A 55312-nucleotide genomic window follows, 5' to 3' on the forward strand; every position below is an offset into this window, starting at 1 on the left:
GCTGTGCACGGCGCTGCTCGATCTGGCCGTTCAGCTCCACCGCCGCCGGGTAGGCGGGGTTCTCGCTCAGCACGATGCGCAGCCGCGCCTGGGCACCATCCAGATCGCCCTGCGAGTACGCGCTCTGCGCTTCGGCAAGGTACTGCGCATGGCGGTTGTCGCGCTCCATCGCGCGCAGGCCGCGGATCGCGCGGGCGTTGTTCTCGTCGGCACGCAGCACGCGCATGAAGATCGGCGTTGCTTCGCCGCTGCGCCCGCCGGCCTGCGCCCGTTCGGCTTCGGCGAGCCACAGTGCCACCGCCTGATCGCGCGCCTTCAGGTAGCTCAGGCGGTATTCGGCGTTGTTCGGATCGGCGGCGATCGCGGCGCGGTATTGCTCCAGCGCGGCTTCGTACTGCTTCTGCTCGCTCAGCTCGATGCCGGCGCGAAACGCCTTCTGGCCGGCGCAGCCGGTCAGCAGTAAAGCCGCGAGCAAGGCGCTTGCGGCAAGACGGGGGAATCTAGTCATTGAAATCGGCACCAATCGCCAGCGTCTGGCGTTGCTTGTTCGGGACATATTCAAGTTCCATCACCGGCGGGCGGATGCTGAGCACCCGCCAATCGGCATCGAGCCGTTCGCCGGCATGGGCGATCAGGCTCGCGTCGCCCATCGCAAGAAACACTTCCCACTGCCCGCCCGCGAGCTGTTTGCCGATCACGCGGTAAGGCGGGCTCGGCGTGGCAGGTGCCGGCGGGGCAAGGGGTTCGGGTGGTGGTGGCGGGGGTGCCGGTGGCCGCACCGAGCCGAAGAAACCATCCGGGCTGCTGCCGTAGCCGCTGCGCGGGGCAATCGGGAGGATCGGCGTGTCGGGGCTCGCTGGGCTGCGTGCCGCTTGGGCCGCGGCGTGCGTGCGGGGGGCGGCTTCGACGACCGCCTGTGCCGCGCTGCCGGGGCCGCTGCGGTCCGCTATCACCAGGATCGCGAGGATCAGGAAGATCGCGGGCAGGATCAGACGACGCTGTGCCGGCTTCATTCGGCGGCCTCCAGCAAGAGCACGAAGGCCAGTTGGGCTTCCACCTGATCCTGCGCTGCGCTTTCGCGCTGCAGTTCGATCTTTTCGAGCGCGAGGCCGGGGTACTGTTCAAGCAGGCTGAAGGCAAAGCGGCGGATCACAGCGGGCTGCCCGCTCACCGGCAGGCTCAGTTCAAAGCGCGAGAAGCCGGCCGCGGTGGGCGCGTTGCTGCGGTAGTCCACCCGCGTGGTCTGCAAGCCCGCATCGGCCGCGGCACGCCACAGCGCTCGCGCGACGTCGGACTTCTCGGCCTCGGGGCGCAGCACCGCACGGAAGGCGGCCAGCGGGTCTTGCGGCGCCGGCGCTGCGATTGCCGCGGGTTGCGCAATGCGTGCCTGCAACTGATCGCGCTCGCGCGCTTGCGCAGGCAGCACGAGCGCCGCGAACCAGACGATGCCGCCGAGCAGCAAGCTGCCGATCAGCAAGGGCAGCGCATGGCGCGCGAGCGCCAGTTCCAGCGCAAGGCGAAGCTGCTGCGCGCTCATGGCCGCCACTCCAGATCGAAGGCTGCCTGCACGCGCGCAGGCGAATCGAGCCGTACCTGGCTGACCGGCCGCAGCCGCACGAACACCGCCTGCTTGCCCAGCGCATCGGCGAAGTCGAACAGCGCGTCGGCGCGCTCGCTTTCGGCTACGACGCGCAGGTTGCGCTGGCGTGCGCGCGGCTCGATGCGCAGCAGGGCCACATCGGCTGGCCGCGCGGCATCCAGCGCGTCGAGCAGGGCCGGCCAGGGCAGGTTCAGCTGCGTAATCGCGGCATTCACCAACTCGGCCTGTTCGGGCGTGGGCTGCGGGAACTGCACACGCGGCGCGGCCGGCGTGCTGCTGGCAAGCTGCTGCGCGCGTAGCACGGCGAGCGCGGATTCGCGCTGCTTTGCCAGCTGCCCCAGCGCGCCGAGGATGATCGCGAGCACCAGCAGGCCCAGCAGGGCCGGCGCGGCGATGCGCCAGCGCGCGGCGGGGGCGAAGTCGATCCGCACGCGGCTCATGCCATGCCCCCACGCGCGGCGGCCGGCGGCAGCGCGGCGCCGACGACCGGGCTGCCGTCGGCGAGCCGTGCCGGCGCCGCGCTGTCGCCGAACAGCCAGACCGGCGTGCCCGCCGCATGGGCGGATTGCAGCGCGGTTTCGCGATCCAGGCAGGCCGCCAGTGAATCTTCGCCAAGCCGGGTCGAGCGCACGCCCACGCAGCTGCCGTGCGCGAACAGCCCCACCGTCAGCGCGTCGCCGTCGCTGCTGGCGAGCCAGTGCGGCGCGCGTGCGGCGCCAAGCGGGCGCTGGCTGCACCACACCCACAACGGCTGCAGGCTGTGCAGGCGCCGCCGTGCATCGGCAAGGCCGGCGCGGATTGCGGCGGCGCGCTCCTGCCGCAGGCCGCAAACCAGATCAGTGCTGCCCAGCAGGGCGCCGTCGCTTTGCAGCAGCCAGTCCGCCGGGTCATCGCCGAAGGCGGCGCCAAAGCGCGCCGCGATGCTTGCTTGCAACTCGGCACGGCCACGCGTGCCGGCCAGCCGCGGCAGCACCAGGTAGCGGCAATGCGCATCGCTGAGCACGCCTTCGATGCCGCGCCAGCGTGGCTGGGTTTGCGCAAGGGCTGCGCAGGCCGCGCGCAGCGATGCGGCATCGCTGAAGGCGGCGTGCTGGCGGCTGCCATCGGCGCCGCAAAGGCTGACGGCGTCGCGCCCGATCCAGAGTTGTGCGCGTGGCGCAATGAGCGGCGACTTCATGCTTCGTCCTGCAAGGTGACGCGCAGCACTTCCTGCAGCGTGGTAGCGCCGCTGAGCGCCAGCGCGAGGGCGGCGTCGCGCAGGCTGCGCGTGCCGCCCCGCGTGGCGGCGGCCTTCACCGAGCTGATCGGCGCGCGTGCGAGGATGGCCTCGCGCAGCGGATCGGTGAGGGTGAGGATTTCGGCGATCGCGCGCCGCCCGCGGTAGCCGGTGCCACGGCAATCACCACAGCCGCGGCCACGGCGGAAGCGGTGCGTGCGCCAGGCATCGGGCGCGAAGCCCATGGCGCGCCGCTCGGCTTCGTCCGGCAGGTAGTCGACCGCGCAGTGCTCGCACACCGCGCGCAGCAGGCGCTGCGCCCAGATGCCGTTGAGCGCCGAAACCAGCGCGTGCGGATCAACGCCCATGTGGGCGAAGCGCGAGAACACGTCGAACACGCTGTTGGCGTGTACCGTCGATAGCACAAGGTGGCCGGTGAGGGCGGACTGCACCGCGATCTCGGCGGTTTCGGCGTCGCGGATTTCGCCCACCATGATGGTGTCCGGGTCGTGGCGCAGGATCGAGCGCAGGCCGCGCGCGAACGAGAGGCCCTTCTTCTCGTTCACCGGAATCTGCAGCACGCCGGGCAGTTCGTACTCGACCGGGTCTTCGATGGTGACGATCTTCTCGCGCCCGGTGCGGGTTTCGGAGATCGCCGCGTAGAGCGAGGTGGTCTTGCCGCTGCCGGTGGGGCCGGTCACCAGCAACATGCCGTAGGGCAGGGCGGCGAGGCGCCGGATGCGCGCCAGGGGGTCGGCCTCGAAGCCGAGCAGATCGAGCGTCAGTGCGCTGCCTTCGGGCACCAGCTGGCGCTTGTCGAGGATGCGCAGCACTGCGTCTTCACCGTGGATGCTGGGCATCACCGAAACGCGCAGATCGGTGGTGCGGCCACCGGTCGAGACGCGGAAGCGCCCGTCCTGCGGCAGGCGGCGCTCGGCGATGTCCAGTTCGGCGAGCACCTTGATGCGTGAGATTGCCTGCTCGGCGACGTTGCGGCCGGCGATGCGGGTGGCGACGTCGAGCACACCGTCGATGCGGTACTTCACTTCCATGCCCGCGGGGCCGCATTCGAAGTGGATGTCGCTGGCGCCGGCGCGCAGCGCGTCGTACAGCGTGGAGTTCACCAGCCGCACCACCGGTGAGCCGTCTTCGCTGATCGAGACCAGCGAGAGCTCTTCGCCGCGCGAATCGTGTTCGCCTGCGCTCTCGCCCTGGGCGCCGCTGTCGAGCGCGCGCGCTGCCGATTCAGCGGTGCCGAGCAGTGCCCGCAGATCGCTGACCGCCGCCAGGGCAAAGCGCACCGGTTGCGGATAGCGCGCCTCGATCCAGTTGAGCAGTGCGGTGTCGTAGGGGTCGCCGACGACCACGAAGGCGGCGCCATCGCGCCGCAGTTCAACGCAGCCGCGTGCCAGCGCGCGTGAGAGCGCGATGGTGTCGAAGTCCATCACGCCGGCCAGCAACTGTTCGCTGTCGAAGTAGGGCAGATGCAGCGCATCGGCCACGCAGCGGGCGGTGTCGTGCGCATCGCGTTCAAGCACCTCGGCAAGTGCTTCGAGCAGCGGCTGGCCGCTCGCGGCGGCCCGCTGGCGTGCCTCGCGCAGGGCGTCGGCGTGTAGCGGCGGCAGCGGCGCGCGCGCGTTCATTGCAGGCTCCCGGCGAGGTCGAAGATCGGCAGGTAGAGCAGCACCACGATGACGCCAACGGTGACGCCGATCGCGGCCATCAGCAGCGGCTCGAAGAGACGCGAGAAGCGGTCGATCCAGCGGCCCAGTTCGGCATCGTGGTGGCGCGCGGCGCGGATGAACATTTCGCCCAGGCGTGCGCTGCGTTCGCCGGCGCGCAGCAGGCGCAGCGCCACCGGTGTCACCAGGCTGGCGGCCGCCAGCGCGTCGGTTACCGATTCGCCGCGCCGCAGGGCGGCGCTCACGGTGCGCAGGCGCGGCAGCATGGCGGGCGTGGCGACGCCTTCGGCGAGCGCCAGCGCCTGCAAGGCCGGCAGGCCCCCGTTGAGGAGGGTGCCGAGCGCGAGGTAGAGCTGCGCGATGCGGAAGCGTTCGATGCGTGGGCCGACGCCGGGCAGGTGGCGCAGCGCGGCTTCCAGTTGCCCCTGCTGCCAGGCGCGGCGCAGCAGATAGCCACCGCCGATCAGCAGCAGGAGCAGTGCGCCGATAACCCCTGCGGCATGGGTGGCGAGGAACTCGCCGATGTCGAGCATCACGCGCGAGAGCAGCGGCAGCTTGTTTGCGCTGCCGCGATACACGGTGGCGAACTTGGGCACCACGTAGCCCAGCAGGAAGAGGCTCACCGCGCCGCCAACGCCGAGCAGCACCATCGGGTAGATCAGCGCGCCGCTGATGCGCTGGCGCAGGGCATCGAAGCGGTTGCGGTATTCGAGATAGCGGCTGAGCGCATCCTGCAGGTGGCTGGTGCGCTCGGCGGCACGCACCAAGCCGATGAAGAGCGGCGGAAAGTCTTCGTCGGCCGCAGCGAGCGCTTGCGAGAAGGACTGCCCTTCGCGCAGCCGCGCCAGCAGCGCGCGAGTGACCCGCTGTGATTCGCCGTGGCCGCCGCGGGCGTCGAGCGCTTCGATGGCTTCGGCCAGCTCCAGCCCGGCGTCGAGCAGTTCGATCAGCTCTTGCGCGAACAGGCTCAGATCGAAGCGGCTGCCGCGCCGGCCGCTGGCGCGGGTGACGGTGAGCGCGGTGAGCTGACGCGCTGCGAGCAGGCGGCGTGCTTCGCCTTCGTCGAGCGCGTCGACGATCAGTGTCTGGACCTGGTCGGCCCCCAGGGCGCGCACCTCAAAACGCATCGGCTGCGCGCTCAGGGGGCAATGATGTCGGCGTCGTCGCCGCTGCCGCCGGGTACGCCGTCGCGGCCGAGCGAGAGGATGTCGTATTCCCCGCGGGTGCCGGGCTTGCGGTACTGGTAGGCATGGCCCCAGGGGTCGACCGGGATGTCCTTGAGCAGGTAGGGGCCGTTCCAGCGCTTGAGCCCGGCCGGTGCGGTGCGCAGGGCTTGCAGGCCCTGCGCGGCGTCCGGGTAGCTGCCGACGTCGAGGCGGTAGGCATCGAGCGCGCGCGAGAAGGATTCGATCTGCGCCTTCGCGGTGGTGATCTCGGACTTGCTGACATGGCCGAACACGCGCGGCCCGACCAGCGCGGCGAGCATGCCGATGATGGCGACGACGACAAGCAGTTCGAGCAGGGTGAAACCGTGTTGTTCGGGGTGAGCCTGGGTCTTCTTCATGTTGCGGTGATTCCGGTGAGCCGTTTGCGCAACGGGCGGCGACCCGCTGCGCAAACGGCACCGCCTGCGGGGCGGTGCCGTTGCGGGCTGCTTGCGCAGCCCGTTTGCTGCATCAGAACTTGAAGTTGCCGTCGGCGCGATCGATCACGGCGCTGCAGCTTGCAGGCGTGCTCAGTTCGCGGTTGCCGGAACTCGTCGTCTGGTTGCTCTCCCACACTGCGGTTGAGCCGTTCCACTTCACATACTTGTACTGCACCGCGGTGCTCACCGGCAAGGTTGTTGTGCCACTCCAGGGGACGTTGGCACCCGAGCCCTGGATCGCCAGCAGGTAGCCCGAAGCCGGCGTCCAGTTGCCCAGCGCCGTCTGGTTGCCGACGACGTAGAGGTTCTGGCCGGTGACGGTGGCCGCGTTGGCGATGGTGAACTTCACCTGGCAGGCGGTCGCCGCCGGTGTCGTGACCGACAAGGCGGTGCTGGCGGCCGAGGTGTTACCGACGGCATCGTAGGCCCGTACCGTGTAGCTGTAGGCGGTGTTGGGCGAAACGGTGGTGTCGGTGTAGCTCGTGGTGGCGGTGCTGCCCACCTTCACGCCGGCGCGCAGCACGTCGTACCCGGTGACGCCGACGTTATCCGTCGACGCCGTCCAGGAGAGCGACACGCTGGTCGGCGTGGCGGCGGTCTTGGTCAACGCGGTCGGTACCGTCGGCGGTGTGACGTCGCCGCCGCTGCAGGGGTTGGTCTTGGTGACCACACCCGCGTTGATGGCCGAGATGCCGCTGGTGAGCGCGTAGTTGTTGCCGCCGTTGTTATCCCAGGTGCCGGCGCCGTTGTTGAACACTGCGGCGAGGCTTGTGGCCGCACCCAGCGAAACGGTTTGCATCTTCCAGCCGGTACAGGCCGGATCCATCGCCACGCCGGGTACCGCCGTCCAGCTGCCGCCGGTGGGGGCGTAGTGGACGTTGGTGCTGGCCCAGCCGCTCGGGATCTTGTGATAGATCGTCGCGGTGTTGCCGCCCGAGGTCGTCACCGACAGCGCCGTGCTGGCCGCCGAGGTGTTGCCGACCGCATCCTGCGCCTTGATCGTGTAGCTGTAGGTGGTGCCGCCCACAAGGCCGGAGTCGGTGTAGCTGGTGGCTGCGGTGGTGGCGATCTGCGTGCCGTTGCGCAGCACCAGGTAGGTGGCGACGCCGACGTTGTCGGTCGATGCCGTCCAGCTGACCGTGGCGCCGGTGGTCGTGATGTTCGACGGCGTCAGACCGCTCGGCACCGTGGGTGCCTGCGTGTCGGTCATCGCCGGTGTCGTCACGCTCACCGTTGCGCTGTCGCCCGACTTGTTGCCCGCGGCATCGTAGGCCTGCACCTTGTAGGTGTAGGTGGTCGATGCGGCGAGGCCATTGTCGGTGAAGCCGGTGCCGGTGGTCACGTTACCCACCTGCACGCCGCCACGGAACACGTAGTAGCCCATCACGCCGACGTTGTCAGTCGATGCCGTCCAGGTGACGCGCACGCTGTTGGCATCGATCGGTGTGGCGGTGATGCCGGTCGGTACCGTGGGCGCTTGCGTATCCGGCACGCAGGGGCTGGTGCCGCTGGTGACGCCACCGTTCTCGACCACCTGGATGCCGGTACCGAGGCTGTAGTTCTTGCCGGCGTTGTTGTCCCAGGTGCCCGATCCGTTGTTGAACGCAGCGGTGAGGCCGGCTGCACTGCCAAGGTTGGCGGTGTAGACCTTCCAGCCGGTACATGCAGCCGCCATCGTGACGCCCGGTACGGCCGTCCAGGTGCCGCCGATCGGCGAGTAGTGCAGGTTGGCCACCGTCCAGCTTGCTGCCGGCTTGTAGTAAACCGTGGCAACGTTGCCGGCCTGCGTGGTTACCGAGCCCGCAGCGCTGGCGGGGCCAATGTTGCCGGCCGCATCCACGGCCTTGACCGTGTAGCTGTAGGTGGTCGAAGGCATCAGCGCGCTGTCGTTGTAGCTGGTGCCGGAGCTGGTGCCCACCTGCACACCGCCACGGAACACCTGATACTGGGCCACGCCGTAGTTGTCGGTCGCCGCCGGCCAGCTGATGGTTGCCGAGCTGGCCGTCAGGTTCGAGCCAACCGGGGTGCCTGGCGCGGTCGGGGCGATCGTATCCGGCACCTTGGTCGTCACCGACATGCTGCCGCTCTTGGCCGACTGGTTGCCGGCGGCATCCACCGCGAGCACCTGATAGCTGTAGGCGGTGGAAGCGGTGAGGCCGCTGTCGGTGTAGCTGGCAGTTGCACTGGTGCCGACCATCACGCCATCGCGGAAGACCTGATAGCCGGTCACGCCGACGTTGTCGGTCGACGCGGCCCAGCTCAGCTTGACGCTGCGGTCGGTGGTGGTGCCGGCGGCCGGCGTGCCCGGGGTGGTGGGCGCAGTGCTGTCGATGACCAGGAAGGGGTAGACGCCCGGCACGCTGCCGTTCACATCTTCGACATAGCCGGACCCGGTTGCGCTGGGCGAGTAGGTGCCGGCGCCAACGTAGACCTGCTGGATCTCGGACTTGGTGACGTTGCCCTTCGCGTCGGTCATCTCGACGTAGTAGTCGAGCAACTGGTCGCGGTACTCAGTGAGGTAGGTGTAGTAGAGGTTGCCGATCTCCTGCGCGGGCACCACGGCCAGGGTGTCTTGCGTGGTCTTGTTCCAGGCCACGCCGTTCATCACCGGCTTGAGGTCGCGCATCTGCATCGTGTAGGACTTCCACGCGCCGACGTTGGCGGGGGTGATCGAGAGCCCGGGCTTGCCGACCATCGCCGCCGGGTCATAAACCTTGTAGGTGTCGTCGGTGGCGTCAATCGTCTTCTTGGTGTGCGGGCGCACCATCACCTTCGCGCTGGCTACGCCCGAAACGTCGTAGCCATAGGTGTAGATCGCGAAGTCCTTGCTGTAGTGCTGGACGGTGTAGCCCTCGGCCTTGGAACCGTTCACCGAACCCGGGTTGTACGGATAGCGCTGCGGCCACCACAGCGAGGGGCCGGTCTTGTCCTTGGCCAGATTGGTGGTGACGTAGGGCTTGGAGAAGGCGAGCGAGTTGTTGAACGCAAGCGTCGGCTTGACGCTGTCGTCCTTGTTTTCGTCGTAGTAACCGAAGCCCGAATCCATGGCCGGCAGCAGGAAGTACCAGGCGAGCTCAGCCGGGTTGGCGCCGCCTGCGTAGTCCTTGCTCGCGTCGCCCTTGACCGGGTAGGACATCATCCACGGGTTGAGCTGGTTGCCCGCGTGGGTCACTTCCTTGTCGAGTGCGGTGGTCGGCGACCAGTAGCTCGGGTGTGCATCAAGCCAGATCTGCTCAGCCGTCTTGGCGTAGTTCTGGGCTGCCTGCAGCAGTGCAAAGTTACGCTCCAGGTAGTGCCAGCCGTGTTCGAGCGAGACGGTCGCGCCTTCCGGATTGCCCTTGAGATCCTTCTTCGGCGCCAGGTTCATTCCGGTGGCGGTGTTGAAGCTGGCGAACTGCCCGGCCCAGATCATCGGTGGCAGGTGCCAGTGATACCAGGTCGGGTCCGAAGATGAATCGCGGGTATCGACCCAGGAGCCATCCTGCACATGCGCGATGTCGCTGGCCGGAATTGGGAAGGCCTTGAGGTACTCGTCGATCCCGAGGCAGTAACCGTTGCCCGCGCAGGTGGTGCTGTAGCCCGACTGCCAGGTGTTGATCGATCCGGCACGGCCGTCACCGTTGTCGCCGTCGTGCGCGATCACGAAGAATTGGCGCGGTTCGAGCGCGGCGTAGGGCGTCAGCTCGTCAACCGAGATCTGCCCTTCCCAACCTTCTTCCCAGGAGCCGTTCTGGCTCACCGGAATGCCGGCGACTTGCGTGACAGCGCCGCTTGCCGGGTCGACGTGGCGCACGTTGTGCGGGGTCGAGGCAAACGGGAACTTGTTGACGATCACCTGTTTCTCGTGCGCCATGCCGTTGGCAACCCAGGTGCCGGTGGTCGAGGTGTTGCGCAGGTCGGCACGGTTTGGCGGCGAAACCAGGGTGTCGCCGGTCGCGTCAAAGCGCGCGTACGGGTAGTCCTTCAGCGTGCGCGAGAAGTGGTTGTTGCCGAGCACCGACCACTGCACGCCCAGCTTGGCCAGCGTCGGGATCAGGCGATCCGAGAAACCCAGCTCGGTCGGGAAGAAGCCCTTCGAGGACTTGTAGCTGCCGCCCAGGAAGTAGGACTGCGCCTGGGTGACGTTCTGGAAAATCAGGTCCTTGAGGAAGTAGTCCGGCCCCACCAGCGGCCCCATCGTGTGGTGGCCGGTGAAGTGGATCAGATCCAGCGTGCGGTTGTTGTTCGTCGTCTTGAGGCCGTCGTAGGTGTTCTTCCACGCCGTGCCCCAGCTCGGGTTGTTGTAGCGCGCAATGTTGTTGAGCTCGTTGAGGCTCTGCACGTTGTTGATCACCGCGCCCGACATCGTGACGTGAATCTGCCCCTTGCCGCCACCGAAGCCCTGCAGCTCATTGGCCACCTGCATCGGCCAGCCCATGTAGGCGCCCGACTTGGCATCCTGGTCGTAGTACTTGTTACTTTCCAGCGCGTCGTGCGGCATGATGCCGCCGCCCTGCGATGCCGGCAGGAAGTAGCTGTAGCCGGCGGGAGGGCTCTTCTTGAGGTTGATCACCTCGCCGTCGTAGGTGTAGCGCACCGGCGAACCGATCGCGGTGCTGTTGTACTTCGCCGCCACATCGACCGCGTAGAACGGCCAGAAATTCGGCATATGGTTGTGATACACGTGCGCGGCAGGAATGCCGGCCTCCACCTCTGCCACCGTCAGCCCGGTCGCGAACAGCGTCGCGACGCACAGGGCAAGTGGCTTCATGCGAAAACGCATGGTCTTCTCCTCTGGAACCTTCTGTTGTTTTGGGCCTGCTCCGCGGGTGCGACGGGTGCTGCCCCGGTCCGTTCGATGCGGCCGGCGAGTAGGGTTGAGGGGCCTTGCGGGGGCGCGCTGCGCTGCTGGAGCAGGGGGCAAACGGAAAGCGCGTGCAAGGCGGCACTGCGCCGCTCGCAGCGCGAGCGGACAAAGGCGGACATGGGCTTGGCGGCGGCCGCGGCGCTAGCGCGGCGGCATCGGGCGCAGGGTTCGGGCGAGCATTGGCCGCGGCGGCGAAGCCGGGCGTGACGACGGAAGTGGGCAGTCGAGCGCTGCGCGCGCGCATCTGAGCTTCATGCTGAAGACTCCATGGATCAATCCTGGACCATTGCCGGAGAAGCCCTACCACGACGCGCAATCCGACCCGGGAGGGTCGGCACGTGGATCCGCAACGGAAGTGCCGGGTACCTTGATGGCACCTCGAATGTGTAGATAACAGTTAATCAGTGGATTTGTAAAATTTCAAGAAAATCTCATGTTGCATTGCGGTGCAATATCGGTGTGAAATAAGTCACAACCAACAGCAAAGCCAAGCGGATGTAAGATGGTGCGCTGCAGCAAATTTGTTGCAAAAACTAATTGCCCGATAAACAAAACTGCATCGCAGCGTGTCCGCGATGCATCAGTTCGCCACCTCGGCGCCGATAAACAGACCAGGACACTCTGCCGCCCCCAGGCCCAGAATGGATTCACAGAGCACCCCCCTCGCGCCGGATCCCGAACTGCTTGCCGCCGAAGCGCTCTACTTCGAGGGCCGGCTGGACGAGGCGATCACATGCCTGGAGGCAGCAGCCGATCGCGCGCAAGGCGCCGGCGATCTGCGCGGCGCGGCGCGCCGTGCCGCGCGCCGAGGGCGCTATCTGGGCGTGCGCAACCGCAATGTCGACGCCTTGCTCGGCATGGTGGGTGCGGCGGTGCTGGCGCACCGGAGCGCCGACCCGGTGGCGATGGCGGAACTGCGCCAGGCGATGGGCCTGGTCCTTGCGATCCTCGGCCTCAAGCCGCTGGCGCGCGCGGCCAACGCCGCGGCGATACGTGATTTCGCAGCGCAGGGCGACACCGAGGCGGTCCTTCGCTCGCGCCTCGATTTCAGCTTCGTGCTGGGGATGTGCGGCGAGTTTGAGGCCTGCTGTGAGCTTGCCGAGCCCCTGCTGGCCGAATTCGTCAGCCGGGGCGACCTGATCCCGGCCATCGCGACGGCCAACAACCACGCGTCTGCGCTGGTCGAGCTCGGCCGCTTCGATGCCGCGCAGGATTTGCTCGCGCCCTGGATTGCCCATGACGCCGTGCCCAGCCACCACAAGCTGCGCTGCTACGAAACCCTGCTGACGGTGGCGCTCGCGGCGCGCCAGTTCGACGAGGCACGCTTCGTCGCCGGCGTGCTGGCGCGCGGCGCGGCAGAAACACGGCCGGATCTCGCGCACCGCTCGGCGCGCTTCTTCCAGGCCCGCATTGCGTGGGCAGAAGGCGACGGGCGCCGCGCGCTCGAACTGCTGCGTGACGTGCTGCAAGACCCCGCCACCCTGCGGCAGGACTGGTTGCAGAAGGCGTCCGACCTGCTCATCGACATCGCGCGCGACCAGCAAGACCTGATGCTGCAGGCGCAGGGGTACCGCCACCTGATGGCGCTCTCCGACAATCGCGCGCAGGCAGATCGGCGTGTCACCGAGGCGCTGATCCGCCGCGACTGCGCCTGGGCCTTTGACCCCGCGCGTGCCAGCGCCACCGCGCTGCCCGATGCGCCTGCGGTGAGCGAGGTCTGGCTTACCTACCACCGTGGCGGCGATCCGCAGCGCGCCTTCGCGCTGGCGGAAGCGGCCCGAGCCGATGCGCTCGCCGCCGGCGAGCGGATCATCGCCGCCCGGCTGCTCGGCCTGATGGCGCGCCTGGGTGGCTTGCTCGGGCGCGGCGAAGCGGCGCTGGGCTGGGCGGTGCAGGCGGTGTGCGAGGCAGCGGATCTGCCCGATCTGCGCCTGGAAATGGAGCTGCGCCGCTCACTCGCGGTGTGCCTGGGTTCGCTTGGCCTGATCGATGCGGGGCTTGCCGTGCTTGCCTGCGCGGCGCACAACAGCGAAGCGCTGGGCGGCGAGGGCGGCCACTGGATTGCGCTCGATCAACTCTTCCTGCTCGCTAGCGGCGGGCGGCACGCGGCGGCCTGCGAGCTGGCCGGCCCGCTCACCGGGCAACTGGCCGCCGCCGGCGAATGGGTGCCGGCGCTGCTGGCCGCCAACAACCATGCCTGCTCATTGTCGGAACTCGGGCGCAATGACGAAGCTGGTGCCTTGCTGCAAACCTGGCTGGCGCGCAGTGAAGTGCCCGAATCGCGCAAGGCGCGCGCACGCGACAGCCTGATCGATGTCCTGCTGGCCAACGCGCAGTACGACGAGGTGGATGCCCTGCTCGAGGCCGCTGAACGCGAATCGAATCCTGAGCGCGGCCTGCTCGGCCCGCTCGGCATCACCCTGCACCGGGGCCGCCTTGCCTGGCTGCGGGGCGATTCCGCGCAAGCCCTGCAAAGCCTGCGCAGCGTCATCGACAACCCGGCGGCGCTGCGCGAAGACTGGTTGCGCAAGGCAAGCACCGTGCTGATCGCGATCGCCAGCGAAACCAACGACTACGCCTTGCAGGACGCCGCCTGGCAAAGGCTGATCGGCATCAACCGCGCCCGCGCCGAACGTGACCGGCGCATCACTGCGCTGATCCTGCGCCAGCAATTTGCCTGGGTGTTCGAGGACGCCGACGCGCTCAGCGGCTGACGCGTGAGGTGCCGCCGCTCGAGAGCAGGCGCACCTTGTCGCCCACCTTGAAGTCGTCCTGCTCGGAGACCGCCTGCACCACCGCAATGGTTTCGCCGCGCGCCATCCGCAGCGTGATCTCCACCGCCTGCGAGCGTGTGGCGGCCTCTTCGACCGTCGAACCGACGATGCCACCCGCCACCGCGCCGACCACGGCCGCGATGTCCGCACCCTTGCCCTGGCCGACCGCGCTGCCGGCAATGCCGCCGATGGCCGCGCCGGCGATCGTGCCGATCGGTGTCTTGGTGCCTTCGAGCACCACCGGGCGCAGGGCGACGATCTCGCCGTATTCCACCGTCTGCACCTTGCGTGCTTCCTCACGCGAGTAACTGTCGCCCGAGAGCGTGGACATGCAGGCGCTCAAACTCAGGCAGAGGGCGCTGGCGAGAACGAGGCTGTGAAGTTTCATGACTGACTCCTGATTGGGCCCCGGCGCGGCCGGCCTGCCGGGTGTGATGCTGCCTTAACGCGCCAGCCGGGCAGGTGGCTGACAGGCGCCATGTCGCCGCAGCCGCCCACGCAGCGCGAATTTGCGCGTCTCTTCCAGCACGAACAGCAGGGCTGCGGCGCCGGCGAAGACCAGCCACAGCCAGGCCGGCAGGGCGGTCGTGCCGAACAGCAATTGCCCCGCCGGGGTGTAGACGATGAGCGCCAGCAAGCCCAGCTCGCAGACCAGGCCGACGAGCAGCAGCGGGTTCTTGCGCAGCGGCAGGCGCCAACTGGCCGCGAGCGGATCGCGGCAGACAAACAGATTCGCCACCTGCGCCGCTACGATGGCGGCGAGGCAGGCGGTGGTGGCGCTGAGGTAGAGCGGATCATGCCGCGCCAGCGATTGGCCCCACTGCCAGCCGCCCAGGTGCAGCACGAGGAAGAACGCGGCCATCGATACCGCGCCCTGGATCATGCCCAGCCACAGGTAGGCACGCAGCAGCACCGGCCACGAGAGCAGGCGTTCGCCCCGGCGCCGCGGCGGCTGGCGCATCACGTCCTCGCGCGGCGGCTCGGCCCCCAGTGCCAGCGCGGGGACAAGATCGGTGCCAAGGTCGACGGCGAGGATCTGGATCACCGTGAGCGGCAAGGGAATGCGCAGCAGCACGAAGGCCAGGTAGGGGACGACTTCCGGGATGTTGGAGGTGAGGATGTAGGTGAGGAACTTGCGCAGGTTCTCGAACACCGCACGGCCTTCCTCGACCGCGTTGACGATGCTGCCGAAGTGGTCGTCCAGCAGCACCAGATCGGCCGCCTCCTTGGCGACATCGGTGCCGCTCAGGCCCATTGCGATGCCGATGTCGGCCGTCTTGAGCGCCGGCGCGTCGTTCACGCCGTCGCCGGTAACGGCAACGATCTCGCCCTTGCGTTGCAGTGCCTGCACCACCAGCATCTTCTGTTCGGCGCTGACGCGGGCGAACAGCACCTCGGGTGCGTCGAGCGCCAGTTGCAACTGCGCCGGCGTCATTTTCCGCACCGCGTCGCCGCGCAGCACGCTGGGCGACGCGCCGCGTACCAGACCGATCTGGCGCGCAATGGCCAGCGCGGTGCCGGGGTGGTCGCCGGTGATCATGATCACGCGGATGCCGGCCCCATGGCAGCGCGCCACCGCTTCGGCCACGTCGGCGCGTGGCGGGTCTTCAAGGCCGATCAGGCCGTACAGGCACAGGCCCGCTTCGGCAATTGGCTCGCCGGCCTTGAAGTGGCGGCCGGCGCAGGCCAGCACGCGCAAGCCGGCGGTGGCCATGGCGTCCTGCTCGCGGGCGAAGTGCGCGCGCGCGTGCGCGTCGAGCGCCACCTCGCCGGCACTCGTCCAGCGTGTGGCACAGCACGGCAGCACCGATTCGGGCGCGCCCTTGCACAGCAGCAGGCTGCCCTCGGCGCTGGCCAGCATCACCGACATGCGGCGGCGGTCGGCGTCGAAGGGCAACTCGCCGGTGCGCGGCGCCAGCGCTGGCTTGCCACCGAAGGCCCAGAGCGCCAGTTCCATCGAATCGCCGCTTGCGCCGGTGGGCGGAAAGCGCAGATCGTGGCACTGCCCGGCGACCTCACGCAGCGCGGCGGGCGCTGTGTCGACGCCCTGCCAGACGTGCCAGCGCGCCACCTTCATGCGGTTCTCGGTCAGGGTGCCGGTCTTGTCGGAGCAGATCACGGTGGTCGAACCCAGTGCTTCGACCGCCGGCAGGTGCCGGACCAGCGCGTTGCGTTTGGCCATGCGTTGGGTGGCCATCGCCAGCGACAAGGTGACGGTGGGCAGGAGCCCCTCCGGCACGTTGGCGACGATCACGCCGATCGCGAACATGAAGGTGTCCCAGAAGGGCAGCCCGACCGCGTGGCCGATCAGGAAGAACACCACGCCAAGCCCGCTGGCGATCAGCGCGACGATGCGCGAAACGTGGCGGATCTCGCGCTGCAGCGGCGATTCCACCTCGCCGGCGGTTTGCGTCAGGTGCGCGATGCGCCCGAACTCGGTGTGCATGCCGGTCGCAAACACCAGTGCCGTGGCGCGGCCAGAGACCACCAGGGTGCCGGCGCGCAGCAGGTTGCGCGCGGCCTGCACGTCCGGCTCGCTCGCCGCTTCGGCCACGCCGGCACGCGCGTAGGCCTCGCCGGTGAGGGTCGCGAGATTCACCCGGATGCCGGTGCTTTCAAGAATGCGGCAGTCGGCTGGCACGCGATCGCCTTCAGCGATCAGCACGATGTCGCCCGGCACCAGCGCAACGGCCTCGATGGTCTGCTCGATGCCGTCGCGAATCACGATCACCTGCTGCGGCAACAGCCCGCGCAAGGCGGCCAATGCGCGTTCGGCGCGCCAGCTTTGCCAGAACGAAAAAACGCCGTTGATGAGGATGACGCCAAGGATGGCCAGCGCCAGCGCGTGCATGCCTTCGCCGGGTTGGTAGTAATCGGCCAGCAGTGCGAGCGCCGCGCCGATCCACAGAATCAGCGCGAAGAAGTGGGTGAACTCGCGCAGGAACACCAGCCACACGGATTCACGCCGCGCGGCCTCAACCTGGTTGGCACCGTATTCGGCGGTGCGGCGCGCAACGTCCGCGGCCGACAAGCCCTGCGGCGAGCTGCGCAGGCTCGCGAGTGCGGCTTCCGGAGTCAGGTGGGCGATGTGTGTCATCTCGTGCGCCGCCAGGAAGGCGCACGAACCCGTGCGCGACAGGCAGACACCCGGATTGTGCGCCGGCCTGCGCGCGGCGACGAGCGGTTTTGCAGGGCGCGGCGCGCCCTGCGCGGGCTCAGGCGGCCTTGAGTGCGATGGCGGCGAGTACGCTGTCGCGCCGCGCGGCCATTTCGGGGCTCAGGTCCGGCATCGGCACAAAACCGGGCAGTGCGGCAACCCGGGCGAGCCAGTCGCGCACGCGCGGGAAAGGGGCGAGGTCGATCAAGCCGTGCTCGGCGACCGAGAGGTAGGGGAACATCGCCACATCGGCAATCGACGCCTGCTCGCCGGTCAGCCACTCGCCCAGCGCGAGCGTGCGCGACATGGCTTGCAGCAGGCGGATGCTGCGCTTGCTCACTTCGTCAGTCGGTGCTTCGCCACGGAAGACCACGCTGACGCGCGCCGCAGCCGGGCCGAATTGCACTTCGCTGGCGGCCGCGGCGAGCCAGCGGGTGACTTTGGCCAGGCCTTCCGGGTCCAGCGGTAGCCAGTGCTCGGCACCGTAGCGGCGCGCCAGGTACACCAGGATCGCCTGCGAATCGGCGAAGGTTTTCTCGCCGTCGGAGAGTACCGGCACCTGGCCCAGCGGGTTCAGCGCCAGCATCTGCTCGGTCCGGTGCTCACCTTGTGCGAGGTTGAGCTCGCGCGTTTCGAAGGGGAGCCCGAGCAGGTTCAGAAACAGGCGAACCTTGTGGCAGTTGCCCGATTGCGCGTAGGTGTAGAGGGTGATCATGGCCGTCCTCCCTTGGGTGAGGGCCGCAGCATGCGCCGCGAAGTATTGAATCCGTGTGACAGCGGCCGGCGGGCCAGCGCGAAGCGTGCCGCCGGCTGCAGCAAGCAAGGCGCGCATCATGGATCTATTCATCCGCCGGATAAATGGCTTTTGGTGGAATGGATTATTCCGCCATGTGAAGCAATAATGCCCCGATGGACAAACTGCGCGAGATGGAAGCCTTCGTGCGCATCGTGGACGCAGGCAGCCTCACCGCGGCGGCCGAGGCGATGCAGCTCTCCACACCGTCGATGGTGCGTCTGCTCGCCGGGCTGGAGCAGCGCGTCGGCGTGCGCCTGCTCAATCGCACCACCCGGCGCATGGCCCTGACCCCCGAGGGGCGCGACTTCCACGCCCGCTGCCAGCGCATCCTGGCCGAGATCAGCGATGCCGAAGCCTTGCTGGGGCAGCCGGGTGAAGTGGCGCGCGGGCCGCTGCGCTTCACCGCCCCGGCCCTGTTCGGGCGCATGCATGTCTTGCCGCTCGCCACCGAGTTTGCGCGCCAGCACCCCGAGGTGCGCATCGAAGCCCTGCTCTTCGACCGCATCGTCGACATGGTCGAGGAGGGCGTCGACCTTGGCATCCGCATTGCCCATCTGCCGGACTCCGGCTTGGTCGCTCATGCCGTGGGTGAGGTGCGCCGTGTCTGGTGCGCCAGCCCTGCTTACCTGGCACGCGCTGGCTGGCCGCAGCACCCGCGCGAACTCGCGCGCCACGCCTGCCTGCGCTTTACCGTGGTCTCGCCGCGGGCCGAGTGGCAGTACCTGGACGAAGGCGTGCGGCACGAAGTGCTCGTCAGCGGGCCGATCGCCAGCAACCAGGCCGCACCGCTCATCGATGCCTGTGTCGACGGGGTCGGCATCGGCATGTTCCTCTCTTACCAGGTCGCGCCGCTGGTCGAAGCGGGGCAGCTATGCGTGCTCCTGGCCGACTACTGCTTGCCGCCCCTGCCGGTGAACGTGGTGTATCCGCAAGCGCGCCTATTGCCCGCGCGCACCCGCCTGTTCGTGGAATGCCTGCGACAGGCCCTGCCCGCGCGGATCGGCGCGTCGTTGTGAGCGTTCAGGACAGCAGGAAAGCGCCCAGTAACGCCGCGCCAGCCAGCACCCAAAGCGGGTTGAAACGCGCACGCCAGTAGGCCGCCGCCGCAACGCCTGCGACAAGCCAGCCGCGCCAGTCGGTGGCGGCTGCCGCGTTCAGCAGCCAGCCGCTGCCCAGCACCAGCCCGATCGTGACCGGCGCAAGGCCGCGCTCCAGGGCCTGCCGCCCGGGCGATGCGCGCAGGCGTTCCCAGGCCTTGCCGACCGTGAAGGCCAGCACGGAAGAGGGTCCGCAGATCCCCGCCGTGGCCAGCAGTGCGCCGGGAATCCCGCCCAGCTTCCAGCCAATCAGCGTCACCACCAGTACGTTCGGGCCGGGCGCCGTCGCCGCAATGGCAAAGAGGGTGGCGAACTCCGGCCCGCTCAGCCAGCGGTGGATATCGACAACCTGGCGGTGCAGCTCGGGCACGATGGCATTGGCGCCACCTACGGCCACCAGCGAGAGGGTGGCGCAGCCAAGCAGCAGTTCGCCCAGGCTTGGCGCTGCCGCGTTGCTCATCGCCGCTTCTCCGTTTGCAGATCGCGCCAGGCCAGCGCGATGCCGCAAGGCGCGGCCACGGCCAGCACCGCAAGCAGTGGCAGGCGCAGCCAGGCAATGGCGACAAAGGTGGCCGCTGCCAGCAGGCGTGACCACCACGCGGGTTCGAGTTTCTGTGCAAGCTTTGCCCCGGTGGCCAGGATCAGCCCTGCGGCGGCCGCCGCTACCGTGGTCAGCACCCCTTGCAGCCAAGGTACCGCTGCAAAGTGGCGCCAGCCTTCGGCAAGCAGAAGCACGATGAACAATGGTGCGAGCAGGAGGCCCGAGGCCGCTGCCAGGGCGCCGCGCCAACCCGCGCAACGCGCACCGAACACCACCGAGAGGTTCACGATGTTCGGCCCCGGCAGCAGCTGGCCCAGCGAGAGCAATTCGGTAAAGCCGCGGTCGTCGAGCCAATGCCGTTCATCCACCAGCATCCGGCGCGCCCACGGCAGCACGCCCCCAAAGCCGCGCATGCCAACGCTGAAGAAAGCCGCAAAAAGGGCCGCGCAGCGCGGGTGCGGATTGAGGGTCACGGTGTCCATGCCCGCAGTGTACGGCGGGCGATGTGCGGGCGGCGAGTGCTGCCGGGCCGTCGCGCCGCTTCAGGCCTGCATCGTGAGCGGCACGGCGCCGTGCGCGCGCAGGGTAGTGGCGGCCTGGTGCTGGCCCTGCTGCACGGCGCGGCCCAGCGGTGTGAAGTCGCGCTTATCGGCCAGCGCGGGGTCGGCGCCGGCGGCGAGCAGGGTTTCGACGATCGCGACATGCCCGTACATCGCGGCTTCATGCAGCGGTGTCCAGCCGTTCGAGCAGGCGGCATTGACGTCGGCCCCGGCGGCGATCAGGTGGCTGACGACGATGCCGTGGCCGTTGCGCGCGGCCCAGTTGAGCGGGCTGGAGCGATAGACGTTGCGCGCATTCACATTGGCGCCGGCGGCAATGAACAGGCTCACCAGGCAGTCATGCCCGTCGCCGGCGGCCCAGAACAGCGCGGTGCTGCGCTCGGCGTCGGTGGCATCCACCGGTGCGCCGGCATCGAGCAGGTGGCGGGCGATGGTTTCGTAACCGTGGCAGGCGGCGCTGTGCAGGGCACACCGGCCGAAGCGGTCGGCGATGTCGAGCCGCGCGCCGGCGTGCAGCAGTAGCGTCACCAATTCATCGCGGCCCGCCTCGGTGGCCAGATGCAGGCAGCTGTGGCGGTCGTCGTCGAGTGCATTGACGTCTTCGCCGGCGGCGAGCGAGCGCTGCGCTGCTGCGGTGTTGCCGCGCGAGGCGGCGTCGTGCAGGGCTGTCATGGAGCGACCTCGTTCAATCTGTTCTCGGGCGGATGGCCTTGCGAACCCTGCCATGGCCAGATGACATTACCCGGCGAGCGGACGCCGATTGCCTTGCGCTGTCGCAAGAACTCAGCGGTGCGCCACGAAATGCCGCGGCAAAGCAAAAGCCCGGCGCTGGGCCGGGCTTTGCGGGGAGCTGGAATCGCCTTACTTTTCGACGAAGGCGTGTTCGATCACGTAGTCGCCGGGTTCGCCGATGCGGCGCGACATCTTGAAGCCGCGCCGGTCGAGCAGTTCGCGTGAATCCTTGAGCATCGCCGAGCTGCCGCAGATCATCACGCGGTCCACCGCCGGGTCCAGCGGCGGCAGGCCGATGTCCTCGAATAGCTTGCCGGACTCGATCAGATCGGTCAGGCGGCCCTGGTTGCGGTAGGGCTCGCGGGTCACGGTCGGGTAGTAGATCAGCTTCTCGCTCACCGCCTCACCGAGGAACTCGTGCTGCGGCAACTCGTGGGTGATGTAATGCTCGTAGGCCAGCTCGGACACCGTGCGCACGCCGTGGATCAGCACCACCTTTTCGAACTTGTCGTACACATCCAGATCGCGGATCACGCTCATGAAGGGCGCCAGCCCGGTGCCGGTGGAAAACAGGTAGAGGTGCTTGCCCGGCAGCAGATCGTGCAGTACCAGCGTGCCGGTCGGCTTGCGCGACACCAGCACGTCGTCGCCGGGCTGGATCTGTTGAAGGCGCGAGGTGAGCGGGCCGTTGGGCAACTTGATGCTGAAGAATTCCAGGCTCTCTTCGTAGTTGGCGCTGGCGATCGAGTAGGCGCGGGTGAGCGGGCGGCCGTCGATTTCCAGCCCCATCATCACGAACTGGCCGTTCTCGTAGCGCAGCGCGCGGTCGCGCGTGGTCGTGAACGAGAACAGCGAGTCATTCCAGTGATGAACGCTGAGCACTATTTCAGTGATGTAGGCCGCCATGGTCGTAAAGGGCAAGGGATTCGGAAGGCCCGGATTTTACGGCTGCCCTGCTGTGCGCAAGGGCATAAGCCGGCATAAGATGCGACAAAAAAGTAATAAACAAAGCCATTGATAGCTGTATGGGTAATAAAGCGGCGCGGCCCGGCGATGGGCGGCGAGGAGACTGACACCATGGATTCGTCGCGCTTTGCGCAAACCCCGCAGCCGCCTTACTGGGCGGTGATCTTCAGCAACCAGCGCAGCGATGCCGATGGTGGCTACGGCGAGATGGCCGAACGCATGGTGACGCTGGCCGCGCAGCAGCCCGGCTTTCTCGGCATGGAGAGCACACGCGATGCGGCCGGCTTCGGCATCACCGTGTCGTACTGGGCGAGTGAGGCGGACATCGCGGCCTGGAAGGCCAACGCCGAACATCAGGTGGCCCGCCAGCTGGGGCGCGCCCAGTGGTACGCCGGCTTTGAACTGCGCGTCGCGCGGGTCGAACGGGCCTATGCGATGCGCAAGCCCGAAGCCACCTAGGGAAGGCCTGAATAAGTGGCTGCGACGGCGCATCGCTGCGTTGCGGCGTGCTCGCTCCCGCGCCTATCCCTTTGATATGTCTTGGTCGCTGCGCGCGCCGCGCCTTGCGCTGCATCCCTCTCGCTCACTTATTCAGACCTTCCCTGGCGTTTGAGGCGCTGCTCGCGCCGCACATCGATCCGGTAGAGCTTCCACGCCGCCCAGCCAAGGAAGGCCAGCACGAAGGAAGCGCAGCTCAGCCCCGCGACGCTCGCCATCGCAATCGGCGCGATCACGCCGGCAACGATGGCGTTCGACAGGCTCGCGAGGCAGGCTTGCAGCGACGACGCCATGCCCAGCCGCTGCGGAAAGCGGTCGAGCACCAGCAGCGTCACGCACGGTGCCAGCAACGACCAGCCAAAACCGATCAGCCCCACCGGCAGGATCGCCGACACCACCGAGGCCGGCAGCCACAGGTGGTAGAGCGTGTTGGCGAGCGAGACCACCAGCAGGATGCCGAAGCCGATGCGCACCTGGCGTTCGCGCGGGATCTTGCCGGCCAGGCGGCCACTGGCCCAGGCGCCGCCCATGATGCCGCTGATGCCCCAGCAGAAGAGCCAGAAGAACTGGGTCGGCGCCAGGTTCAGGTGGTGCCCCAGCAGCATCGGCGCCGACAGGATGAACACGAACATCGCGTTGAAGGGCACGCCGGAAGCCAGCGTCAGCAGCAGGAAACGGTAGTCCGACACCACCTGCCAGTAGCCGCGCGACAGCGCCACCGGGGTGAAGGGCTGGCGCCGCGCGGGCGGCAAGGTTTCCGGCAAGGTACGGGCAGCCAGCGCGAAGATCGCCACCGCCACCAGCGCGAGAAACCAGAAGATCGAGCGCCAGCCCAGCCATGCGAAGAGCCAGCCACCGATGATCGGCGCAATCGCCGGCGCAACGCCGAAGAACAGCGTGATCTGGCTCATCAGCTTCTGCGCGTGGTGGGCGGCGAACAGATCGCGCACGATCGCGCGGCCGACCACGATGCCGGCGCCGCAGCTCATGCCCTGCAGCACGCGGCCGCCGATCAGCACCCCCACATGCGAAGCGGTGGCGCACACCACGCTGGCAAGGGCGAACACCGCCACCCCCACCAGCACGACCGGCCGGCGGCCGTAGCTGTCAGACAGTGCGCCGTGGAACAGCATCATTACGGAAAAGCCGAGCAGGTAACCCGAGAGGGTTTGCTGCAGGTGCACCGGCGTGGTGGCCAGGCCCTGCGCGATGCCCTCGAAGGCCGGCAGGTAGGTGTCGATGGCGAAGGGGCCGAGCATGGCCAGCGTGGCCAGCAAGGCGGCGAGCACCCAGCGCGGCTGGTGCCAGGTGACGGCGGGGACGAATTCAGGGGGCTGAGGCATGGGGGCAGGATCAATGACAGGGAAGGGGGCTTGCGGTGGAGGCGCGCTCAGCGGGCCACCCCGGCGAAGCTGGCGATGCTTTCGTTGCCGTCGCGGTCCACCGCAATGACGCCGAACTGGTAGTTGTCTTTCGAGAGGCCCTTGAGCGTGACCCGCGTGTCGCGCCCGACCTCGCGCTGCGCTTGCCACACCGCCGAGGTGGTTTCGCGCCACACCACCCGGTAGCCGGCAAGGTCGGCCTCAGTGTTAGCGGCCCAAGACAGTGCCGTGTCGTTGCTCAGCGCAGCGGTGTCCATCACCACCTGCTGCGGGGCGGCCGGTGCACGGGCGAGGCTGGTCAGCGCGGCAGCGTTGGCACGGGTGACGCGCGCAACGTACTCGAAGTCGACGTACTCGGGCAGATCGCCGAAGGCGTGATCGCCCTCGGTGCGCAGATCCTGGTGCTGGTGCCGGAAGTCTTCCACCGGCTCGGTGAAGCGCACGGCGGCAAAGCCCCGCTCAAGGAAGGGCAGGTGGTCGCCGCCACGCAGGAAGCGGTCGCGCCGCGCCACCAGTTGCACGGTGAAGTCCGGCTGCCAGCGTTCGGCGCTGCGCTTGATCGCCCGCGCAAACTGGTGGGTAGGCGTGTCGTGCTCGCCGCCGGTCAAGGCAATGCGTGTGAGCGCCTCGCGTGCGGCCAGCGCGAACTTGTCTTCGCCGGGCTGGTTGCGTTGGTCGGCCAGCACCCGCTTGATCATCGGCGTGAGGCCGTCGGCAAACAGGCGCACCGTTTGCTCGCGGCGCACGCCATCGTCGCCAAGCGGGCTGCCGATGATGTCGTTGGTGATCATGCCCTCGATCCGCTCGCCGGCTGCCGCGGCATCGCGCGCGAAGCGGTCGGCGCCGAGCAGGCCTTGTTCCTCGCCCGCCACCGCAAGGAAAACCAGCGTCGCGTCGGTCGGCTGATCGGCCATTGCGCAGGCCATGGCCATCACCGCCGCGGTGCCCGAGGCATCGTCGTTGGCGCCGGGCGCATCGGAGCGGGCGTCCATCACATCGCTCGCGCGGGAATCGTAGTGCCCGCTCACGACGAAGATGCGGGCGCGGGCGGCCGGGTCCAGGCCCGGCAAGGTGGCGACGACGTTCACGATTTCGGTGGCTTTGTCGATGCGGCGCCCGGCCGGTTCGACGTGGCTCTGAAAGCGGACCTTCAGGCGCCCCTTGCGGGCGGCGTTGCAGGCCTCCAGCTCGCGCTTGATCCAGCGCCGCGCAGCGCCGATGCCGCGGGTGTCCGACGCGGTTTCACTCATCGTGTGGCGGGTGCCGAAGGCGGCTAGCGTTCGCACGTGGGCTTCGATGTCCTGAGCGCGGATGCGGTCCAGCACGGTACGGACGACGGCATCGTCAGCCAGGGCGATCATGGGGGCGGCTGCGATCAGCAGCGCCGCAAGGCGGGGCAGTTTCACGGGGGCGGTTTCCTTGTGGGAAGCCGCAAGGATAAGCCCTAGCGGGAGGTGGCGCCGCACATCGCGGCAAACGCTTTCTCAAGCGGCGCACGCGGCAGGTCCAGCGTGATGAAGACCAGGCGCGTGCTGTGGTCTTCGTCCGGCCAGTCGGGCAGGGTGGATTCGGGGTAGCGCTCGCGCGAAACCGCGTGGATCACCCGCGGCGCAGGCTCGCCCGCGACGTTCACCAAACCCTTCAGGCGCAGCACGCGGTCGCCGGCCACCTGCAGCAGCAGGTCGATGGCGTCGATGAAGGCGTCCCACTCAAAAGGCGTGTCAAAGCGCAGCAGATGGGTGGCGATGCGGCCATCGTGGGCAGGCGGCGCTGCTGCGCGCTGGCCGAAGGCGCCCCGCGCGGCCGGTGCGGCGGCGATGCGCGCCGCCCCCAGCCACGCGGCCACCGCCGGCCCGCGTTGCGCCGGGTCGTAGAGAGCCATGCCGGCCAGCAGATCGGCTGGCACTGCGCCTTGCCGGCTCAGGAAACGCTGGGCGCCGGGATTGAGCGCATCGAGCTGCCGATGCGCCTCGGCCACTTCATCGTCGCTGGCGATATCGCACTTGCTCAGCACGACGCGGTCCGCCATCGCGATCTGGCGCTGCGCTTCGACGTGCTGGGCAAGCTGCCAGGCGGCATGGCGCGGATCGAGCGTGGCCACCACGCCATCGAGCCTGAAGCGGTGCGCGAGGAAAGGGTCGCGCATCAGGGTGTTGATCACCGGCGCCGGATCGGCGAGGCCGGTGGTTTCGATCACCACGCGATCAAGCCGCGCCAGCGTGCCGGCCTCGTGCCGCAGGGTGAGGTCGCGCAGTGCGCGGGCGAGGTCGCCGCGCACCGTGCAGCACAGGCAGCCGGATTCAAGCAGCACCACTTCTTCGTCCACCCGCTCGATCAGCAGGTGATCGAGCCCGACTTCGCCCACTTCGTTGATCAGCACCGCGCAGCCGGCCATCGCCGGGTCGCGCAGCAGGTGGTTGAGCAGGGTGGTCTTGCCGCTGCCGAGAAATCCGGTCAGCAGGCTTACGGGGATGGGTTTGGCCATGCGCCCGATTCTAAGCAAAGCGGCCCGCGCCTGCCGCACGGCGCCGGCCGCTGGCGCGGCGGGGCGCGGTCTGATTCAATCGCGGCTCGGTTTCCTGGGGTGTTTCAGTGATGCGGCGCGTGTTCTTGATGATGGTGCTTCTGGGCGGTACGGGCTGTGCCACACAGGTGGCGAAAGACCCGATTGCGGCCGTCAAGCCGGGCGGCGAGAAGCCGATCGCCTTCCAGCATTCGATCTTGTCCGGGCACGACGCCGCGGTGCTGGTGGGGGCCGAGCATCTGCGCGTCGGCGACATCCTGCTGTCGGCGGCCAAAGGGCTGACGTCGGCGGGCATCCGTTTGTTCACGCTGGCGCCGGTCAGCCATGCCGCGCTGTACATCGGTGGCGATCAGGTGGCCGAAGCGGTGGGCGACGGGGTGCGCGTGCGCTCGCTGCAAGCGGTGATCGACGAGGAGTCGATGGTCGCGGCTTTCCGCAATCCGCGGGTCGATGAGGCCAGCGGCGAGCGTATCCGCGACTTCGCCCAGGCCAGGGTGGGCGGCCAGTACAACTATGTTGGCGTGCTGATGCAGGCGCCGTTCACCATCGAACGGCGTTTGTGCGAGCTGCCGATGGTGTCGGAAACCTTGCGCGATGCCTGCATCCAGGGCATTGCAAGCGTCCAGCTGGGCAGGCGCGCGGTGCGCGACGACCGCTTCTTCTGCTCGCAGCTGGTGCTCGAAGCCTACCGGCAGGCCGGCGTGCCGCTCACGCGTGCCGAGCCAGCCTGGATTTCACCGGCGGACATCCTGCACATGCGCGAAGGCGACGTGTCATCGGTGCAGATCGAGCAGCCGCTCAGCTATGTCGGGCACCTGAAGCTGCCGGACGCCCCGCTGCCGCAGGGCGAGGCATCGCGCCCGGCCGCCGGCGGCTAAGGCGCGCCGGCCAATTGCATCCAGGGCGCCTGCCGCGGCGCCCGCTGGCGCATCACTCCGCCTCGACCAGCTGCAATTCAATCGTCTGGGCGACCACCTGCCCGGGCGGGGTGTATCGCCATTGCTTGACGGCGTCGAGCACCGGCTGACGCAGCGCCGAGTTGCTGGCCTTGAGCACTTCGGCGTCGGCTACGCTGCCGTCGGCGGCAATGTTGAAACGCACGGTCGCGCTTTGCGCACCCTGGAGGCGCCGCCGGGTGGCGCTGCTGATGTCCGGTTCGACCATGCTGACCAGCTTGGGCGGCGCAAGCACCGCAGCGGCGATCACGGGGGCTGCTGCCGCCGGCGCCGGTTCTGCTGGCGCTCCCGTTTTGGCGAGCGGCAGCGGCTCGGGCGCTGCGGGCGTTGCGCTGGCGGGGGGCTCGACCGGTTTGGGCGTGGCGGCGCCATTGCTTGCGGCGGTGGCGGGGGCGCTGGGCTTGGGTTTGGCCGCGCCCGCTGGCGGCGCTGCCGTGGGCGCCGGTTTGGCGGCGGGCGCCTTGTCCTTGCGCTCTTTCGTTGCGTCCATCTGCAGGATGAAGCGCATCGGGCCTTCGGCCTGCCGGCGCGTGGCTTCAGAGACTTCGCTCTCGCTGATGTTCAGCGGCGCCGGTTTCGCGGTCTGTGCAACAACCGGCGTTGCCGTCATCAGGGTGCCGTAAAGGCAGGTGGCGACCAGTGCGGTTTTGCCACACCCGCGCCGGGGGGCGGATAGGCCCGGCGCTGCAGTCAATCTCGTCAATCGAATCACTCCCCAGAAGTCGCGTGGATGCTGGCGCGCCGCCCCGTGGTACTCGTGGCACCGGCAGCTTGCCCTGAAAATTCGATAGCAGCAAAAAATACGCCAAATCTGTCGATCCGCCGCAAAGGGGTTCAGTTCCCCGTTCGGCATCCATCACGCACGACGGCCTAGTCCTTGTCCGGGCAAGGCTTTGTTCGGGCGGGGCCGCATTGTGGCCCGTGTCTTCGGCGCTGTTCAACATGCACCGCGTCATTGCTGCGTCGCGCCGGGCCGAGGCATCGGCGCACCGCGACAGTGCGCGGCGTACCGGTGCGGCGCACTGTTGACCGCACGGCTGTGCAGCGCCCGCGCGGCAGTGCAACAATCTGCTTGATGTGTGCGTCGTGAAGGAGGGCAGGTCATGGGATGGTTCGACTGGTTGCGCAAGGATGCGACCCCGGAGGGCGATGAGCCGGTATCGCCGGCGCTCGTGCGTGAGGCAAGCGATTACCTGATCCGGCAGACCGATCCGAAGCTGGCGCTCTGCAGCCGTGCGCACGAGCGGCTGGTGCCGGGCATCACCGCGGCGATCCAGCACATCCGTGCCGGCATCAAGCGCCTGCCCGATGCATGCGACGGGGCGCCGGAGAACTGGTCGCAGAGCCCCGAACTGGGCGCCTTCTTTGTCTCGCCCGATGACATGGTGCAGGCCTTCAGCCGCTCAGAGGCCCTGCAGGCCTTGTTCGAGGCGAATCCGCTGCTGGACGAGGCCTACACCGTGCTCGGCACCACGCTGATCGAAAAGCAGGGTTTCGGCATGGCGATGGCCGGCGAGATGTTGGTGCGCGATGTGCCGCAAACCAGCGTGAGCTTCACGAACCCGCGCGTGCACATCGTGGCGCTTGATCAGGAGGGCTTGCGCAAGGTGGCCGGGCGCCGCGTGTTTGAAGAGTTGGCGATGCTGGCGCTTGAACGCATCGAAGCCCAGCGCGAAGCGCGCAAGCAGCTCGGCGATGACCGCACCCTGCTTCAGGCCCGCCTGCAGATGCTGCACGGACACGGTACCGGCCTTGACGTGCATGAGGGCGATCAATCCGCCCTGCAGGCGCAGCTGGAAGCCAACAGCAAGGCGCTTGCCGCAGCCGGCGCCGGTGTCGACGTGCTCGAGCATGAGTTCAGCGTTTTGCAGGGCGTGCTGGAAGAGACGGCGTCGCTGGTTCAGATAACCGCCCGCACGATGCGGCTGACGGCGATGAATCTGCTGGTTGATGGGCCAACGACCGAGCCGGTGCGCGAGATCAACTTCCTCTACGCACGGGCCGAGCGCGAACGTCCGGTCACGCGGGCGGTGCTGCCGGTGCGCTTTCCGCGCCGCGCGATGCGCAACACCAAGATGAGTTTTGCCGACGCAAGCCGCCTGGCGATCTGAGCGCGGCGCGCTTCAGTCGGGAATGCTGCGCTCCGCGATCGAGCAGCGGTTGCGGCCGCTGCGCTTGGACACGTAGAGCGCGTCGTCGGCGGCGACCATCAGCTCCATCATCGTCGGATAGGCCGGAAAGTGCGCGATGCCGGCGCTGAAGGTGGCCGAGAACATGCCCTGTTCGGTCTGGTGGAAGATGCCGGAAAAGCCTTTGCGCAAGGTTTCGATCCGCTCCAGCGCATCGGCGGGCGAGCTGTCGAACAGCACGACGACAAACTCTTCTCCGCCGTAACGGCCCACGACGTCAGAGCGGCGCATACGCTGGCGCAGGTAGCGCGCGAGCGATTTGATCACCTTGTCGCCGGTGGTGTGGCCGTAGGTGTCGTTGACCTGCTTGAAATGGTCGATGTCGAGAATCGCGTAGCTCACCGGCACGCCCTGCCGGTCGGCCAGCAGCAACGTCTGCTGCAGTAGCGTCTTGGTCTTCACATGGTTGAACAGGCCGGTCAGGCTGTCTTCCACCATCAGGCGGCGCAGGCCGCGGTAACGCTCGGCCTTGCTCACCACCGCGCTGACCAGTTGGCCGGCGGAAATCGGTTTGGTGAGGAAGTCGTCGCCGCCCTGGCGCATCGCTTCCTGCTGTACCGATTCGCTGGTCTCGCTGGTGAGGTAGACGATCGGGATCGACTCGAAGGACTTGTTCTGGCGGATGATGCGCGCCACTTCGAGGCCAGTGCAGCCATCCATGTGAAAGTCGAGCAGCAGCACATCCGGCGCGAAATCCATCAGGGTTTCGAGAATCCGCGAGGGGTCGCGCAGGCTGCGCACATGCAGGTTGGGGAACTGGCCGAGAATGCGCTCGATGCTGGCCAGCACGGTGGCCGAATCATCGAGGGTGAGCACGCGGAAGGGCTCATCCTTGGATTCAAAGGCGATCGGGTCTACCGCATCGACCAGCGAATTGACCATCAGCGGCGTGACGAAGAAGCCCTGCGCGTCGTGACGCACGGCCTGCAGGCGCAGGCGGAAGCTGCCTTCGTCCGATAGTGCGAACCACTTGAGGCCGCAGCGGTTCATTTCCTGGACCACCGAGATCGTTTCGGCATCTAGCTCGCCGTCGAGCTGCGCGACGACCGCGACCGCACGGTTCATCAGCGCGTAGCGCACGCCATGGCGGTACTGGGTGAACACCTTGAACGCGTAGCCGTAGTGCTCCATCTGCACCAGCAGATCGCGGTGCGATTGGGCCTCGCGCGCGAGCAGCACCACCAGCGGCAGCGCTTCTCCGCCGCTGCTGCGTTCGGCTTGCCGGCCCCGCTCTTCGAGCGCGGCGCGCACCGCGGCGAAAATCGCGGGTAGCAACTGGTCAACCCGTGCCTTGTCCGCATCACCGTAGCGGCGATCGCTGCCGAGCATGTCGAGCAGCGGCGCCATCTGGGTTTCGAGCGCGCCGAGCTGGCAGGCGCTGGCCAGTTCCCCCAGGCGTTGGCAATGCAGCGCGAACTCGCGCCAGCGCTCGCCGGCGTCGCTGGCTTGCCAGATCGGCCGCCAGGATTGAACCAGCGCGTTCCAGGCGGCGTGCAGTTCAATGCGGTTCAGGCTTGGCCGGACAGAGGGCGGGGGGTTGGATGGGCTCACGCTGTGATCTACGGCAGTGGGGCTGGTTTCTGCAGGGTTGTCATTGTTTTGCGCATTGCGCCGCGTGCTTTGCAAGCGGGTTGTCCAAAACCGATGATGCGGCACCCGGGCCCGCATGAGGGCTTGGCCCGCGCGCGTGGGGAACCGGGCGATCCCGGCGCGAACCAAACCTTGGAGCGTAGCTTTGCGATTGTGCCAAGGAATTGCGTTGAAGCAAGGCGGCAAATGTCCCCCTTTGCCCAACATGGGGCACCTGCAGGAGGCGGTCGCGCGAATGGAGTCTGCGAAACAATGAACTACCTGGCTCATGCCCTGCTTGCTGGCCCAGCGATCACGGACCGCGTTGGCGGCCTTGCGGGCGACTTCGTCAAGGGATTGTTGCCGGGTACGCTGCCGCCAGGCCTGGCGGCCGGTGTGGCGCTGCATCGCGCCATCGACCAATGGGCCGACTCGCACCCGGCGTTTCGCGCAAGCCGCGCGCGGGTCAGCCCGGCCCGGCGGCGCTACGCGGGGATTCTTGTCGATGTCTTCTACGACCATCTGCTGGCGGTGCACTGGGATCACTATCACGCCATGCCGCTGGCGCGCTTTACCCGTCAGCTTTATGAAGAGGCCGCGCTGCATGTGGGCGAATTGCCCTCAAGGTTTGCGCAAGTTCTGCCGTTGATGCAATCAGATGACTGGCTTGCGGCATACCGCGAGCCGGCCGCAGTGGGTTTCGTGCTCGACGGCATGAGCCGGCGCCATGTGCGCCAGCCCAATCCGCTGGCTGGCGCGCTGGCCGAGCTTGAACGGAATTACGCAGGTTTCGAGGCGGACTTCCTGAGTTTCATGCCCGCGGCGATCGATTTTGCCGAACGACGCCTTATCACGCGCGTGACTTGCGGGCAATGACAAAAGCCATCAAGAGTGAGAAACTTTGAACGAATAGCATTAATTTTCTGACCACACTAGACCCGATACCAACATGAAAAAATCACTCATTGCACTGTTTGCCGTCGCCATGCTTGGCGCCCCTGTGGCGTTTGCGCAGGAGGAAGCGGAAGAAACCGAGGCTGCCGTCAAGCCAGGTGCCCTGGCGCCGTGGACGCTGCGTGTCCATTTCAAGCGTGAGAACAAGGACTACGACGGTTGGGGCGTGTATGCATGGAAGGGCCCGCGCAACGGCGCCCCCAAGTGGCCGGGTAACTGGCGCTTCAACCGCAAGGACGGCTATGGCGTGTTCTACGACGTGCCGCTGGGTGAAGGCGCCACGAACATGGAATTCCTGATTACCGACGGCAAGGGCAACAAGAGCTGCCCGAACGATCATAAGCTGACGCTGGCCACCAATCTGGCCACTCAGGGACAGGAAATCTGGCTGCGCCAGGGTGATTGCAAGATCTACAACTCACGCCCGCGCAACTGATTTTCTCCGCATCAGGCAGAAAGCCCGCTCGCACCGCGTAGCGGGCTTTTTGCTTTTCAGGGCTGGCGCAGCAGGCATTGCCGCCAGCGGCCGTCCACCCGCCTGGCGAACCATTCAGTGGTGAGCTCGCGCGTGATCTTCGGGCTTTCGAGGCGGATCTGCGGCAGCTGCTCGCGCGCGACCCTGCCCCCGGCCATTTTGTCGGCCAGCGCCATCACCCGTGCCCAGAGCGGGCTTTGTGCGAAGGCGGGCGACTTTTCGAGCAGCAGATCACGGCGGATTGCGGCATGGTTCAGCTCAAGACGCGGCGCGATCGATTGCAGGGCCGCTTCGGTGCCGCTGGTTTCCTTCAGGGCCTTGCCGTCGCGGTAACGCAGCAAGTCACCATCGAGCGCAAGGGCCCGGCCCGCGAGGCGGCCGGCCGCAGCCTGGAAGGCGACGTTGCGCGATGCATAGCGGCCGGCATTGAAGTCGGCAAAGCGGTAGAGCGGTGTCGGGTAGCTCGCCGGGTAGTCGAGCAGGTTCGCGATGCCGAAGTACACACCGCCGCGGCGGGTGAAGACCTCGTCGCGCACGCTGCCGCGACGCGGATAGGGGTAGGGGCGCGTGGCAAGCTGTTCTTCGGCAAAGGCCACCGACACCTGCATCGGCCCGCCGGTGCGGATCGGATTCTTGTTACCCAGCGCCTTCGCAAAGTCTGGGAGCTCGGCCACCATTTCGTTGAACAGGGCGTTCATCTCCCCTTCGGTGCGCAGGGTGTCGATGCGCTTGCCATAGCTGCGCCCATCGCGTGAGGGCTTGAGCAGTGCGAGGTCCACCACCGCAGACGGCAGCAGATAGGCGGCCGCCTTGGCGTAGAGCTGTTCGCGCACGATGCGGCCGAGCCCCGGCACCGGCGGATCGGCAATGAAGCTCGATTCCTGCTCGATCACCGCGATTGCGGCGCAGAAGTTATCGACTGTCGGGGGCAGCTGAAGCGCGGCGAAGGCGCGAAAGATGTCCTCCGCCCAGCCCTTGCGATCGCTTGCCTTGGATGGCAGCAAGCGCTGCACCAAAGCGACGCCTTCGCGTTCGTTAAGGTAGGGCGGGCGTGCCGGTGGGGCCGGGGTGGGCGGTGGCGCGGGCGGGCGCGACACATCGGTCGCACCGGGCGAGAGCGGTGCAGTCGCGCTGCCGGGTTCGGCCTGAGCGGGCGCCTCGCTTACCGGGGCTGCCGGGGAAGGGGCTTGCGGCGCGGTGGCGCAGGCCGTGAGCAAGAGGGCAGAACCAAGGCAGAGGGCTTGCAGGCGGATCATCGCAAGGGAAGGGGCAGCAGGGGCTGCTGATGATAAGCGAGCGAAGCCGGCACGCGGCCAGACGCGGTAAGCTTGGCGTCCTTCCGAATGGCTTTTTCATGATGGCTGACCACACGTTTGTTCTGACGCGCGAGCATGTCGCGCTATGCGATCTGCTCAAGCTGCTGTCGATTGCGCAGTCGGGCGGCCACGCCAAGAGCATGATCGCCGAGGGTCTGGTGACGGTTGATGGCAAGATCGAAACCCGCAAGACGCGAAAGCTCACCGGGGGCGAGCGCGTATGTGCCGCGGGTGAAACCGTGCGGGTGCAGGCAGCATGATCGGCGGCTGGGAGTTATCGGCCCTGTTGGCGATGGCGGGTCTGGTCTGGCTGTGGCTCGACAGCCTGCGCGCACGCGATGCCGGCGTGGTGGCCGCGCGCAAGACCTGCGAGCGAGAGGGGCTTCAGTTGCTCGATGAAACGGTTGCCATCGCCAAGATCCGCCTGGCCCGCAACGATGAGGGCCAGTTGCGGCTGCAGCGCACCTACGCCTTCGAGTTTTCCGACACCGGTGATAACCGGCGCAAAGGGGAAGTCACCTTGGTGGGCGCCGAAGTCGTCAGCCTCTACACCGGGCTGCGCATCCTGCACTGAGCCGCGGGCTCAGCCGCGCCGCCTGCCCATGCCGGGCGGGCCAGCCTCGCGGCTGCCAGTAGCGGGGCCGCCGGGCAGATCGATTCGATCCGGCAGCAGCGGCACGGTATCCGCCAGCAATTCATCGGCCAATTCCCGTTGCCGGGCATCGAGGTTGCGGTAAAGCCGCTCGGCGGCATCGCTGATCTGCTCGAGCGCTGCGAGGCGGTTTCGCAGTGGTGCGATGCGGGCTTCGATGCGGTGCGGCGCGTCGGGCTTGGTGCCGGCTTGGTTGGGCCGCTGCATGTCGCTGATGAAGGCCTGGATCTTGTCGGCGTAGTTCAGCCAGAGTGCTTCCTGCCGCGCATCCAGTTGCAAGGCGTCGTGCAGCGTCCGCAACTGGATTGCCAGGCTGTCCTCGGTGCGCTCGGTGCCCATCTCGCCGCGCGGCCCACCGGGCCCGCCACGCTGCATGCCGCCTTCGCCCGCAGGCGGGCCACGCCGCCCTTCCTGCGCAAGGGCGGTGTGGAGCGGGTGGGTGGCGCACAGGGCGTTCAGGCAAGGCAGCAGGAGGCGGCGGATCATGGCGGTAGCGCATACGTGTGGTGCAATGCCGCGCACTTTAGGGGCACCGGCCTTGCCAGGTGCGTATGCCGCGGGTGCAGATGCAATCACTTGTAAGCACGCCCGCCTACAATCGCGCGGATTAGTCGTTTCAGGATCAAAGATGCCGGATCAGGGCAATCAAGCATGGATGGGCGGGGGCCCCGCGCGATACCGCCGTTTGTGGTGGGGAATCGGCTGGGCGCTAGTGGCGCTCGTGGGGGTGTTCTCGCTGATGCCCAAACCGCCGGAAGTGCCGGGCGATCCCGGCAACTGGAGCGGCCATCTGATGGCCTACGGCGCGCTGGGCGCCTGGTTCGCGCGACTGCTCTTGCAAGGGCGCGAGCGTTTGCGCGCCGCGCTGCTGCTGATCGGCATGGGGGTGCTGATGGAAGTGCTGCAGGGCTTGAGCGGCTATCGCACCTTCGATCTGTTGGACATGTTCGCCAACACTTGCGGTGTGCTGCTGGGCATGCTGGCTGCGCCGCCGCGTCTGCCCAGCGGGCTGCCAATGCTCGAACGCTGGCTCTTGCGCCTGGGTTTCTAGCCGGCCGGTGAACGAGAAACCCGCCGCGATCGCTTGCTGATCAACGGCGGGTCGGGCTCGTTCTGGGGCGGGGTGCTATGCGGGCGCCGCCCACCGTTCTACTACTGGATGTGCACTTCCACGCGGCGTGCTTCGGCGTTGTCGCCGCTGCCTTCGGTGACGGCCGGCTTGCGCAGCTTGATGCGCGTGTCGGCTAAGCCAGCCGCAAGCAATGCGTCGCGCACCGTCAGCGCACGCTGTTTGGCGAGTTCGGCATTGCGGTGGGCATCGCCGGAGGCGTCGTGAAAGCCGGAAATCAGCACCAGCGCATCCGGTTTGGCGGCGGCCGCTTCTTCCACGCGCGCGACGGCGGCGGCGCCGTCTTCGGGCAGGATGGCATCGCCGACCGCGAAGTACAGTTTTACCAGGGCTTCGCCGACCGGCGCCGGGGCCTCGTCAGCGGCGGGGGCTTCGGCGGCGACTGCGGCGGCGGCACCGCCCATCGCCTGGTTCTTGGTGTAGATGCCCAGCCCTATGACCAGACCCAGCACCAGCGCGATGATGAAGCCGACCACCCACAACGCGATGTTTACGCCATCGTCCTGCTCGTCCACAGCTCTCTCCTTCGGTTAAGTTCGTAAAGCCCTGCGGCGGGTTGATCACCCGGCACGCTGCATTCTCTCGGCACGCCTGAGCAAGGTATCGAGTGCCTCGTCCTCGGCTTCGATGGCGGCAAACCCGGTTCGTGCATCGGCCACCAGTTCGCCACCGGCCCACTGGATCGGTTCGCTCACCAACTCGTGCGCCAGGCGCAGCGCCACCTGTGCCGCCGCTTTCGCATCGGTCTCCGGCAGCAGCAGCGCGAATCGCGCACCTTCCAGCCGTGCCACAACGTCGAGCGTGCGGGTGCCGCCCAGTGCAATGCCGGCCAGGCGCCGCAGGCTCGCGTCGCCGGCATTGTGCCCGTGTCGCGAAAGGATTGCGGCGAAATCGGCGATCTCGATCATCACCACCGCCAGCGGGTGCCCGTAGCGGCGGGCGCGGTCAAATTCGCGCTGCGCCATCTGCAGGAAGAAACGGCGGTTGAAGGCGTGTGTGGTTTCGTCGATCTGGGCAAGCCGCGCCAGATCAAGGCGCATGGCTTCGAGCGCCTGCAAGAGCCGCATGAAAGGTGCAAAGCACATCGGCACCGCGATCAGGGGCGCCAGCGCGGCGATCAACAAGGCAGTCAGATCCGGCAGATTGCCGGCAATCGCGTGCGCGGCGAGCGTGAGCGCCAGCGAGAGGACCACCGCCAGCGTGGTGGCCAGCAACAGGCCGCGGCGCGGCCCCATATGCAGCAGGGTATCGGCAACCTGCCCCATGCCGCTGCCAGGGGCTGATCGGGCCGTGTGGTGGTGCGCGTCCATGGACACTCCTGACGGGGCCGACGGCGCGGGCCATCGCAAGCGCCCGCAGAGCCTCAAAGCATACTGCGAACTCAGCGCCCGTGCTGTGGCACCATTCGCCCCGAACCCGCGCGAATGCCACCCATGCAAGGACTCCACCTCACCGCCGATCTGCTCGATTGCGCTTGCAGCGATGCCCTGCTGAGCGACCTGGACGCGCTTGCCGCGGCCTGCCGCGCAGACACCGTGGCTGCCGGGCTGACGCTGGTGTCCGAACTGTTTCACCGTTTTCCGGCGCCGCCCGATGGCCTTGCCGGCATCACCGGTGTGCTGCTGCTGGCCGAATCGCATCTTGCGGTGCACACCTGGCCGGAAGTGCGCGGCGTCACGCTCGATGCCTACGTGTGCAACTACTCGGCCGACAACTCCGCGCGTGCCGAGGCGCTGGTCGCGGCGCTGCTGGCGCGCTTTGAGCCACGGCGGGTGACGCGTAACCGCTTGATGCGAGGCGTATAGCGGGCACGGCCGGTGGCCGGGTGGTGGCGCAATCTCCCCGGCGCCGTGCGCGCCCGCTTCGGTGCATTTTGCGCAAGTGAGGCCCGAACCTTCGGCTCAGGCCTGTGCTGGGATAAGTCTAGGCAAGCTTGCACCGTCACTGCTGGCCAGCAGCCGGGGCGGTGATGCCCTGGTCTTCAGCACTGCACGCCTGAACCAAGTCTTGGGGTGCCCTCGATGCCGTAGCTCCCATAGTTGCCGAATGGTTGATCCAGCATATACCTGCATTGGATTTGCTCCGAAACCGGGTCGGGCTTACCGAGCCAATACACCGTTCCGAACGGATCCATGAAGCGCGAATCGCCTAGGTGCATTAGCTGCCAGGGAGCGACACCCCAGTCCTCTCCGGTCTGCCTGAGGGTGCCAGTAGTATCCGCCCGGAACTCGCCCCAACTTTCAACCCGCCCTGTTCGGTCGTACTGATAACTCACGAAACGGCCAACATAGCGTTCCGGGCGATCGATCGGCGGGTGGCTGCTGTTCGCGTTGCTGCGTTGCTGTGAGATCAACCAGTCGGCAAGTTGCTGGGTGAAGGCGAAACCGGCGGTTCCGATGTGATTGGTGCTCGCACGCTGAAAATCCACCTGCCCGCCGGCGGCTGTCAGCAGCCGCACCGCATGCTCGGCGTACGCGATGGGCACCGCTTCGTCGTTGGAGCCGTGAAACACTTTGAACGGCGTGGCGGCAAGTGCCTTGAAGGCACCACCCCAGAACGCATCGTCGTAGATGTAGCGATTGGCGACCTCGGTACTCAAACCGCCGGCGACGGGCGCCACGGCAGCGAAGCGGTAAGGGTAGCTAAGGCTGATGTTCCATGCCGTGATTCCGCCAAGGCTCATGCCGGTGAGGCTGACCCGTTCAGGGTCGACCTTGTAGCGGGCCTGGACGTCGCGAATCGCCGCATCGACGGCGTCGCGGCGAAAGAAGGCGCCATTCTTTGCAAGCGGCGCCACGACGATAGCGGCCGGGCGAACCCCGGACTTGTTGATGGCATACATGAGCCCGTCATTGCGCAACATCGTCATGTCTTTCCCGTTCGAGTCGGGCGCCGAGCCATGCAGGAAGACGATCAAGGGCCACTGCTTGTCATCGCTGCTCTCGTAGCCAGCGGGCAGGTAAAGCAGGTATTCCTTGTCGGAAAACTCGGTCAGCTCTTCCGCAGGCAGGGCTGTCACCTTCGACTCAATCATCTGGTAGCTCGCCGAGGGGTCGGGGGCTGGCGTGGGTTCGACTGCATCGTTGCCGCCGCAGGCGACAAGCAGACTGCAAAGCAGGGGTGCTACCCAGCGTGATGCGATACACATACGGATCTCCGTTTGTCATGAAGAAGCACTGAGCAGCCGCAATGACGATCGACCTCATGGGGACGACTTACTGTTTGCAAGGAGTCTAGTCATGCCAATTGACTTCCGCCGAGGTGGCGAACGTCACCCGTGAAGAAGTTGGCGACGGACGCGTGATTGGAGAAGGCATCACCGACCTGAACTAAACGCGACCAGCCGCCCACCGCGACCGATGCCAGCAAGCCGCGCCTGACGGCCCCTGCGGGGTTCAATGAGCCCGACGGTGTGCAAGCCGAAGAGCCAGCCAGGGACGGCAAGACAAGTGATGCGAAAGCGCGTCCGAGCACCGCTTCCGAGCGCAAGCGGGACATCTGCGAAGACATGCAGCGCATCTACGATGAGCGTGGTCGCGCCTTGCGCGGTGGCGCCAACACCGACGCGCAGCGCGAGCGCCTTGCCAAGGATCACAAGAAGAACCGCGACGAGCTCGGTTGCCAGTAGCGGCACGCTTGCCCGCAGCCCCGCGGCCGACACAGGCGGCGATGGTCAGCCGGAGTGTTGCGGCGCGGGGTCGATTTGTCGTGTGTCTCGCTGCGGTGCAGCTATGCGGTGATCGCCGAAGGCTTGAACAGCGGATGCATGCCCACGGGATGTGAGCGCCAGTACTGCGGCGGTGCGCTGATCTGCGCGCCAAGTTTGGCGGCAGCATGCCAGGGCCAGTGCGGGTTGTAGAGCATCACGCGGGCGACGCCCACCATGTCGGCGTGGCCGTTGGCGATGATCGCTTCGGCCTGCTCGGCCTCGGTGACCATGCCGACCGCGATGGTCGGCAGCCCTGATTCGGATCGGATGCGCGCGGCCAGTGGCACCTGGTAATTCGGCGTTGGTGTGATGGCCTGCAAGGGCGAGAGCCCGCCGCTGGATACATGGATGAAGGCGCAATCGCGCTTGGCCAGCGCTTGCGCCAGCACCACGCTCTGCTCGATGTCCCAGCCGCCCGCGACCCAATCGGTGGCCGAGATGCGGATGCCGACCGGCATGCTCGTCGGTACCGATTCGCGCACCGCATCGAATACCGCGAGCGGGAAGCGCATGCGGTTCTCCGGCGATCCGCCGTATTCGTCGGTACGCAGGTTCGACAAGGGCGAGAGGAACTGATGCAGCAGGTAGCCGTGCGCGGCGTGGATCTCGATCGCGTCGATACCGATGCGGTGGGCGCGCTGCGCGGCGCTGACGAAGCCCTGCAACACCCGTTGCAGGCCCGCCGAATCGAGGGCGGCCGGGGCGGCGTCGATGTCGTTGAAGGCCTGTGCTGAGGGTGCCACGGTCTGCCAGTCACCGCGCTGAGCGGGCAGCCACGGTGGCGCGCTGCCCGCCTTGCGGCCGGCGTGGGCGAGCTGGATCGCGATCGGCATTGCCGAGTACTTGCGCACGCTCTTGAGCACGTCGCCCAAGGCAGCCGCAGTCGAGTCCGACCACAGGCCGAGGTCGGCCGGGGAGATGCGCCCCTCGGGTTCGATTGCGGTCGCTTCGATGATCAGCAGCCCCGCGCCCGAGAACGCAAGCTGGCCAAGGTGGATGCGGTGCCAGTCGGTGGCATGGCCGTCTTCGGCCGAGTAGGTGCACATCGGCGCAATCACGATGCGGTTTTCAAGCTGGAGGGGGCCGATCGAGTACGGCGTGAAGAGTTGGCTCATGGCGTTTTCCTTGTTGCGGCGTGTGTGTCTCAGCATCCTTCAAGCACGATCTTGTCGATGGCCGCGCGGCTGTTGTGCCGGCAGTGGCCCGCGCAGGTTTGCAGCCTTGATCGTGCCAAGCTTGCCGCGCGTGGTCGAGGGTATCGCAGCCTGCTCCAGCCGTCTGCGCCGTTCGCTCAAGCGAACGTGCGGCGCCAGCACCTTACCGGGCTGACAGCGCGCGCGGCGGTCCTGGCGTTACCCGCTTGAACGCGCGGCCCGGGCGCGCACCCCTGCGTGCGATTCATCACCCGTTTGCGCAGTCTGCCCCGCGTTTGCCGCAGTTCATCGCAAGCCGGTCGCGACCGATTCGGCGCGCTGCCATCCTTCACTCAACGCAGCACCAATCGACACCGAACGGGCGCCGCGGCCCCCGACCAAGCACGAAAGGAATCGCCATGAAAACCCAACTGATCCGCAACAGCCACAAAGTTGTCGCCGGTTTGCTTGCCGCACTCGGGATGGTGATGTGCGTCGGCACTACCGTGGTGGGCTACGAGCAAGTCGCCTCACAGGCAGCCGTTGCGGCGCCGCTGGCGGTGGCGTCGCTTGATGCCCGGCGGACTTGATCGGCGGCTGATGCGCGCGTCAGGCCTACCAGAAGGCGCGCAGCAGCTCGGCCGTTTCCGTTGCGATCACGGCCAGCCATACCGCCATTGCGATACCGACGGCGGCGGCGGCCATATCCTTGATCACCTTGATCTTATGGTTCTCGCGGGTTTCAACGAAGTCGCACAGGGCCTCGATTGCGCTGTTGAAGATTTCGGCCACCAGCACAAAGGCGGTTGCAAGTAGGATCAGCAAGACGTCGAGCCACTCGCGAAAGTGGAACGCGAGCGCAAGCACGATGGCCGATAGCCCCAGTTTCCAGGTAACCGACCAGTCGTAGATGACGGCATAGCGCAGGCCCGAGAACACGGTTTTCACCTTGCGCCAGGGGTGGTAGCCGGGTTCGCCAATGCCAAGGAATTTGTGTCTCATCGTGCCGAACTCCAGGTGGGCAAGTGCCGCAGCGTCAGGGGCCACGCAAGGCCCGCGATCAGGCCGATCAGGATGTCACTCGGAAAATGCACCTGAAGGTGCAGCCGTGACCAGGCAACCAGCACGACCAGCGCTGTGCCGGCGATCATCGCCGGGGTGCGCCACGGTGCCGCGTTGCGGCCCGGGGCGACCAGCCAGGCGGTGATGAAGGCCGCGATCTGCAGCGAATGGGCGCTGGGAAAGCTGGCGTCGATCGGCATGTCGATCAATGCCGCGAGGGCGGGGCGCTTGCGGTCGAGGGCCAGCTTCATTGCATGGGCCATCAGCACCGCGCCCGCTAGGGCGCCTGGGACGAAGAATGCCGCGACCGAAGGCTGACGCCGCCAGTGCATTGCCGCATGGAGCAGCGCGAGCGGCCCCAGCACCAGGACCGAGCCGGCCCAGGTCACCGCGCGGAAGAAGGCATCGGCCAGCGGCCCGTGCGCGGTCGCCGCGAGCGCCAGGCCGCCGGTGTCGAAGGCGCCGGCCCGGCATTCCCCCGCGGGGCAGGTGATCGCGGCGCCCAACACCAGGATCGCCGGCGCCGTCAGGATCAAGGCGAGTACGCGCCAGTCCAGGGCCGCCTTGGCGCCACTTGCAGGGGGCGGCCACGCGCCGCGCCGGCTCATCCTTATCCCCCCGCCTGCGGGCCGGCGCCTGCGCGGGCGTCCTTGCGCAGCGACAGCACGATCGAGGTGAAGATGATCGCCGCCACCACACCCAGCGAGAACAGCACCGGGATCTTGTAGAGGTCGATCAGCAGCATTTTCACGCCGATGAACACCAGCACCATCGCCAGGCCGTACTTGAGCAAGGAAAAGCGATCGGCCATGTCGGCGAGCAGGAAGTACATCGCGCGCAGACCGAGGATCGCGAACACGTTGGAGGTGAGCACGATGAACGGGTCGGTCGTGATCGCGAAGATCGCCGGGATCGAATCCACCGCGAAGATCAGGTCGGTGATCTCCACTAGCACCAGCACGAGGAACAGCGGCGTCGCGTAGCGCACCAGCTTGCCGGCCTGCTCGCGCATGACGAAGAAGCGCTCACCGTGCAGCTCGTCGGTCACGTTCATGTGCTTGCGGATCCACTTGATCACCGGGTTGTTGCCCAGATCCGGCTTCTGGTCGGCGAACACCCACATCTTCACGCCGGTGATCAGCAGGAAGGCGCCAAAAACGTAGAGGATCCAGTGGAACTTGGCGATCAGCCAGACGCCGGCAAAGATCATGATGGTGCGCATCACGATCGCCCCGAGCACGCCCAGGATCAGCACCCGCTTCTGCAGTTCGATCGGGATCGCAAAGAAGCTGAACAGCATCAGCCAGACGAAGACGTTGTCGACCGCCAGCGACTTTTCGATCAGGTAGCCGGTGACGTATTCCAGCGTTTTCGCGTTCGCCACCTCGCGCCCCGCGCTACCGTCCAGATACCACCACAGCGCGCCGGCGAAGACGAAGGACACCGCCACCCATATGCCGGACCAGGTGGCCGCTTCCTTGAACGAAACGCGATGCTGCTTGCCGCCACCCACCACGAAAAGGTCGATCGCGAGCATCACCAGGACGATGGCGAAGAAGCCCGCCCACATCCACCATGTGCCGATTGTTTCCATTGAATTGGCTCCCAAGTTGTTTCCAGTTCGCTGCTGCATTGCAGCAGTTCCGGTGTCCAGCGCGCAAGGCGTGCCGACCGATATTCTGGAAACGGACCTTCGCCTGCGCGGCAAAGGTCTTGCTCACAACCTCCGCACAAAACAACGGCTGGTTGCCCGACGCACCGGGAAAGCACGCTGGCCTTTCCGTACTGACGACACGCCGGTGGAGAGCTACTCCCCCTTGGGACGCTTTCAAGATAGATTGCCCGACTAATTTCGTCAACTAATTCGTCGCGCGCCCGGGTGCAAAGCCGACCCCCGCTGACCGCCGGATTAATCCGGGAATCCCGCAGTCTGCCCCGCGTTTGCCGCAGCTCATCGCACGCCGGTCGCGAGGGATTCGGCGCGCCGCCATCCTTCACTCAACGCAGCACCGATCGACACCAAACGGATGCTGCAGCCCCCGACAAAGTGTGAAAGGAACCGTCATGAAAACCCAACTGATCCGCAACAGCCACAAAGTCGTCGCAGCCCTGCTCGCCGTGGTCGGCACCGTGCTGTGCCTGGGCAGCACGGCGGTGGGCTACGAGCAGGTGGCTTCGCAGGCGGTGGTGGAAGTGCCGTTGGCGGTGGCGTCGGTGGAGGCGGACCGGGGCTGACCCTGCGTGTCAGCGGCGCACTGTCGCGATGGCCTGCCGGGTGGCAGGCGCTTTCACCTTCACAAGAAATGAAACGCAGGCGCCAGGCGCTGCATTTGCTGCACACAGGCCATCGGAACCGGATGTGCCGCAGGCGTTGCGTGGCCGAGTACGCGGTCTCACTGGCATCGCTGATGCGCTGGGAAACCGGGGGCGAAACTCGCACTCGCCCATTTTGCGGTCGCCGAATCCACGTGGCGCAGCCTGTTCCAGAACTTCAAGCTGCCCGGTTGCGACGGGTAGTCTTGAAGCGCTGCGGCGGCGCGGCGATTGCAAAGCAATCAGATCACGAAGGTGCCTGAATTCGCGCCCAGCGCGTAGGCGTCGTAAAGGCTCAATCCACCGATCTTGACCTTCTGGGCCGGGCCTTTGACGTCCTTGACCGAGCCGGCAATGAAATCCGGGCCACCGAACTGGTTGCAGGTAATGTCGCAGATGCCGGCCGCCGCTTTGCCGCGGACCGATACGAAGTAGTGATCCGAAGTGGATTTGACGCGAATCACGCGTGAATCGATGTAGGCGAACTTGTGCACGTAGAACTTTGCCGCGACGACCGAGGCCCAGATGCACATGCCCTTGAGTTGGTTTCCATTCGTGACCGGAATACCCAAGGCCTTGCAGTTGGTTCGGGTCAGATCAATCAGCGCGGCCCAGACCCTGTCATCAATACCCCACGCACCGCTGGGTGCCGGCAAGTCCGAGGACTTGGTCTTGTTGAACAGGTTGTACGCCATCTCGACCATCATCGAGGGCGGATTCTCGACTTCCCATGCCATGCGGTTGCTCCAAGGGTTGGTTGCCAAAGCTGCCGCACCGCACAAGCGGGCGTGCGCAGCGAGCATAGCGCCTCGGCGCACAACCCGGTAGCGAGCCGAGCACGACGGGTGTCGATAAGCCCAACGGTGATAGGTGGGCGACACCCGTAGCGGCAGATCCGTGGCGTCCGTGAAGCACCGCACGCCGCTGCGGACGAGGCCTGCGCCTCAGCCTGAACCCAGGTGGCGAGGAAGGCGCCCGAGCAATGACGCTTCCGGTCCGCGTTTTCAGCACTCTGCCCCGCATTTGCTGCAGTTCATCGCACGCCGGTCGCGACCGATTCGGCGCTCCGCCATCCTTCACTCAACGCAGCACCGATCGATACCGAACGGATGCTGCGGCCCCAAAAGCAGAGAGTGAGAGGAAAAGCCATGAAAACCCAACTGATCCGTAACAGTCACAAAATCGTCGCAGGCTTGCTCGCCGTGATCGGCACCGTGATGTGCCTCGGCACCACGGTCGTCGGTTACGAGCAGGTGGCCGCGCAGGCGGTGGTGGAGGTGCCGGTGGCGGTGGCGTCGGTGGATGCGGAGCGCGGCTGAGGAATTCGATCGGCCGCCTACGGTGCCTGAACGGGCGCGGTGCCCGGTTGTACGAACAGGCCCGGCAGGGCTTGGTTGTTGAAGTCGAACAGGGTCATGTTTTCCCAGTTCGACTGGAGTGAGTCGGGCGTCGCGACCCAGTCTGGCGCCCAGTAGATCCAGCCCTTTTCGCCCGGCGTGGCGGCGCTCTGGATCTGCCGTGTGAGCGCGGCAAGGTAGTCCGCCTGCCCGTTCGGCGTGGGCGGAAAGCGTTTGAGCAGACCTTCATGCGTGCCGACTGCGTTGTGCGCGGTGCCGCGCCAGTCCAGCGTCCAGGGGTAGGCGGTTTCGACCAGCAGCACCGGCTTCTGGTAGCGGTCGGCATAGCCTTCGAGCAGGCGCGGCAGGGTGTCGAAGGCCTCGGCGCCGCCCCAGAAGGTGTAGTACGAGAGGCCGATCACGTCGTAGCGGATCTGCTCACGCGCGACGCCGTCGAAGAAGTGTTCGACGAAGCGGGTGTCGGCGCCGTTTTCCACATGCAGCACGATGCGCACGCCGGCGTCGGCCCCGTAGGCTTCATCCACGCCGGCCCGCGCGGCGCGCATCAGTTGGCCGAAGCGTGCCCAGGATGCGGCATCGCCCCTGAGTTGGCCGAGCGGCCACAGGAAGCCGCCGCCGGTTTCGTTGCCGAGCTGGATCAGTTGCGGTCGCGCGCCGGCCTGGTCGAGCGCGACGAGGCAATCGCGGGTGTAGCGCTGTACCTGATCGGCGAGCGCCGGCAGGGGCAAGTTGGCCCATGCGGCGGGCGTGGTCTGGTGCTGCGGGTCGGCCCACCAGTCGCTGTAGTGGAAGTCGAGCATGAAGCGCATGCCGCTGGCGCGGATGCGCTTGGCGAGCGCGATCACTTCTTGCAGGCTGCTGGCGCCGCTGGCGTTGTGGGGTGAAGGCCCCACCCATAGGCGCACCCGCATCAGGTTGAAGCCGGCCTCGCGGTAGATTTGCAGCAGCTCTTGCGACCGGCCATTCGCGCTGAACTTCACCCCGGCCGCATCGAGCGCCGGGATGAAGGACACATCGGCACCCTTGATGAAGGCGCCGCTATCGGCCAGCGGCGGTGCCGCCGTGCAGCACAGCGCCACTGCTGCCAACAAGGCAGTCAGCAGCGCTTGCGCCGCGCGCCGCATCAGCGCGTTGGCTTCTTGCCCCAGGGCTTCTTCTCACCGCTGAAACCGGGTTTCGGCGGCCGATCGCCCCAGGGGCGGGCCGGGCGGTCAGCTTGCGGCCGCGCCGGGCGGTCGCCCCAAGGCTTGTCGCCTTGAGGACGATCGCCTTGCGGGCGATCACCGTAGGGGCGGTCCCCCGCAGGCCGGTCACCATAGGGCCGATCACTGCGGGGACGATCGCCGGCCGGGCGATCACTCGCGGCGCGATCCGGATAGGGGCGCGGATTCTGCGGGCGGTCGCCGTAGGGGCGCGGGGGCCGATCCCCCCAGCTGCGTTCGCCTTGCGGACGGTCGCCCTGCGGGCGCGGCGGCCTGTCGCCTTGCGGGCGATCAGCCTGCGGCCGGTCGTTGCCCCAACGGCCTTGCGGCTTGCGCTCGTCGAAGCGCGGCGCGCCACGGTCGCCTTCGCGATGGCCACCACCGCCCCAACCGCCACCGCTGCGTTCTTCGCGGAACTCGCGGCGCGGCGGGCGGCGGTCCATGCCGTCGGCTTCGCCTTCTTCAAGCAGGCGGATCGCCAGCGCCTGGCGACGTACGCGGATTGCGCCCAGTTGCTGAAGCAGATCGGCCGGCAGATCGCGCGGCAGTTCCACCGTGGAAAAGTCCGGGAACAGGTTGATCTGGCCGATGAAGCGGCCTTCGATGCCCCCTTCGTTGGCGATCGCGCCGACGATTTCCTTCGGCATCACGCCGTCGTTGCGGCCCACCGCGATGCGGTAGCGCGCCAGCGCACCGGCAGAGAACTCGCGTCGCTTGGCGAGGATCTCGTCGCGGTTCTCACGCGTCGGGCGTTCGCGCTCGCGTTCCGGCCTTGCCGCGGGCTCATCGGGCCACTCGGCCGGGTCGAGCTTGAGCGGGCGTTCGCGCTGGGCGATCCAGGCCAGCGCCGCGGCGATCTCGTGCGCGGTGAGGTCCTGCTCGTCTTCCATCTGGCTCACCAGCTCGACGAAGTATTCGAGCTTTTCGTTCTCGATCACCTCGGTGATCTGCTGCTTGAACTGCTCGGCGCGTTTGACTTCGACCTCGCTGCGCGTAGGCAGGCGCAGCGGTTCGATCGTGGCGCGGGTGACGCGCTCGATCGTCTTGAGCATGCGGAATTCGCGCGGGCTGACGAACAGGATCGCGCTGCCGGTACGCCCCGCCCGCCCGGTGCGGCCGATGCGGTGCACATAGGCTTCGGTGTCGTAGGGGATGTCGTAATTGATCACGTGTGAGACGCGCGGCACGTCGATGCCGCGGGCGGCGACGTCGGTCGCCACGACGATGTCGAGCGCGCCGCTTTTCAGTTGCTCGATCACGCGTTCGCGCAGGCCCTGCGTCATGTCGCCGTTCAGCGCGGCGGCGGCAATGCCGCGTGCTTCGAGCTTCTGCGCGAGTTCTTCGGTGGCGATCTTGGTGCGCACGAAGACGATGGCGGCGTCGAAGTCGTCTTCCACTTCAAGGATGCGGGTCAGCGCATCGAGCTTGTCCATGCCGCGCACCGTCCAGTAGCGCTGGCGGATCGCCTCGACGGTGCTGGTCGCGTTGCGGATCTTCACTTCGCGTGGCTCGCGCAGGTAGGTGCGCGCAACGCGGCGGATCGGCTCCGGCATCGTCGCCGAGAACAGCGCGGTCTGGCGCTCGGCCGGTGTGTGCTGGAGGATCCATTCAACATCGTCGATGAAGCCCATGCGCAGCATTTCGTCGGCTTCGTCGAGCACCATCATGCGCAGGCCGTCGAGCTTGAGGCTCTCGCGTTCCAGGTGATCCATCACCCGGCCCGGTGTGCCGACGATGACATGCGGGCCGCGCGACAGCGCACGCAGCTGCACCACCATGCTCTGGCCACCGTAGATCGGCAGCACGTGGAAGCCGGGCAGGTGGTGGGCGTACTTCTGCAGGGCCTCGGCGACCTGGATCGCCAGCTCGCGCGTCGGCGTGAGCACCAGCGCTTGCGGCTGGCGCACGGCCAGGTCGATGCGGGCGAGCATCGGCAGCGCGAAGGCGGCCGTCTTGCCGGTGCCGGTCTGTGCCTCGCCGATGATGTCGGCGCCTTCCAGCAGGTGCGGAATGCACTGGGCCTGGATTGGCGAGGGGGTTTCGTAGCCCACTTCACTGAGCACGCGCAGTAGCGCTTCGGGCAGGCCGAGCTCGGCGAAGGTGATGGCGGGGGTTTGTGTTTCGGGTGTGGTCATGGCGCGGGCCCTGCTCTGGCGGCCAGCGAAAAGCCGGCCAACCCTGAAGTATCGCCGACGCAGCGCGGTTTGCCGAATATCTTCGGGGGTCGGACTTGTCGCGCGGCAGCCCTGTGGGGCGCCGTGGCCGCTTCGTGCCGGGTTCAGTGCTCGCCGTTGGCCTCGCGCGGCGGGCTCCAGCGTTCCGCTACGTGACGCGACTGGTAGTCCAGCTCGGGGAACAGCGCTGCTTCGGTCATGCCGATCAGCGCCAGTTCGCGGCGGATGCCGGCGCGCTTGGCCGTCGGTACGCGCAACCACTTGAGGATGCGTGTGCGGCGCAGTGCCGCGTCGATGTCCAGCAGATCGATCGGTGCGCCGATCGCGCTGGGTGAGCGGTCCTTGCCCTCCCATGCCGCCGCATCGGCGACGTAACGCCCGCCGTGCAGCGTGAAGGTGCCAGACTGGTTGCGGATGCGCGGGTTGCCGCGCGGCGGAAACACCGCCACCGGCATCGAGAGCCGCAGCGCCAGCCGCTCGGGCGCCGCCCAGTCTGAATCGTCGAACAGATTGCCCGGCTTTTCGCCGCGAGCGCCGGTGAGCGGCACCGCGCGCAAGTCCAGCGCGCGTGGCTCGCTGGCAATTTGCGAGACCGGGATCGGCGTGTCGCCAATTGCGCCAAGCAAGCGCGTGTGCCGATAGGCCTCACCGGCGACATCCGGCGCGTGCAGGCTGCGCGCCACACTGTCGTGCCACTCGTCGCGGTTGCGCACGCGGCACAGCGCGGCGCGGGCAATCACGTCGGCGTCGTCGGCGTACAGCAGCTCGGCACTGCGGCGGCTGGCGGAACTGTAGTAGTTGAGCCGCCGCGCATTCAGGATCCACAGTGCCGCGTCTTCGCCCGATTCGTCCAGTTGCGGATCGCGAACCGCGAAGAACAGGGCGACGAGCAGGTTCTCTGTCCAGTCGAGCAGGCGGGTCGGCGCGAGGTAGTGTTGCATCGTCACCAGTGCCGCGAAGTCCGGCGTGCCGGCGGGCACTGCGTCGGGGTTCAGCGCGCGGAAGTGGCGCGTCAGCGATACCTCATCCACCGGCGCGCTGCCGGCGTTGGGCCGCAGCAAGCCCGGCACGAGGCGGTAGCTCGCCCGCTCATGGCCGCGAAACCACAGCCCGAAGCGCGCATCGCCGCGCCGCGCGCTGGCCTCGGGCGCCAGGGTGTCGAGCAGTTTGCCGCGCGCAACGGCGTCGATCGCCTGCGCAACGCTTTCGATGGTTTTCGATTCGGCGGGGATCTCACGCATGGCGGGCTTGGGCTGGGCGGCAGGAGGCCTTGATTCTACGGAAGGCCTGAATAAGTGGCTGCGACGGCGCATCGCTGCTTTGCGGCGTGCTCGCTCCCGCGCCTATCCCTTTGATATGTCTTGGTCGCTGCGCGCGCCGCGCCTTGCGCTGCGTCCCTCTCGCTCACTTATTCAGACCTTCCCTACGTGGCGCAGAAACAAAAACGGCGTGCGGGGTGCGCACGCCGTTCTGCTTGCTGGCGGTGCCGATCAGATCAGCACGTTGATCACTGCGTTGCCGATGCCGATGAGCGCGGCGCCCGAGATGAGGCCAGCGCAGATCGGTTCGAGGCCCCCGACCCAGATCGAGTGGCCACGCGTGCCGGGCTTGCCTTCGTTGCGGCGGTTCATGAACCAGAACAGCAGCGCGCCGACGAACATGGTCAGCGATGCATCCGGCGGCAGCACCACGCCCAGGCCGATCGACACGGCAGAGAGCGGGAAGCGGCCCTTGGTGACGATCTTGGCGACTTCGATCGCGATTGCGGCGAGGCAGGCGACGACCATCGCGATGACGGCCGAGGTGGGCAGCGCCGAGACGCCCTTGGCGATGATCTCGGCCACGCCCTTCCACTGCAGTGCAGCGGGGAAGGCGAAGGCGTCCGAAACGATGGTGGCCGTGGAACGCACGCCGTTTGCATCGGCCGGCAGGAAGAGCAGGAAGAACAGCGGCACGCAGGCCAGCGCGCCGGCGAAGATGCCGATGATGTGGCCGATCGCCTGCTGGCGCGGCTTGGCGCCGAGCATGTAGCCGGGCTTGATGTCGGAGAGCAGGTTCGCCGCGTTGGCCGAGATTTCGGCCGTCATGCCGGCCGGCAGCAAGTTGCTCGCCGGGTTGCTGCGATCGAGCGCGCCGATCGAGAACTGCGTGATCTTGCTCATCGCGCCGATCGGAATCCACGAGGTCAGCGCCATCGAGTTGGTGCCGATGATGGTGAGCACGAAGATCAGCGGCAGCGAGATGAAGCTGAGCAGCCAGGGCACACCGAAGAACTCGTGCGTGACCCAGGCGCCCAGCAGGCTGAATACCGGCACACCGATGTAGGAGACCCACAGCGGCAGCTCGATGCCGGCGAGGATGTCCGGCCCGTTGTCTGCCGGTGCCTTGCGACCGGTCATCGACTTCCAGGCGCTCTTGAAGATCTCCGGCCGGGCGACCAGGCTCACCAGCGAGCCGGTGACCATCATTGCGACGCCCCACCACAGCGACCACTGGTTGACGATCTCGCCGCGGTTGATCGGGATCGTCGTGCCGTCGGCCGCCACGCGCGGCACGATGTCGCCAAGCTGGATCACGATCGGCGCGAGCACTGCGAAGTTGATCACGCCGCCAAGCAGCACGCTGCTCGCGACCGCAATGCCCATCAGACCGCCCACGCCGATCAGCGCCGCATCGAGCGTCACGCGCAGGCCGAGCTGGCGGATGTCGGTGCCGAGGATCTTCGGAATCCAGATGTGGAAGGCGGTGGCCAGGTTGTAGTAGTAGGTGTCCAGCCGTTCGTGGAAGACCCAGGGCTCGGTCATGCCGGCCCATTTGTCCAGGCGCAGCAGCTTGAACTGGATCAGCTTCATCCAGCCATCTGAAATCAGCATCTGGTAAACGCCGGCTCCGGCGGCCACCAGGCCCAGCAGCCGCGCCTTGAACACGCCCACTGCCGCATCGCTGGTGTAGAGCGAATCGAGCACCACGCCGCAGGCACGGCCTTCAGGGAAGGGCATCTGCTGGTCGTTGATGAAGTGGCGCTTGAGCGGGAAGGCGATCAGCACGCCCAGAATGGCGACGATCACCTGCCACACCACGATCTGCCAGCCGGGGATGATCTTGTCGGCGATCAGCATGTAGGCCACCAGGCTCGCGGTGAGCGGGGTGGTCATGTAGCCTGCCGCGGTGGCGATCGACTGGGTGCAGTTGTTCTCCAGGATCGTCATGTCCTTGCCGTAGCCCGCGTTGCTGAGCGCGCGGAACATCGCGAAGGAGAGGATCACCGAGGTCAGGCCGACGCCCAGGCCGATGCCCGTCTTTGCGCCGATGTAAAGCATGGTGGCGGAAAGGATGCCGCCGAGCAGGAAGCCGGTGATCGCGGAACGGATCGTGAGCTGGGCCATGTCGCCCCGATACACGTTCTTGAACCACCATTCGTCTTTTTGCGCCCGCGTCCAGGTGCGGGTCTGTTCTTCGGTGAGATTCTGAATGGCCATGTGTTGTATGCGCCTGTGGGTTGATCGGCAGTTTCGCCAGCGCGACGGGTGCAACCGGGTGGGTTGCGCCATCGCGGGGCGGGCGCATTGTGACAGAGCGGTGAGGCCGGAAGATAGGGGCCGGTCAATCTGCCGTCAGAGTGGGCCTGCGCAAGCGGTGCCCGCCCCTCTTTCACTTTCGCCGCGCACGGGGTGCTAGCTGTGAAGGCTCAATGGGTTGTTTCGGGTGTTCACCCGGCGAAGTTCTGCGAGACTGGAAGTCGCCAAACACCCAGCCACCCTAGAACCAGGCCCCGGCTGAACACGCATAAAGAATGCCCGATTGACGTATCTGCGTCGCTTGGAGGCGGCTCAGGACATCACTGATCGCGGCCTGCCGGCCGCCCGGAAGTGGCTCAAACGTCTGCCCGCCAATGTGCGCAGGTCGCTGCTCGGCGCAGTTACGGCCGGCGGCGGGACCAAGTCGACTTGCCCTTCATGCGGGGCGACGAGGGTGGTGCAAGGAAGTGCCCGGGGGACGAGCTGGGGATGTGCGATGGATCCGAAATGCTGGCAGCGGCTGGGGGTGCCTGAATCCAAGACCCGGCGACCCCACAGGCACCAGCCGCACTACAACTGGAAGTGTTTGGCCGCGCCATCCAGGTCATTGGACAACCGGTCAAGCTGCACGATTGCGCCACTGACCACGGCAATTGCTTGCTCGGTTTCTTCGACCATGATGGAGATTTTTTCAAAATTCTGCGCAATGCCGTTACTGGCTTCGCGCTGCTCGGCCATTGCATGCGCGAGTTGTTGAGTCCGACTCAAGGTTGAATTGGCGCTGGCACTGATTACAGCCAAGGCATCGGCTGCCTTATCTGAATAGACCACGCCGCTTTCTACCAAGCCAACCACATCCTGCATTTTGGCCACAGCCATTTGGGTTTCTGACTGCACCAAGCCTGTTGTGCGCGCAATATCCCCGGTCGCCGTGCTTGTTCTTTCCGCCAGTTTGCGCACTTCATCCGCCACCACTGCAAAACCCCGCCCTTGTTCCCCGGCTCGTGCCGCTTCGATCGCGGCGTTCAGGGCCAGCAAATTGGTTTGATCGGCAATCTCGCGAATCGTATTGGCAATCGAATCTATTTCCCGGGTGTGCCCGGCCAGCAGTTGAATGAAACCCGAAGCCTCCTTGGCTTGCTCTGCAATCGAACGAATCTGGATCGACGACTGTTCTACCAGTTTGGAACCTTCAACAGCCCGATCTCGCGATTCTGTGGAATTGGATTCGGTTTCTTCGGCACCATGTCTCACTTCATCGATATTGACGGCCATCTCTTCAATATTGGCCGCAGCCGCTGACGTGGCGTCGGAAGTAATCAGCGCGATATTGTTCATCGCGGCGGTCTTCTCGCGCAAATCCTTGGATGACAGATTCAATTGCTGCGCCGCCGTACGGAAACGTTCCGCCATCGAGCGCAAACTGACCTGCATATAACCCATTGTTTCAATCAGGCTCCCAACAGGGCTTTCAGGAATTCTGGTGTTGAGATTTCCCTCTGCGATTGTTTTTGCAATCTGCTTCGCCAGATCTGGCTCCCCCCCTAAATCCCTGAAGATCTGTCGGTAGAACCAGACGCCGAGTCCTGTCACGAATAAAAAGAGCACCATGCCAACTACCAGGAACACCAGTGCCTGCCGATAAATCGCGTCACGGATATCGTCAACAAAGAAACCAATGCCCAATACCCAGCCCCAAGACTTGAAGTCCACCAGACCATTCAATTTCGGATAGGGTGTCTTATCCGTGCCGCCGGGCTTTGGCAGATGTACCTCTTCCAGCTGACCTTGCGAAAAAGGTAGATTGCCGGCCTCCAGCATGTCCAGGTACTCAGGATTAGCAATATGATCCGACGTGGTGACAGTGCCGATCTTCTTAGGGTCCGGGTGCACCAGCATCAAATTGTCGGGAGTGCGCACAAAAAAGTAGCCGCCTTTTCCCTGCATGCGGGTCAAGGCCGCCTTAGCTTGCTGCTGGGCTTCTTGCGTCGAAAGCCGCCCCGTGCGCTCCTGCTCGTGAAAATAGTTGAGCAAGCCAACACCCTGCACCAGCAATCGGTCAATCTGCGATGCACGCTCCTTCAAGATGCCGGTCTGGATGCGCTGCAATGCCACTCCGCTCACCAAGACCAGACTGCCCATGGTGGCGAGAATCATCAGCTTGATTTTGTTCCGCAATAGCATTACGTCTTCCCCCCAGAAGAACCATAGCACCGCTGTGGCCAATCAATAGTACTGAAACCAAGGCTCCTTGTGTGCCAGATTGAGAGTTGGGGTGCGGCCTCGGGTCTTGGATTGGCGCTTGATGGACTCGGCCCGAAAATGTGCATTCGGGGCGCGCTTGTGCGGGGTTGAAAGAGTTGGTGTCTGGATCGGTGCCCTGCTTTGGCTGAGGGCACGGAAGACCTGCTCTCGGCGCGATTCGAGCTGATGAGCGTTCTTGGGGCGTTGCCTCGCTGGATTCGCAAAAACAATGGAATCCGCAGCAATGAGTTGCGGCCGGTGAGGATGTCTTCCGTTGCAGTAAGAACAGCCTTGGTCGGAAGCCGCGCATTTTTCACGAGCGACTCGTACAGACCTCATCACCCCAGCCGCATCGCTTGCGCTCAACGAAATTGAGCGCACGACTTGTCGGCCAGATATTCGGCGGCGTCTCTTGGCCTAAGTCGACCAATCGCCTGGCCGGCTTATCTCGCCGCCCTGAAAGCCCCCCTCAGCGGCCCGCCGAGCCGGCAATGGAGTGGGTGAGGCGCTGGCGTGGCACCCAGCGGCCGATGGCGAAGTGGCCAAGGCTGGTCAGCGCCAGAAGCAGGGCGATGCCAAGCGCCCACATGATCCATAGCAGCGGGCCGACCCAGCCGATCACCGCCACCAGCCAGGGTTGCCCGATCACCACCGCGGAACCGAAGGCCGACAGCCCCAGGCGCAGCGACTCGACCATTGCCGGGTCCGCCCACGCGAACCAGGCGGGTAGCGGCCAGTCGCGCAGCAGGCTTGCCAGTGTTTGCGCGTCGGCCGCGCCGGCTGCGCTGGCCGCCCAGCCGGCCAGGCTGTGCATCAGCGCCACCGCACCGCTCCAGAGCAAAGCCAGGATCAAACTGATCGACCACAAGACTGCTTTCATCGTCGTGCCCTCCATGTGCTTGCTATCGCTTCGTCAGAGGCCGGCAGTCGCGAGAAAGTTCCAGCTGCACCGGGCTGGGCGTTCACGTGTCTTGCTGCTGCAGGGCGACTCAGCCGGGCGGGGGGGATTGCGCTGCGGGCGGTGGCGGCACATCCGGCGTGGCCGGGGCGGATGCTTCGGCGGGCGGCGTTGGCGCACTGGCGTCGGCGGCGGGGGCCTCGACCGGCGATACCTCCGCAGCCGGCAGGCCGCTTTCGGGGCCGGCCGGCTCGACGGCGTCCGCGTCGCTTTGTGCCGGCGGCGGCGCGCTGGGGCGTGGGCGCGGGGCGGATGCCTCGGCTTGCGGTTCGGTGCCGAACATGGATTCGTACCAGGCCTTGATGCGGCCGCCAAGCGTGGCGTCCTGCGCCTTGGGAAAACGCGCGCTGCTGCTGATGAGGCGGGCGCCCTGCGCGCGCGAGAA

General features: G+C 66.8%; 53 protein-coding genes (2 of these 53 cut by a window edge). 15 read left to right on the plus strand and 38 right to left on the minus strand.

The window, feature by feature from the left end; genetic code table 11:
- The 9 genes from OPU71_RS06150 to OPU71_RS06190 all read right to left on the minus strand — a co-directional run.
- On the minus strand, positions 1–508 hold the 5' end (the start) of the coding sequence (locus OPU71_RS06150) for a secretin N-terminal domain-containing protein (protein ID WP_267726248.1). 1541 nt of this gene lie to the left of the window's left edge; only the first 508 of its 2049 coding nucleotides appear in the window; it begins with the start codon at positions 506–508; the stop codon falls past the left edge of the window.
- Positions 501–1013, minus strand: a complete 513-nt coding sequence (locus tag OPU71_RS06155; RefSeq protein ID WP_267726251.1) for a hypothetical protein — start codon at positions 1011–1013, stop codon at positions 501–503. The genes OPU71_RS06150 and OPU71_RS06155 overlap by 8 nt, the downstream gene beginning before the upstream one ends.
- Positions 1010–1537, minus strand: a complete 528-nt coding sequence (locus tag OPU71_RS06160; protein WP_267726253.1) for a hypothetical protein — start codon at positions 1535–1537, stop codon at positions 1010–1012. Before OPU71_RS06160 ends, OPU71_RS06155 begins: the two co-directional genes overlap by 4 nt.
- Positions 1534–2040, minus strand: coding sequence for a hypothetical protein (locus OPU71_RS06165; protein WP_267726255.1), 507 nt, complete (start codon positions 2038–2040; stop codon positions 1534–1536). Before OPU71_RS06165 ends, OPU71_RS06160 begins: the two co-directional genes overlap by 4 nt.
- Positions 2037–2777 (minus strand): hypothetical protein, encoded by a 741-nt coding sequence (locus OPU71_RS06170; RefSeq protein WP_267726257.1) that lies wholly within the window; start codon positions 2775–2777, stop codon positions 2037–2039. Before OPU71_RS06170 ends, OPU71_RS06165 begins: the two co-directional genes overlap by 4 nt.
- A complete protein-coding gene (locus tag OPU71_RS06175; protein ID WP_267726259.1) occupies positions 2774–4459 on the minus strand; it encodes a GspE/PulE family protein in 1686 nt (561 codons plus the stop codon). The genes OPU71_RS06170 and OPU71_RS06175 overlap by 4 nt, the downstream gene beginning before the upstream one ends.
- Positions 4456–5625: a type II secretion system F family protein gene (locus tag OPU71_RS06180; protein ID WP_267726261.1), complete on the minus strand. Its 1170-nt coding sequence runs from the start codon at positions 5623–5625 to the stop codon at positions 4456–4458. Before OPU71_RS06180 ends, OPU71_RS06175 begins: the two co-directional genes overlap by 4 nt.
- Positions 5626–5636: 11 nt before the next feature.
- Positions 5637–6062, minus strand: a complete 426-nt coding sequence (gene gspG, locus OPU71_RS06185; protein ID WP_267726263.1) for a type II secretion system major pseudopilin GspG — start codon at positions 6060–6062, stop codon at positions 5637–5639.
- A gap of 112 nt (positions 6063–6174) precedes the next feature.
- On the minus strand, positions 6175–10905 hold the full coding sequence (locus OPU71_RS06190; protein ID WP_267726266.1) for a carbohydrate binding domain-containing protein: 4731 nt from the start codon (positions 10903–10905) through the stop codon (positions 6175–6177).
- 725 nt (positions 10906–11630) lie between these two features.
- Between OPU71_RS06190 and OPU71_RS06195 the strand changes: the two genes are divergently transcribed.
- Positions 11631–13703, plus strand: a complete 2073-nt coding sequence (locus OPU71_RS06195; RefSeq protein WP_267726268.1) for a hypothetical protein — start codon at positions 11631–11633, stop codon at positions 13701–13703.
- On the opposite strand, the gene OPU71_RS06200 is transcribed toward OPU71_RS06195, so the two are convergent.
- The 3 genes from OPU71_RS06200 to OPU71_RS06210 all read right to left on the minus strand — a co-directional run bounded on the left by OPU71_RS06200 (position 13693) and on the right by OPU71_RS06210 (position 17635).
- The gene (locus OPU71_RS06200; protein ID WP_267726270.1) at positions 13693–14151 is read right to left on the minus strand and encodes a glycine zipper 2TM domain-containing protein; all 459 of its coding nucleotides are present in this window, start codon (positions 14149–14151) and stop codon (positions 13693–13695) included. The two genes, OPU71_RS06195 and OPU71_RS06200, sit on opposite strands and share 11 nt — an antisense overlap.
- A gap of 54 nt (positions 14152–14205) precedes the next feature.
- Positions 14206–16860 carry a cation-translocating P-type ATPase gene (locus OPU71_RS06205; RefSeq protein WP_267726272.1) on the minus strand — a complete coding sequence of 885 codons (2655 nt, stop codon included), beginning with the start codon at positions 16858–16860 and terminating at the stop codon, positions 14206–14208.
- 118 nt (positions 16861–16978) lie between these two features.
- Positions 16979–17635, minus strand: a complete 657-nt coding sequence (locus OPU71_RS06210) for a glutathione S-transferase family protein (RefSeq protein ID WP_267726274.1) — start codon at positions 17633–17635, stop codon at positions 16979–16981.
- A 194-nt stretch (positions 17636–17829) separates the two neighbouring features.
- Between OPU71_RS06210 and OPU71_RS06215 the strand changes: the two genes are divergently transcribed.
- Positions 17830–18732 (plus strand): LysR family transcriptional regulator, encoded by a 903-nt coding sequence (locus OPU71_RS06215; RefSeq protein ID WP_267726276.1) that lies wholly within the window; start codon positions 17830–17832, stop codon positions 18730–18732.
- Positions 18733–18736: 4 nt separating this feature from the next.
- Here the strand turns inward: OPU71_RS06215 and OPU71_RS06220 are convergent, their stop codons facing one another.
- The 4 genes from OPU71_RS06220 to OPU71_RS06235 form a co-directional block, all read right to left on the minus strand.
- The gene (locus OPU71_RS06220) at positions 18737–19273 is read right to left on the minus strand and encodes a chromate transporter (protein WP_267726278.1); all 537 of its coding nucleotides are present in this window, start codon (positions 19271–19273) and stop codon (positions 18737–18739) included.
- Positions 19270–19836, minus strand: coding sequence for a chromate transporter (locus OPU71_RS06225; RefSeq protein ID WP_267726280.1), 567 nt, complete (start codon positions 19834–19836; stop codon positions 19270–19272). Before OPU71_RS06225 ends, OPU71_RS06220 begins: the two co-directional genes overlap by 4 nt.
- Before the next feature lie 60 nt (positions 19837–19896).
- Entirely contained in the window at positions 19897–20586 is a 690-nt protein-coding gene (locus OPU71_RS06230) for an ankyrin repeat domain-containing protein (RefSeq protein ID WP_267726283.1), read from the minus strand.
- Positions 20587–20775: 189 nt separating this feature from the next.
- The gene (locus tag OPU71_RS06235) at positions 20776–21552 is read right to left on the minus strand and encodes a ferredoxin--NADP reductase (RefSeq protein ID WP_267726466.1); all 777 of its coding nucleotides are present in this window, start codon (positions 21550–21552) and stop codon (positions 20776–20778) included.
- Positions 21553–21723: 171 nt separating this feature from the next.
- Between OPU71_RS06235 and OPU71_RS06240 the strand changes: the two genes are divergently transcribed.
- Positions 21724–22071 carry an antibiotic biosynthesis monooxygenase family protein gene (locus OPU71_RS06240; RefSeq protein ID WP_267726285.1) on the plus strand — a complete coding sequence of 116 codons (348 nt, stop codon included), beginning with the start codon at positions 21724–21726 and terminating at the stop codon, positions 22069–22071.
- Between the two features lie 128 nt (positions 22072–22199).
- On the opposite strand, the gene OPU71_RS06245 is transcribed toward OPU71_RS06240, so the two are convergent.
- The 3 genes from OPU71_RS06245 to OPU71_RS06255 are packed head-to-tail and all read right to left on the minus strand — an operon-like array spanning position 22200 to position 25977.
- The gene (locus OPU71_RS06245) at positions 22200–23453 is read right to left on the minus strand and encodes a multidrug effflux MFS transporter (RefSeq protein WP_267726287.1); all 1254 of its coding nucleotides are present in this window, start codon (positions 23451–23453) and stop codon (positions 22200–22202) included.
- A 47-nt stretch (positions 23454–23500) separates the two neighbouring features.
- On the minus strand, positions 23501–24898 hold the full coding sequence (locus tag OPU71_RS06250) for a M28 family metallopeptidase (RefSeq protein ID WP_267726289.1): 1398 nt from the start codon (positions 24896–24898) through the stop codon (positions 23501–23503).
- A 38-nt stretch (positions 24899–24936) separates the two neighbouring features.
- On the minus strand, positions 24937–25977 hold the full coding sequence (locus OPU71_RS06255) for a CobW family GTP-binding protein (RefSeq protein ID WP_267726291.1): 1041 nt from the start codon (positions 25975–25977) through the stop codon (positions 24937–24939).
- A gap of 110 nt (positions 25978–26087) precedes the next feature.
- On the opposite strand from OPU71_RS06255, the gene OPU71_RS06260 reads away from it, so the two are divergent.
- Complete coding sequence (locus OPU71_RS06260; RefSeq protein ID WP_267726293.1) at positions 26088–26894, plus strand: YaeF family permuted papain-like enzyme; 807 nt, start codon at positions 26088–26090, stop codon at positions 26892–26894.
- Between the two features lie 52 nt (positions 26895–26946).
- Here OPU71_RS06260 and OPU71_RS06265 read toward each other — a convergent pair whose 3' ends face one another.
- Positions 26947–27675, minus strand: a complete 729-nt coding sequence (locus OPU71_RS06265) for a TonB family protein (RefSeq protein WP_267726296.1) — start codon at positions 27673–27675, stop codon at positions 26947–26949.
- 400 nt (positions 27676–28075) lie between these two features.
- Here OPU71_RS06265 and OPU71_RS06270 point away from each other — a divergent pair, with 400 nt between their 5' ends.
- Positions 28076–29083 (plus strand): hypothetical protein, encoded by a 1008-nt coding sequence (locus OPU71_RS06270; RefSeq protein ID WP_267726297.1) that lies wholly within the window; start codon positions 28076–28078, stop codon positions 29081–29083.
- A 12-nt stretch (positions 29084–29095) separates the two neighbouring features.
- Here the strand turns inward: OPU71_RS06270 and OPU71_RS06275 are convergent, their stop codons facing one another.
- Positions 29096–30712, minus strand: coding sequence for a sensor domain-containing diguanylate cyclase (locus OPU71_RS06275; RefSeq protein ID WP_267726298.1), 1617 nt, complete (start codon positions 30710–30712; stop codon positions 29096–29098).
- Positions 30713–31003: 291 nt separating this feature from the next.
- On the opposite strand from OPU71_RS06275, the gene OPU71_RS06280 reads away from it, so the two are divergent.
- Both OPU71_RS06280 and OPU71_RS06285 read left to right on the plus strand, forming a co-directional pair.
- Entirely contained in the window at positions 31004–31606 is a 603-nt protein-coding gene (locus tag OPU71_RS06280) for an ACP phosphodiesterase (RefSeq protein WP_267726299.1), read from the plus strand.
- Between the two features lie 73 nt (positions 31607–31679).
- On the plus strand, positions 31680–32120 hold the full coding sequence (locus tag OPU71_RS06285; RefSeq protein WP_267726301.1) for a pullulanase-associated domain-containing protein: 441 nt from the start codon (positions 31680–31682) through the stop codon (positions 32118–32120).
- A 56-nt stretch (positions 32121–32176) separates the two neighbouring features.
- Here the strand turns inward: OPU71_RS06285 and OPU71_RS06290 are convergent, their stop codons facing one another.
- The gene (locus tag OPU71_RS06290; protein ID WP_267726303.1) at positions 32177–33415 is read right to left on the minus strand and encodes a DUF1615 domain-containing protein; all 1239 of its coding nucleotides are present in this window, start codon (positions 33413–33415) and stop codon (positions 32177–32179) included.
- Between the two features lie 101 nt (positions 33416–33516).
- Between OPU71_RS06290 and OPU71_RS06295 the strand changes: the two genes are divergently transcribed.
- A complete protein-coding gene (locus OPU71_RS06295) occupies positions 33517–33735 on the plus strand; it encodes an RNA-binding S4 domain-containing protein (RefSeq protein ID WP_267726304.1) in 219 nt (72 codons plus the stop codon).
- Positions 33732–34049: a DUF3301 domain-containing protein gene (locus OPU71_RS06300; protein WP_267726305.1), complete on the plus strand. Its 318-nt coding sequence runs from the start codon at positions 33732–33734 to the stop codon at positions 34047–34049. The genes OPU71_RS06295 and OPU71_RS06300 overlap by 4 nt, the downstream gene beginning before the upstream one ends.
- Before the next feature lie 9 nt (positions 34050–34058).
- Here OPU71_RS06300 and OPU71_RS06305 read toward each other — a convergent pair whose 3' ends face one another.
- Positions 34059–34613 carry a hypothetical protein gene (locus tag OPU71_RS06305; protein ID WP_267726306.1) on the minus strand — a complete coding sequence of 185 codons (555 nt, stop codon included), beginning with the start codon at positions 34611–34613 and terminating at the stop codon, positions 34059–34061.
- A gap of 199 nt (positions 34614–34812) precedes the next feature.
- On the opposite strand from OPU71_RS06305, the gene OPU71_RS06310 reads away from it, so the two are divergent.
- A complete protein-coding gene (locus tag OPU71_RS06310; RefSeq protein ID WP_267726307.1) occupies positions 34813–35178 on the plus strand; it encodes a VanZ family protein in 366 nt (121 codons plus the stop codon).
- A 101-nt stretch (positions 35179–35279) separates the two neighbouring features.
- Here OPU71_RS06310 and OPU71_RS06315 read toward each other — a convergent pair whose 3' ends face one another.
- Positions 35280–35771, minus strand: a complete 492-nt coding sequence (locus OPU71_RS06315; RefSeq protein ID WP_267726308.1) for an OmpA family protein — start codon at positions 35769–35771, stop codon at positions 35280–35282.
- 45 nt (positions 35772–35816) lie between these two features.
- Positions 35817–36566, minus strand: coding sequence for a GGDEF domain-containing protein (locus OPU71_RS06320; protein ID WP_267726309.1), 750 nt, complete (start codon positions 36564–36566; stop codon positions 35817–35819).
- Between the two features lie 123 nt (positions 36567–36689).
- Between OPU71_RS06320 and OPU71_RS06325 the strand changes: the two genes are divergently transcribed.
- Entirely contained in the window at positions 36690–37061 is a 372-nt protein-coding gene (locus OPU71_RS06325) for an S-adenosylmethionine decarboxylase family protein (protein ID WP_267726310.1), read from the plus strand.
- Between the two features lie 176 nt (positions 37062–37237).
- Here OPU71_RS06325 and OPU71_RS06330 read toward each other — a convergent pair whose 3' ends face one another.
- Positions 37238–38404, minus strand: coding sequence for an alpha/beta hydrolase-fold protein (locus OPU71_RS06330; protein ID WP_267726311.1), 1167 nt, complete (start codon positions 38402–38404; stop codon positions 37238–37240).
- 264 nt (positions 38405–38668) lie between these two features.
- Between OPU71_RS06330 and OPU71_RS06335 the strand changes: the two genes are divergently transcribed.
- Positions 38669–38884 carry a hypothetical protein gene (locus tag OPU71_RS06335; protein ID WP_267726312.1) on the plus strand — a complete coding sequence of 72 codons (216 nt, stop codon included), beginning with the start codon at positions 38669–38671 and terminating at the stop codon, positions 38882–38884.
- Between the two features lie 101 nt (positions 38885–38985).
- Here OPU71_RS06335 and OPU71_RS06340 read toward each other — a convergent pair whose 3' ends face one another.
- The gene (locus tag OPU71_RS06340) at positions 38986–40080 is read right to left on the minus strand and encodes an NADH:flavin oxidoreductase/NADH oxidase (RefSeq protein ID WP_267726313.1); all 1095 of its coding nucleotides are present in this window, start codon (positions 40078–40080) and stop codon (positions 38986–38988) included.
- Positions 40081–40517: 437 nt separating this feature from the next.
- On the opposite strand from OPU71_RS06340, the gene OPU71_RS06345 reads away from it, so the two are divergent.
- Positions 40518–40688, plus strand: coding sequence for a hypothetical protein (locus tag OPU71_RS06345; protein WP_267726314.1), 171 nt, complete (start codon positions 40518–40520; stop codon positions 40686–40688).
- A 25-nt stretch (positions 40689–40713) separates the two neighbouring features.
- Here OPU71_RS06345 and OPU71_RS06350 read toward each other — a convergent pair whose 3' ends face one another.
- The 3 genes from OPU71_RS06350 to OPU71_RS06360 form a co-directional block, all read right to left on the minus strand.
- Positions 40714–41100, minus strand: a complete 387-nt coding sequence (locus tag OPU71_RS06350) for a diacylglycerol kinase (protein WP_267726315.1) — start codon at positions 41098–41100, stop codon at positions 40714–40716.
- Positions 41097–41696 carry a phosphatase PAP2 family protein gene (locus tag OPU71_RS06355; RefSeq protein ID WP_267726316.1) on the minus strand — a complete coding sequence of 200 codons (600 nt, stop codon included), beginning with the start codon at positions 41694–41696 and terminating at the stop codon, positions 41097–41099. Before OPU71_RS06355 ends, OPU71_RS06350 begins: the two co-directional genes overlap by 4 nt.
- Positions 41697–41770: 74 nt before the next feature.
- Positions 41771–42754, minus strand: a complete 984-nt coding sequence (locus OPU71_RS06360; RefSeq protein ID WP_267726317.1) for a TerC family protein — start codon at positions 42752–42754, stop codon at positions 41771–41773.
- 470 nt (positions 42755–43224) lie between these two features.
- Here OPU71_RS06360 and OPU71_RS06365 point away from each other — a divergent pair, with 470 nt between their 5' ends.
- Complete coding sequence (locus tag OPU71_RS06365; RefSeq protein ID WP_267726318.1) at positions 43225–43395, plus strand: hypothetical protein; 171 nt, start codon at positions 43225–43227, stop codon at positions 43393–43395.
- A gap of 320 nt (positions 43396–43715) precedes the next feature.
- On the opposite strand, the gene OPU71_RS06370 is transcribed toward OPU71_RS06365, so the two are convergent.
- A complete protein-coding gene (locus OPU71_RS06370) occupies positions 43716–44210 on the minus strand; it encodes a hypothetical protein (RefSeq protein ID WP_267726319.1) in 495 nt (164 codons plus the stop codon).
- Between the two features lie 411 nt (positions 44211–44621).
- Between OPU71_RS06370 and OPU71_RS06375 the strand changes: the two genes are divergently transcribed.
- Positions 44622–44792: a hypothetical protein gene (locus tag OPU71_RS06375; RefSeq protein WP_267726320.1), complete on the plus strand. Its 171-nt coding sequence runs from the start codon at positions 44622–44624 to the stop codon at positions 44790–44792.
- 17 nt (positions 44793–44809) lie between these two features.
- Here the strand turns inward: OPU71_RS06375 and OPU71_RS06380 are convergent, their stop codons facing one another.
- The 7 genes from OPU71_RS06380 to OPU71_RS06410 form a co-directional block, all read right to left on the minus strand.
- Complete coding sequence (locus tag OPU71_RS06380) at positions 44810–45955, minus strand: glycoside hydrolase family 53 protein (protein ID WP_267726321.1); 1146 nt, start codon at positions 45953–45955, stop codon at positions 44810–44812.
- Positions 45955–48168, minus strand: coding sequence for a DEAD/DEAH box helicase (locus tag OPU71_RS06385; protein ID WP_267726322.1), 2214 nt, complete (start codon positions 48166–48168; stop codon positions 45955–45957). The genes OPU71_RS06380 and OPU71_RS06385 overlap by 1 nt, the downstream gene beginning before the upstream one ends.
- Before the next feature lie 143 nt (positions 48169–48311).
- Positions 48312–49448 (minus strand): FRG domain-containing protein, encoded by a 1137-nt coding sequence (locus OPU71_RS06390; protein ID WP_267726324.1) that lies wholly within the window; start codon positions 49446–49448, stop codon positions 48312–48314.
- A gap of 249 nt (positions 49449–49697) precedes the next feature.
- Positions 49698–51686: an OPT family oligopeptide transporter gene (locus OPU71_RS06395; RefSeq protein WP_267726326.1), complete on the minus strand. Its 1989-nt coding sequence runs from the start codon at positions 51684–51686 to the stop codon at positions 49698–49700.
- Positions 51687–52295: 609 nt separating this feature from the next.
- On the minus strand, positions 52296–53882 hold the full coding sequence (locus tag OPU71_RS06400) for a methyl-accepting chemotaxis protein (RefSeq protein ID WP_267726328.1): 1587 nt from the start codon (positions 53880–53882) through the stop codon (positions 52296–52298).
- Between the two features lie 556 nt (positions 53883–54438).
- Entirely contained in the window at positions 54439–54849 is a 411-nt protein-coding gene (locus OPU71_RS06405; protein ID WP_267726330.1) for a hypothetical protein, read from the minus strand.
- Between the two features lie 109 nt (positions 54850–54958).
- Positions 54959–55312, minus strand: the end of a protein-coding gene (locus tag OPU71_RS06410) for a penicillin-binding protein 1A (protein ID WP_267726332.1). Its footprint extends 2034 nt past the window's final position; 354 of the gene's 2388 nt are visible here — the last part of the coding sequence; the start codon falls outside the window, past its right edge; it ends in the stop codon at positions 54959–54961.

Origin of the sequence: Niveibacterium sp. 24ML, from assembly GCF_026586805.1 — a bacterium.
GTDB lineage: Bacteria > Pseudomonadota > Gammaproteobacteria > Burkholderiales > Rhodocyclaceae > Niveibacterium.

Coding starts and splice junctions, on each gene's coding strand:
- OPU71_RS06190 (WP_267726266.1), bottom strand. CDS start 10,905: ATGCGTTTTCGCATGAAGCCACTTGCCCTGTGCGTCGCGACGCTGTTC.
- OPU71_RS06230 (WP_267726283.1), bottom strand. CDS start 20,586: ATGACAGCCCTGCACGACGCCGCCTCGCGCGGCAACACCGCAGCAGCG.
- gspG (WP_267726263.1), bottom strand. CDS start 6,062: ATGAAGAAGACCCAGGCTCACCCCGAACAACACGGTTTCACCCTGCTC.
- OPU71_RS06360 (WP_267726317.1), bottom strand. CDS start 42,754: ATGGAAACAATCGGCACATGGTGGATGTGGGCGGGCTTCTTCGCCATC.
- OPU71_RS06245 (WP_267726287.1), bottom strand. CDS start 23,453: ATGCCTCAGCCCCCTGAATTCGTCCCCGCCGTCACCTGGCACCAGCCG.
- OPU71_RS06370 (WP_267726319.1), bottom strand. CDS start 44,210: ATGGCATGGGAAGTCGAGAATCCGCCCTCGATGATGGTCGAGATGGCG.
- OPU71_RS06300 (WP_267726305.1), top strand. CDS start 33,732: ATGATCGGCGGCTGGGAGTTATCGGCCCTGTTGGCGATGGCGGGTCTG.
- OPU71_RS06385 (WP_267726322.1), bottom strand. CDS start 48,168: ATGACCACACCCGAAACACAAACCCCCGCCATCACCTTCGCCGAGCTC.
- OPU71_RS06330 (WP_267726311.1), bottom strand. CDS start 38,404: ATGTGTATCGCATCACGCTGGGTAGCACCCCTGCTTTGCAGTCTGCTT.
- OPU71_RS06345 (WP_267726314.1), top strand. CDS start 40,518: ATGAAAACCCAACTGATCCGCAACAGCCACAAAGTTGTCGCCGGTTTG.
- OPU71_RS06155 (WP_267726251.1), bottom strand. CDS start 1,013: ATGAAGCCGGCACAGCGTCGTCTGATCCTGCCCGCGATCTTCCTGATC.
- OPU71_RS06195 (WP_267726268.1), top strand. CDS start 11,631: ATGGATTCACAGAGCACCCCCCTCGCGCCGGATCCCGAACTGCTTGCC.
- OPU71_RS06380 (WP_267726321.1), bottom strand. CDS start 45,955: ATGCGGCGCGCGGCGCAAGCGCTGCTGACTGCCTTGTTGGCAGCAGTG.
- OPU71_RS06395 (WP_267726326.1), bottom strand. CDS start 51,686: ATGGCCATTCAGAATCTCACCGAAGAACAGACCCGCACCTGGACGCGG.
- OPU71_RS06375 (WP_267726320.1), top strand. CDS start 44,622: ATGAAAACCCAACTGATCCGTAACAGTCACAAAATCGTCGCAGGCTTG.
- OPU71_RS06165 (WP_267726255.1), bottom strand. CDS start 2,040: ATGAGCCGCGTGCGGATCGACTTCGCCCCCGCCGCGCGCTGGCGCATC.
- OPU71_RS06235 (WP_267726466.1), bottom strand. CDS start 21,552: ATGGCGGCCTACATCACTGAAATAGTGCTCAGCGTTCATCACTGGAAT.
- OPU71_RS06225 (WP_267726280.1), bottom strand. CDS start 19,836: ATGGACACCGTGACCCTCAATCCGCACCCGCGCTGCGCGGCCCTTTTT.
- OPU71_RS06305 (WP_267726306.1), bottom strand. CDS start 34,613: ATGATCCGCCGCCTCCTGCTGCCTTGCCTGAACGCCCTGTGCGCCACC.
- OPU71_RS06320 (WP_267726309.1), bottom strand. CDS start 36,566: ATGGACGCGCACCACCACACGGCCCGATCAGCCCCTGGCAGCGGCATG.
- OPU71_RS06340 (WP_267726313.1), bottom strand. CDS start 40,080: ATGAGCCAACTCTTCACGCCGTACTCGATCGGCCCCCTCCAGCTTGAA.
- OPU71_RS06365 (WP_267726318.1), top strand. CDS start 43,225: ATGAAAACCCAACTGATCCGCAACAGCCACAAAGTCGTCGCAGCCCTG.
- OPU71_RS06295 (WP_267726304.1), top strand. CDS start 33,517: ATGGCTGACCACACGTTTGTTCTGACGCGCGAGCATGTCGCGCTATGC.
- OPU71_RS06280 (WP_267726299.1), top strand. CDS start 31,004: ATGAACTACCTGGCTCATGCCCTGCTTGCTGGCCCAGCGATCACGGAC.
- OPU71_RS06285 (WP_267726301.1), top strand. CDS start 31,680: ATGAAAAAATCACTCATTGCACTGTTTGCCGTCGCCATGCTTGGCGCC.
- OPU71_RS06200 (WP_267726270.1), bottom strand. CDS start 14,151: ATGAAACTTCACAGCCTCGTTCTCGCCAGCGCCCTCTGCCTGAGTTTG.
- OPU71_RS06390 (WP_267726324.1), bottom strand. CDS start 49,448: ATGCGTGAGATCCCCGCCGAATCGAAAACCATCGAAAGCGTTGCGCAG.
- OPU71_RS06290 (WP_267726303.1), bottom strand. CDS start 33,415: ATGATCCGCCTGCAAGCCCTCTGCCTTGGTTCTGCCCTCTTGCTCACG.
- OPU71_RS06175 (WP_267726259.1), bottom strand. CDS start 4,459: ATGAACGCGCGCGCGCCGCTGCCGCCGCTACACGCCGACGCCCTGCGC.
- OPU71_RS06205 (WP_267726272.1), bottom strand. CDS start 16,860: ATGACACACATCGCCCACCTGACTCCGGAAGCCGCACTCGCGAGCCTG.
- OPU71_RS06215 (WP_267726276.1), top strand. CDS start 17,830: ATGGACAAACTGCGCGAGATGGAAGCCTTCGTGCGCATCGTGGACGCA.
- OPU71_RS06270 (WP_267726297.1), top strand. CDS start 28,076: ATGGGATGGTTCGACTGGTTGCGCAAGGATGCGACCCCGGAGGGCGAT.
- OPU71_RS06220 (WP_267726278.1), bottom strand. CDS start 19,273: ATGAGCAACGCGGCAGCGCCAAGCCTGGGCGAACTGCTGCTTGGCTGC.
- OPU71_RS06400 (WP_267726328.1), bottom strand. CDS start 53,882: ATGATTCTCGCCACCATGGGCAGTCTGGTCTTGGTGAGCGGAGTGGCA.
- OPU71_RS06325 (WP_267726310.1), top strand. CDS start 36,690: ATGCAAGGACTCCACCTCACCGCCGATCTGCTCGATTGCGCTTGCAGC.
- OPU71_RS06405 (WP_267726330.1), bottom strand. CDS start 54,849: ATGAAAGCAGTCTTGTGGTCGATCAGTTTGATCCTGGCTTTGCTCTGG.
- OPU71_RS06180 (WP_267726261.1), bottom strand. CDS start 5,625: ATGCGTTTTGAGGTGCGCGCCCTGGGGGCCGACCAGGTCCAGACACTG.
- OPU71_RS06210 (WP_267726274.1), bottom strand. CDS start 17,635: ATGATCACCCTCTACACCTACGCGCAATCGGGCAACTGCCACAAGGTT.
- OPU71_RS06240 (WP_267726285.1), top strand. CDS start 21,724: ATGGATTCGTCGCGCTTTGCGCAAACCCCGCAGCCGCCTTACTGGGCG.
- OPU71_RS06260 (WP_267726293.1), top strand. CDS start 26,088: ATGCGGCGCGTGTTCTTGATGATGGTGCTTCTGGGCGGTACGGGCTGT.
- OPU71_RS06170 (WP_267726257.1), bottom strand. CDS start 2,777: ATGAAGTCGCCGCTCATTGCGCCACGCGCACAACTCTGGATCGGGCGC.
- OPU71_RS06255 (WP_267726291.1), bottom strand. CDS start 25,977: ATGGCCAAACCCATCCCCGTAAGCCTGCTGACCGGATTTCTCGGCAGC.
- OPU71_RS06160 (WP_267726253.1), bottom strand. CDS start 1,537: ATGAGCGCGCAGCAGCTTCGCCTTGCGCTGGAACTGGCGCTCGCGCGC.
- OPU71_RS06350 (WP_267726315.1), bottom strand. CDS start 41,100: ATGAGACACAAATTCCTTGGCATTGGCGAACCCGGCTACCACCCCTGG.